The following is a 45,836-nucleotide window of genomic DNA, read 5'->3' as shown; positions in this document are numbered from 1 at the left end:
ATCAACAGCGCAGCGGACGACGCAGCAGGTCTGGCGATCTCGACGCGTATGCAAACGCAGATCAACGGCCTGAACCAGGGCGTGTCGAATGCGAATGACGGCGTGTCGATGATTCAAACCGCATCGAGCGCACTGTCCTCGCTCACCTCCAGCCTGCAACGTATTCGTCAGCTGGCTGTGCAGGCATCGACCGGCACGCTGTCGCCGAGCGATCAGGCTGCACTGCAGAAGGAAGTTTCGGCACAGATCTCGGAAGTGAACCGTATCGCGTCGCAAACGACGTACAACGGCACGAACATTCTGGACGGCTCGGCAGGCAGCGTGACGTTCCAGGTCGGCGCGAACGTTGGCCAGACCATCAGCCTGAACCTGAACCAATCGATGTCGTCGGCGAAGATCGGCGGCGGCCTGGTGCAAACGGGTCAAACGCTGGGCACGGTCAACGTCAGCGTGGACGCGTCGGGTGCTTACACGACGGCTGCCAGCCCGGCCATCACGGCAATCAACGTGCTGTCGGACGGCAAGGGCGGCTACACCTTCACCGACCAGAACAACCAGGCGATCACACAGACAGTCGCATCCGCGGTGTTCGGCGCAGGCGCAACGGCAGGTACGGGTACGCAGGGTACGGCTCTGGCACTTCAGGCCGGTGCAACGACGACGGCAGGCGCAGGTTCCGCCGCTCAGGTTTCGGCAGTTGCGCAGATCAACGCGATCAACAGCCCGCCGACGGTTTCGAACCTGAACATCAGCACGGTTACCGGCGCGAACGAAGCAATGGTCTCCATCGACAACGCACTGCAGACCGTCAACAACCTGCAGGCGTCGCTGGGTGCCGCGCAAAACCGCTTCACGGCAATCGCCACGTCGCAGCAAGCTGAATCGACCGATCTGTCGTCGGCACAGTCGCAAATCACGGACGCCAACTTCGCACAGGAAACGGCGAATCTGAGCAAGGCACAAGTGCTGCAACAAGCTGGTATCTCGGTGTTGGCGCAAGCTAACTCGAACCCGCAGCAAGTTCTGAAGCTCCTGCAGTAAGGGCTGATGCAGTAACGGAGATGCGCCGCGCGTAAGTGCGGCGCATCTCCGGGTTCCACACAACGGGAGGCTCGCCTCCCGCTGTGCATTCCGATTACGAAGTGATGTAGCATCGCGCACCACCCAATACAGATTCCCAGACGCCCGGAGCCTCTGCAATGTCCTCGATCTCGACCACGTCTACTGCGGCATCGACCGCCGCTGCCAATGCCGCGCTGCAATCGGCCGCGCAATCGATCATCAGCGGCTCGACCGGCAACACGTCAATGGACGTGGGGACGCTCGTCACGGCACTCGTGAACGCGAAGACCGCGGGACAGGCCGCGGCCCTGACGGCGCAACAAACCACCGACAACACCCAGGTGTCCGCATACGGCGCATTGACCGCCGCGCTGGACGCGCTGCAGTCGGGCATCGCGGGCCTTGCCACCGGCTCCACGCTGTCGACCTTCTCGGCCACCGCGAGCGGCACCGGACTGACCGCCACCGCGGGTACGGGCGCCGTGGCCAACAGCTACTCGATCGGCGTCACGCAGATCGCCAGCTCGCAAGCCTTGTCCTCGGCAGCCTTCGGCGCCACGACACAGCTCGGCACCGGCACGATGACGATCTCGATCGGCAACCAGTCGATGAATATCAACGTCGACAGCACCAATAACACGCTCTCCGGCATTGCCGCCGCGATCAACTCCGGCACCGGCAACCCGGGCGTGACGGCAACCATCGTGACCGGTTCGGACGGCGCCCACCTCTTGCTGCGCACGTCGAATACCGGCGCGGCCAACGTCATCAACGTCTCGGTCAACGCCACCACCGACAACGGCTTGTCGAGCCTTGGCGTGACCTCGACTGCGAGCACCACGGGCGGCCAATCGACGTTCACGTCGGCGAATTCGAGCAACGCCTGGACGCAAAGCTCGTCTGCTCAGGACGCGGAATTCACGATCGGCGGGATCGCCGCCAGCAGCTCGACCAACTCGGTGACCACCGCCATTTCCGGCGTCACGCTGAATCTGTCCGCTGCGGCCGTGGGCTCGACGCAAACACTGACCGTCGCGGCGGACACCACGGCGGAAAGCACCGCGATCAACAACTTCGTCAGCCTCTACAACACCGTCGTCACGACTATGTCGACGCTCACGTCGTACAACTCGTCGTCCTCGTCGCAGGGTCCGCTGCTGGGCGACTCCACGCTAATGACGATCCAGAACGCGCTGGCCACGATCGTCGGCGGCGCGGTCGGCACGGGCACGACGGGCAGCACGCTGGCGGCGATCGGCATTACGCTGAAGGACGACCCGGCTGACGGCACCATGGTGGTCAACAACACGACGTTGAGCACGGCCCTGACGGCCAATCCGGCATCGGTCGCCTCGCTCTTCAACTCCACCAACGGCATTGCCGAGCAGTTGAATGCCAGCATCACCAACTTCACGCAGACCGGCGGCCTGATCGATACGCGCACCAGCGCGCTGAATACCGACCTGCAGAGCATCACCACGCAGCAAAGCGCGCTTGCCGACTACACTGCCCAGCTGACGAGTCAGTATCAGGCGCAGTTCACCGCGCTCGACACGCTGATGGCTACAATGAACAACAATTCGCAGTACCTGACCGCCCTGTTCGGCGGCGCCAACAGCGCCGGCGCGCTGGCGTCCGCCAACAACACCTAAGTCCATGGACCAATCGAAATGAACCAGACCGAACTGATCGAACGGCTGCTGTCGATGACGCGGGAAATCGAGCACGCTGCCTCGCTCGCCGACTGGCCGGAAGCGGCCCGTCTGACCGAGGAGCGCTCGCCGCTGCTGATGTCGCTGTCCGCTGATCAGGAACCGGCCGCACTGGAGATGATCCGCCGGATCCAGGCCATCGACGAAGCGCTGCTCGCCGACGCGGAAACCACCCAGAACGAACTGCACGTCGAGTTCGAGGCAGCAATGGGGCGCACCAAGGCCGCCGGCGAATATCAACGGATCGCCCGGCTGTAAGTAGACCCGGGATCAGGTGCGACCGCTCCCGGCCGCATCGCCCAGGCCGAACCGCAGGCCCCGCCCACAAAAGGGCGCCGTGGCACCGGCCTGCAGTACCGAATAATAAGAACCACGCGCTGAAGTGAGGCGCGCTCGTTCCCTCGGCCCGCCTCGTGCGGGCTTTTTTCATGCCGCGCGGGGTTTCCGCAGCCCCGCCCCATACGCCAAACAGGCGGCCTTTTCACCGTCATCTCCGCGCATCGGAAAGGCCCGCCCGGCCGCACAATTTCCGTCATAGACCATTCTGCGCTGAGACCATGACTCTCCTTCACGAGCAGCCGACGGCTGAACCCCTGACGCCCGAACAACAGCTCGAGCAAGACATTGCTCTGGTTTTGCAGACCGCGTTGGCGCACCACCACAAGGAAGAGTTCGACGACGCCGAAGCGCTGTACAAGGCGATCCTCGACGCGAGGCCCGGCCACGCCGACGTGCAGTACAACCTCGGCGTGCTGTACACGCAACGTGGCCGTCCGGCCGACGCCCTGCCGCACCTGGAAGCCGCGCTCGGCGGCGCGCCGAACAACGGGCAATTCTGGGTTGCCTACATCAGCGCACTGATCGACGCGGACCAGACCCAGGCGGCCTGGCTGGCGCTGGAAATGGGGCAGCAAAGAGGCTTGAAGGGGCCGGCGGTCGACGGACTGATTACGCGGATGGCGCATGGCGCACCCGTGCTTGCCACCGCCGCGGTCTCGCCGGTCGTCGCATCGCCGGAACCCTCGGTGACCGTGGCCATTTCGACAGATCGTGCCACCACGGACGCCACGGACATCACGGCGGCGGCACTCGATACGCGCCGCCCCACCCCGCAGGAAATCAACCGCTTCAACACGCTCTTTACCAAGGGCCACATTCCGGATGCCGTCAAGCTTGGACGAAGCCTGACGGAGCGCTATCCGTCGAACGGCCTCGCCTGGCGTTGTCTCGGCATCGCGCTTCACAAGGCCGGCCAGTACAGCGAATCCGCCCAGCCTCTGCGGAACGCCGTAAAGTTTGGCAGCGACGATTCCGAGGTTCGCAAAGCACTGGCCGACTTGCTGCGCATACTTGGCCAGTACGCCGAAGCAGAAGCCGAGTGCCGAAAACTGCTCGAACTGCATCCGGATCATTCAGAAGGTCATCGGATCCTTGGCATGGTGCTGCCTGGCCTCGGCCGCACCAGCGAAGGAATCGCCGAATGCCGTCGTGCAACCGAACTCACGCCCGACTATGCCGAGTCGCACAGCACGCTGGGCGTCGTGCTGCTTAACGCCGGCGCCACGGACGAGGCCGAGCTGTCCTTTCGCCGCGCGCTTGAGCTCGACCCCAAAAATGCGCCCTCGCGCAGCAATTTGCTCTTCACGATCGCGCACAACCCGCACGTCGCCCCTGAGCAGATCTACGCCGAGCATCGCGAGTTCGCCCGCATTCACGAAACCTCGCTGCGTCTGCCCAAACTGCATCACGCGAATAGCCGCGCGCCCGATCGCCAATTGAAAATCGGCATCGTCTCCGGTGACTTGTTCCGCCACGCCGTCGCCTCCTACCTGCTGCCGATCATCGAACCGCTGGCGAAAGACAAGAGCCTGCAGCTCCATGTCTACTACAACCACGCGCAAGAGGATGACTACACGCAATGGATGCGCGGCCAGGTTCACCAATGGACCATGATCACCGGTATGGCCGACGAGCAATTCGTCGCCAAGGTTCGCGCCGACAAGATCGATATCCTGATCGACCTGAGCGGGCACACCGGCCGTAACCGGCTGCAGGCGTTCGCGCGCAAGCCGGCGCCGATTCAGGCCAGCTGGATCGGATACCCGGCGACTACCGGTCTCGACGCGATGGACTATTACCTCAGCGACCGCTTCTTTACGCCGTTTGGCGAGATCGAGCAGCAGTTCTCGGAGAAGCTCGTGCACCTGGCCTCCATCGGGCCGTTCCAGCCGGACCGGAATGCGCCGCCGGTCAACATCCTGCCGGCCATGCACAACGGCTACATCACGTTCGGCAGTTTCAACCGCTTGAACAAGTTGCGTCCCGATGTGATCGCCGTGTGGGCGAGGCTGCTTCGCGAGTTGCCCACGTCCCGGATGGTGCTCGGTTCGATGAACGGCGACGAAGGCGATGAGAAGCTCATCAGCTGGTTCGTCAACGAAGGCATCGCACGAGAGCGCCTGACGTTCCGTCCGCGTACCCGCATCGAGGTCTACCTGCAACAGCACTTTCAGGTCGACATCTGTCTCGACACCTTCCCGTACACCGGTTCGACGACCGTTCTGAACTCGTTGTGGATGGGCGTGCCTACGCTGACGATCCTCGGTAAGACCATGGCAAGCCGGGCCGCGACGGCATGGCTCGCCCATTCGGGTCTCGACGCGTTCGCAGCCGAAGATGCGGACGACTTCGTGGCCAAAGGCGTCAAGCTGGCCTCCGACATCCCCGCGCTCGCCAGCATCCGCACGGCGTTGCGGGAGCGCTGCATGCAGTCGGCGCCGTTCCGGCCGGAGCTTGTCGCACAGAGCCTCTCGCGCGCATTCCGCACGATGTGGCAGCGCTGGTGCAACGGCCTCGCACCAGCCGCCTTCAGCGCGCACGATCCCCAAGCAGACGCCGATGGCAAGTCCGGCGGCAACCCGGTTCACATCGCGTAACCGCCGCCGATCGTGACCCGAACCAAAAAACAGTAGCGAGGAAACCATGGGCTCTAGCGCTCCGCTTCGTGCAATCGCGTCACTGGACGACGAACGCATCTATGTGACCCAGCCGCATCTGCCGCCGCTGGCCGAGTTTCTGCCGTACCTCGAAAAAATCTGGAATAGCAAAACCCTGACCAACGGGGGGCCGTTCCATCAGCAACTCGAGAAGGCACTCTGCGAGTACCTGGGCGTGGAACACCTCGCGCTATTCGCGAACGGCACGCTCGCGCTCGTGACTGCGTTGCAGGCGCTGCGCATCAACGGCGAGGTCATTACGACGCCCTATTCGTTCGCCGCCACCGCGCATTCGCTGCTCTGGAACGGCATCAAGCCGGTCTTCGTGGACGTCGACCCGGACACGCTCAATCTGGACCCGGAGAAGATCGAAGCCGCGATCACGCCGCAAACGACCGCGATCATGCCGGTGCATTGCTACGGCCATCCGTGCGATGTGAAAGCCATCCAGAAAATCGCCGACAACTACAACCTCAAGGTCATTTACGACGCCGCGCACGCGTTCGGCGTGCAGACCGAAGAGGGCAGCGTGTTCAAGCACGGCGATCTGTCGATCGTCAGCTTCCACGCCACCAAGGTTTTCAACACGTTCGAGGGCGGCGCAATCATCTGCCCGGACGCGAAAACCAAACAGCGCATCGACCATCTGAAGAACTTCGGTTTCGTGGATGAGGTGACGGTCGTGGCGGCCGGCATCAACGGCAAGATGAGCGAAATCAATGCCGCATTCGGGCTCCTGCAACTGCAACACGTCGACAATGCACTGGCGAAGCGCAAGACGATCGACGCGCAGTATCGCGAGTTGCTGGGCGGCGTACCGGGTATCCGCTGCCTCTCGGATGCCGGCGAGAAAGTGGCGAACTATGCTTACTTTCCGGTTCAGGTCGAAGACAACTTCCCGATCAGCCGCGACGCACTCTACGAGCGCCTGAAGGAGCACGGTATCTATGCGCGCCGCTACTTCTATCCGCTGATTTCCGAATTCCCGATGTATCGCGGCCTGCCGTCCTCGAACAAGGACAATCTCAGCGCCGCGAGCGCCGCGTCGAAACGGATTCTGTGTCTGCCGATCTATCCCGATCTGAACCCGGTACACGTTGAACGCATTGTCAGCATCATCGCCGGCATTCAATGAATTGAGCCGGCCTTAAAAGCGGAACGTGGGCAATGCAAAACATCGTGCTTGTCGGGTCTTCCGGCCACGCCAAAGTCATTATCGACATTGTTGAAAAGCAGGGCGCCCACCGGATCGCCGGCCTCATCGACGCCTTTCGGGCCGTAGGTGAAACCACGCTCGGTTACCCGGTGCTCGGCGGTGAATCCGATCTGGCGCGCCTCGCCATTGAACACGATCTGAAGGGCGTGCTCGTCGCGATCGGAGACAACAGCGTTCGCGCGAAGGTGGCCGCGAAGGTGGCGGATATCTGCCCGCACTTGCCGTTCGTCAGCGCGATTCACCCCTCGGCCTGCGTCGGCAAAGGGACGAGCCTCGGCGCCGGCACGGTCGTCATGGCGGGCGCGGTTATCAACGCCGATTGCCGCGTGGGCCGGTTCTGCATCGTGAACACGAAGGCATCGCTCGATCACGATTGCATCATGGAGGATTTTTCGAGCCTGGCGCCTGGCGTGACCACCGGCGGCAATTGCCGCATCGGCAGCCACGCCGCCGTGAGCATTGGCGCCGTGTTGCGCCATGGAATCACGATTGGCGAACACAGCGTGGTGGGTGCGGGATCCATTGTGATGAAACCGGTCGACGCTTTTTCAGTGGCATACGGGAGCCCCGCGAAAAAAATCCGGGCTCGCCAGCAGGGCGACAAATACCTCTAAGCGGAATCGGCCGCCAGGTCACACCGCCTCACCGCCGGAACCGCCCACCTCCGCCCCCAAACCGCCGCTGCGGCTGAAACTGCCCACTCGCCCGCGCATTCCCAAGGTCATGGCCCTGCCTGAGCGAGTCGAGCTTCTGGGTTTGGCCCGCGTTTGGCTGTACGGGCTGCCAGCCGTCGGCGCCATGCTGCTCCCAGCCGCCGCCCTGATCGTGCCGGTAGACGTTGCCGTCGCTGCCCGCATAGACATTGCCGTTATTCCACGCGACGGCCTTGCCCGTGTCCTTGTTGCCCACAATGCCTTTCGTGCCCGCCTGGTGATCGCCTGAATACGCATTGCCGGTCACGCCGGCTTCGGCCGCGCCATAGCGTCCGGTCTGCGCGTTGTAGCCGGCGCGCTGCCGCCCCGCCGCATAATCGCCGGTGGCCTCGTTGCCCGCCACGCCGCCGCGCGCCGCGCCGCTGCGTCCCGTCGAAGGATTGCTGAACGAACCTTGCCGCCCCGCCGCGAAGTTGCCGTTATAGGCGTTCTCGACCGCGCCGCGGCTCGCCTGGAAGTGGCCGCCGGTGTACGGATTGAATCCGGATGCCGCCGTGCCGGCCCAGCTATTGCCGGTCCAACCGTTCCAGCCGCTCGCGTGGGTCACGGTGCCCTGCCCCCAGCGGCCGTAAATATTGGCCTGATTGACGTTCGCGTATTGCCAGCTCCATGGGCCTCCGCCCCAATACGGTCCCCAGTATGGCGACGCTGCCCCCCATGTGGCGCCGATCGCAAAACCGAAGGCAAAGCCTACCGTGGTGCCGAGCGCGAAGCCTGCGCCGTAGCCGTAGGTGGCCGGATAGCCGTAGTAAACATCACCGACATAGGGTGGATAGACATAGCCCGTGCCGTACACAACGGTACCGTCCGCATTGACCACCACGCCCATGTAGCCCGGCGTATAGCCGACCACCACCGTGTCGGGCGTCGCTGAATAAACATGAACGTAGGTCACGTAATGCACGGGCGACGCCGCCGGAATCGTATAGATCGCAGCCGGCACCGTATCGGCGACATGCCATGGTCCGCTCGGGGCGCTCGCGGTGAACCAGATCCCGTTGGCGACAGCGAAGAATTGCGATGGCGCGATCTGGATCACCGGCGTCGCCGTATTCACCGCGTACGACAACGACGTGCCCGCGATACCGACGAACTTCGGCGCGCCGTCATAGACGACCTTCAACGTGGTGGTCTTGCGCGACACGGTCGCTGTTTGCGGGATGCTTGCGGCAATCGCCGCCTCTTTCGCCTGGGGGGTACCCGGCACGGAGACGAGCGCGTTCGCGCGCGGGTCGTCGGCCGCGATCTTCGAAAAGTCGGCGGGCAGGCTCTTGCCGTCAACGAAAGCCCAAGGTCCGGAAAGGCTCGCAGCGCTGAACCAGCGGCCCGACAGCAGCAGGTAGTAATGGCTGTCGCGCGGCTCGACGAAAAGCGCGTGGTCGGCGTTGGCGACGGACAGCAGATTCACCCCCTTCACGGGTTGCAACGCCGGCTTGCCGTTCGTCACCACCAGTTCGGCCGGCTGCGCCGCCACCACTACATCCGGCGCCTGCGCGGGCTTCTTGCCGTCGGCGGGCAGCATCGGATCGGACTTGAGATTGGTTTGTGCGGTGTTCGCCGCGGCGACCAGCTCATGCGAAGGCGCCGGATTCAGATGCCATGGACCGTCGAGCGTGGCCGCTTCGTACCAGTAGCCCCCGGCATTCAGATGCAGTGTGCCGTGCGTATCCTTGAGCAGCATCGCCCGCGTGTTGATCAGGCGTTGATAGTGCGCGTCGCCGAACGCGCGCCAGTTCGCGTCGCCGTCGACCAGCACAAGCAACGTGGGACGTTCGGCAAAGATGATGTTGGGTACGTTGTTCTGCACCGCGAGGCCGGGCTCGCTGCCTTCGTGGGTGCTGGCATAACTGGCCTGCAGTTGTTCGAGCGACGTGATGAGACCGCCTTTCGGAATGCGCGCCTGCAAGGCGGCCTTGACGCCGTCGGCAGCGGACGGCGTGGTCGGCATGTCGACCTGATCGAACACGATGTCGAGCAGTTGCACGGTCGAGCTCGTCTTGTCGACTTCGGCGCGCGCCGTGAAATGCGCGACGCCGTAGTTCGGTGTGGCGTCCTTCGCGCCAACCGCGAAAGCCGCCCGGCCTTCGATCCGATTGCCCTGCCACACTTCCACCTGTGGCTGATACAACTCGATACGCTGCTGCGCGCTGTCGAAGTCGCGTGGCCAGGCTGTCGGAAGAGATTGCAACGCAGGCTGCACAGCGGCAGCGGCGAGCGCTTGCCCCGGCGTGGCGAGTGTCACCGCAAGCGATGTGCAGACGCCGGCGAGCATCAGCAGGGATCGCTTCATCGTGATTTTCATGGTGCGTCGCTCCATAAACACTGACGGCGGGATAAACCGGTCATCGGACGCAACGCACTCGGTCGACGGGTCAGCCGGGCTCGTTCTTCGCGCGCAACAACTCGGTCAGGATTTCTACCGACTGCCCCTCGTCTGCCGTCAGGTCAACAAGGAAACGGTCGTTGTGCTTTTGCATCCACGACATCGGCATGTCCCACCATGCAAGCTCCACAAGCTTCTCGCGAATACGCTCGGAGAACCGGAACCGCACAAGGCGTGCAGGGCTGCCCACGTAAATGCCGTAAGGCTCGCTTTTGAAATTGGGCGGCACCACGGTTCTCGCCCCGATCACGCATCCGTTTTCGATGGTGGAACCGCCGAGAAACATCGCTTCGTCGCCGATCCACACGTCGTTACGGACGACCATGTCGCCGTATTGAGGCGGTGGCACATTCCTCAGCCCACTGCCGTAAGCACTCAGCATCGACGTTGAAATGGTCCGCATGTCGTGCTGCCCATTCAGCAGGAACTTCAATCTCAGGCCACCCGCAACGTACTTTCCGATTACCAGCTTCTGAAACTCGCCGTCGTACTTGGCAATCGAGCCGACGCCGATTCCCGTGCACTTGCCAATCACGAAGGTCCCGACTTTCGCTTCTTCATCCAGCCAGTTGCGAAAGAAGTCATTCGGAATCGTCGAGATCGATCCATCCCGGTATCCAAGCACAATGAAGGCTTTCGAAAAGGGATGCTGGGACTGCACTCCGATAAAGTCGTCTGATGTGGTTACGTTCATGGTGGTCCGCAAAAGGTGGTTCGCATCGCGCCGCCGGTCACGCCTCAACATTGAGGTTGCGAATGGCGGCGATGGTCCAAACAGCATATCGACGGGCGCGATCGCGCACTTCGTCGAATAGGACCACATTTCACGATCACTTCGATCCATCACCACGTTTCACGGGTCACCGCCGCGCGAGAGGTTTCGGTCATCCGCTAACCGTTCCCCTCGCGCCCAGGACTGTTACGGCGTCACAATATTGAACATCGGATTGAAGCTATCCAGCATGCTGAACAGTTCCGTCACCTTCTGCGAATCGCCAGCCACCTTGGCCTTACCCGATTGCGTTTCCTTGTCGAGCGTCTGGCCGCCCATCAGCAACGATGCGAACTCGTCCTTGCTCATGTTCAGCGTGGCGTCCGCATTCGGCAGCGTCGCGTTCGGCGTGTATATCAATACCGAATTGCGCAACTCGATCGCGTACTTCTCGCCGTTGCCGAGATCCCAGTTGATGGTCGTATGCTTGCCGTTCGCTTTCGGACCGTTCAGGCGGATGCCCATGTAGTCCAGCAGCAGCGCCGGGTTCATCGCCGCCACTGCATCCGGTGTCACGGTGTTCACGCCCGGCACCTTCGGCACACCGTTGCGCAGTTCGTACGCGCCCATCAGGTACTCGTTACGCCACGTGGGGTTTTCGGTCTGGTAACCGAGCTGCTCCAGCGCGTCCGCTTCGAGATTGCGCGCCGCCTTGTTCTCCGGATCGGCGAACACAACCTTGTTCATCGCGGTGGCAACCCAGCGGTAATTGCCCTTGTCGAAATCCTGTTTCGCCTTCGCCATCACCGCATCCGCGCCGCCCATGTAGCGCACGAATTCCTTCGACTCCTCCTCCGGCGGCAACGGATGCAGGTTCGCCGGATTCGAGTCGTACCAGCCGAGATAACGCTGGTAAACCGCCTTCGAATCGTGATTCACCGAACCGTAGTAGCCGCGGTTGTACCACTTCTTGCCGGTCGTATCCGGCACCTGGATCTGTTCGCCGATCTCCGTCATCGTGTAGCCCTCGTTCGCGAGGCGCAACGACTGATCGTGGATGTACTTGAACATGTCGCGCGTACCGGCGATATAGCTGACCGCCCGTTCCTGCCCCCACGTCGGCCACTGGTGCTGCGAGATCACGACGTCGGTCTTGTCGCCGTATCGCACGATCGCTTCGTTCAACACCTTCCACCAGTTCGCCGCGTCGCGCACCTGTGCGCCGCGCAGCGTGTACAGGTTGTGCAGCGTGTGCGTGGTGTCTTCGGCGGTATCGAGAAGCTTGAATTGCGGCATGTAAATCAGCATCTCCGACGGGGCTTCCGTGCCCGGCGCCATCTGGAACTCGAACTGCACGCCGCCGATGGTGCGTGTCTCGCCAGTCTTGCTGATCGTATCGGTCGGCGCGATCAGGCCGAGTGAGCCAAACGAAGTGGTCTTGCCGAGGCCGGCATCGACCTGGCCACGCGCGCTGGCCGGCAGGAACGCACCGTATTGGTAGAGCGTGCGGCGTCCCATGGCATTGCCGGCAAACACGTTTTCACTGACGGCTTCGGCAAGGAAACCTTCCGGCGCGATGATTTTCACCTTGCCGCTCTTCACGTCCGCTTCGTCGACCACGCCCTTCACGCCGCCGTAGTGGTCCGCGTGACTGTGCGTGTAGATCACGGCGAGCACCGGCTTCTTCGGACGATGCTGGTAATACAGGTCGAGCGCGGCACGTGCCGCCTCTTTCGTGACCAGCACGTCGATGATGATGATGCCGTTATCGCCTTCGACGATCGTCATGTTCGCGAGATCGAGACCGCGCACCTGATAGACGTGGTCCGTCACCTTGAACAGGCCGTTGAACATATTGAGCTGTGCGTTGCGCCACAGACTCGGATTGACCGTATCCGGCGCCTCACCTTGCAGGAATTTGTATTTGTTCAGATCCCAGCTGACGCCGCCCGTGTCAGTCTTGATGACACCGTTCGGAATGGTCGCGATGAAACCACGTTGCGCATCTTCGAAATCCTGCTTGTCGTCGAACGGCAGTTGCTTGTAGACCTCGGCGTTTTCCTGCTTCGTGATAGCCGTTGCGTCCTTGTTAGGCGCGGCGGCTTGCGAGAGTACTGCATGTGACAGGCAAAGCGTAGCGACAGCGACCGTGACGGCGGTGAGCCGCCGATTGCGTTTTTGTTTTTCCATCGTCATTTCCTCGAATCAACAAGACATCGGCAAAGCATGCCGAACCAAACAACTCTGCTTCGCGGCCTGTTCCAACCCGGCGTGCCAACGGGTGCCGTGCGGATAAGCCGCCTCCATGTGAAACCCGATCGTTCGGGTCAGCGCCAGGCGCTGCCCACCTGCACGTAAAAAGCGTTCTGTCCCGGCCCGTGCGCGACGTCGATCCCCATCGACAAACCGAGCTTGCGAGCAATCAGATACCGGAAACCTGTACCGAAGCCGAAGGCCGTAGGTGCATCCGAAAACGAATGCAGATGGCCATAGGCTTTGCCGACCCCGCCGAAGCCGAGCACCGCCCAGCGCGGCGTGACGTTCCAGCGGATTTCGGCCTCCGCCGTCAGCTGGTTGCTGTCCTGGAACTTCGCATCGGACACCCCGCGCAGCGACACATACGGCTGCGCGAAAAACGGAATGTTTCCTTGGGAGAATCCGGTGTCGGCTCGCAGGCCGAGCACCCAGCTTTTCGATAGCGGAATCCACTGGTAGCCGCGCGCGGTCTGCTCCTGGAAGTTCGTCGAACTGCCAAGACCGCCACGCGCGAGATCCGCTTCGAGCTCCGCATAAGTGCCGCTTGACGGATAGAACATGTTGTCGCGCGTGTCGTAGTCGACCACCACGCCTGCCTTGGCAACGCGCTGATCTTTCTCGAACTGGCGAATCCCTTCCGGAATCACCGGACCGAAACGCGTGCGGGAATCGAAGAAGGTGTAGCGCGGACCGACGTACCAATGGCTATTGCCGATCCGGAACAGCACTTGCTGCACCACGGCGACACCGTCGAGCTGGTAGGCGCGCGGCTGATTCTGGATGCCGTAGTAATTCAGATGCAGTCCCACTTTGCCGATCACACCGAGATAGCGAATGTGGTCGTCGTCCCAGGTGTGGAAGTGCATCAGCCCCGCACCCCAGCTGTGTGTGCCGGTTGCGAAGCCACCGAGACCGGTGACGTTCGGTGGTGCCCTGGAATCGTCGGGTGCGTCCGCGCTTTTCTTCGGCATCGTGAAATAGAGGAGGCCGAGGCCCAGGCCGTAGCCGACCGCAGGTTCGGTGATTAGCGTCGGCACGGGCAACACGCCGCGATGTGTCAGCAGCAGATCGCTCAGGTCGAATGCGCCGTCTTCGGGGTCGATGAATTTCGACGCCGCGTGAACCTGGGCCGACGCAAGCAGCAAGCCCGCGGCAACGACCGGCGCGCACCATCCGCGGCGGCGGCCCTTTTCAGCCTCGATGGGCGCGGCCGCGTCGACGGGCAACTGCGTATAAAAGGCACGACGGATCGACAACTGCATAGGCCGTTACTTGAAGGTGGCGCTAACCGACAGTTCCACCGCGTTCCCCTTCGGCCGATTGCTGACGTTGAACTCGTTGACCCAACGCAGCGATGCCGACACCGGCGTTTTCTGGACCTTGCCCGACCACGTGACCATCGGCCCAATACCCACGGAATGCCCCTGATTTCCGCCGGTGACATCGGCCAGACCGCCGCTGTCATGACCGAGCTGCTGGATATAACCGCCCACCACGCCCACGCCCCAGCCGCCGAAGCGCTTGAGCGCCAGCAGGTCGAGCACGCTGACAGGCGCGTTGTGATAGTGCGTGTCGCTGTTGGCCGTATAGAACCCGATCCCGTAGTTCACGGACAACTCGATCTCTTCTTTCGGGAACAGCTTCGTGTAGGCAACGGTCGGCGTGAAGGTCCACGTGTTCTGCCCGGCATTGGCAAGCCGGCTCGTGGAGTAAGCACCGGTTGGCGCATAGATCTGCACGCTAAGCGCGATGTGGTCGGTCTTGGTCAGGTGGTAGCCCGCGACGACCGGCGTGAAAAACAGGTCCGCGAACTGGGTGTTGTGATCGTTCGGCAAGCGGCCGTGAAACGACGAGATGTCGGTGTACTGAAACGGCACCCCGAACGAAGACGCAAAATTCCAGCCGCCCACGGTGATGCCCCACGTCTTGACGGCATTGACAATGGTGTACACCGCGGTCACGTCAACGCCTGCGGTAATCTGCCCGGCGATCGGGATAGTCTTGCTCGCGCCCAGCGAGCCTTCGTAATAAATCGTGGTGGCCGAGACAATCCAGTCATCGGTAGGCGGCACGACACCGGCGTATGGCGTGACCTGCATGCCGGTGATCGGCCTGCCGATACCTCCTTCAGTCGCCCACACTTGCTGGCAGACCGCGAGGCCGGCAGTAGTCAGAAGCGCACTCGAACACACCCGGGCGAGTGACCGGTTTGCGAACAAACGACCAGAGCGACTCATAGTCATCCTCTCGAAAAAAAATCTCCGCATTTTCACGCAACGGACGAAGGTGTAGACGAAGTGCGGCCACAGGCCACACCGGTGGGGGACGAAGCAGTTCTCACGGCTCACGCACAATCGGCGGCGGCGTCCAGCTGCCGTCAAGCGCCGGCTGCTGCGGCCAATAGGCGCGGATATACAGCGAAAACGCTTCATTGGCCGGCGCCGGCAGCCAGTTGGCGAGTTTGTCGTTGCCGGGGCTCGTGTTCTGCACGTAGAGGGTCAATGAGCCATCCTCATTAAATTTCAGGTCCTTGTTCTTGGTGCCGAGCGAGTAACGGTTTTGCGCGTTCGGCGAAAAGAAGTGATGCGCGTTATACAACGTCAACGACCAGAATCCTTTGACCGGCGGCAAACTATCTTTCGCGAACGTCACCGTGTAGTGCGCATTGCCGTCGAGGCGCTGACCGGATGCGTCGGCATCGGCGTAGAAGTACTTGGTCTCGTTCGGCTTGTTGACGAAGATGTTCGACTTCGCCACCGCCGTGCGCGTGAAGTAATCGGTGCCGAATGCAGCGCCGTTGCTGATCGTGTTCCAGTTGGCGGGCAAGCGCTTGCCGAAGGTGTTGAAGTTGAACAATGGCGTGACCAGATCCGCCTCGGCCTTGAGCGCCTCGTCGACAATCGCGGTCTTGATCGCCGGATCTTTTTGCGCCGCCGCGATCAGCGCACGCGCCTGCGCGTAGAGCGCTTCTTCGCCGCGTTGCGGTGGTGTTGCATCGAGCACCGTGGGCAATTCGTCCCAGAACCGGTTGGGATCGACCCACTTGATCTCTTCGGCGTTGCCGCCCGCCGCGCCACCCGCCGGACCGAAAACCGGCAACGCCGACCAGTCGGTCTCCTTGACCTTGCCGTCGTACTCGGCAAGCGGATACAGGCCAACCTTTGTAATCACCGACTGCACGGCGACACGATCTTCAGGTGTGTCGTCCATGAAAACACGCGGGATGAAGCTGCCGACCCCGGTCGACGAGCGGAACACCTGCCGGATGCCCTTCGGCACCTGGCCGTGCCAGTCAGGACCGGCCAGCAGATAGAAGCCTGGACGCGTGCCGTACATCTTGCCGAGACTTGCGAAGCCGTCGGTGCGCAGATCGACGGCCTGGTAGACCCAGAAGCGTTTGCCGAAATCGGGGACCTGCACGACCACCGGCGTCTGGTTGAGATCGAGGATCGCGGACCCGTAGACCACGTCCTGATTCGGACACGCGACAAATCGCTCCTGCGGCTGGATATAGTCGCGCAGCATCGAGAGGTGATTGGGCGGCGCGACCGGCACGATGCCGCCGTTCAGCCCCGGTCGCGGCACCTGCTTCATTGCCAGCAGGCGGCCGTAGACGTTCACCATCGGCCACGCCCAGAAATAGGTCTGGCGCGCCACCAGCCGTGCGTATTCGTCAGAGATCGCGTAGCCGGCCACCGGGCCCGGCACGGATGCGGCGGTGGCCGTCGCATGGGGTGGCTGGTCCTGCTGCGTCTTCGCCAGAATCGGCGCGGCGACCGACGCCAGTACGGCGGCGGTGACCCATGTCACGGTTTTCTTGTTCATATCGCTCTCAGGTTCGTCCATGCGCGGTTTAGCGCTTTTGCGGCTCGGGCAAGGTCCCGGCGACGTCGAATAGCGTCTTTTCCGGACCATGGACCGGCATGACAAGGTCGTACACGCCTCGGGGCGCGGGCAGCCAGTTCGATCTCATGTCTGCTTTCTCTCAGGTTCCGGTCTATTTGCCGAACGTCATATTCAAGCCTGCGAAGATCGTGAACTGCGGCACTCCGGCGCCGGAATGGGCGACGGAGTACTGCGGTTCGATGAACGCGTTGTAGATGGTCGAGCCGCCCTTCCACGCCTTGCCGGCGCCGAGGCCCACCGGAATGTAATAACTGCCGTGCTGCAGATCGAAAGTCCAGATGCCCGTCGAGCGGATGTACCAACCGCCCGGCAGGTTGAAGATGCCGAACGGCTGTGCAGTGAGCGATTGCGTGGTGGGCCGGTTGCTTTGCCCGGCGAACGAGTGCTGCCATTGCACCAATGCGCCGAGCAGCCGCGCTTTCGTCGCACTGACGGCGACCGCGGCAAGACCGGCTTGCCACTTGCCGGTGCCGAGGCTGGGATCGGTGGCCGTCGGCATGGTCACGAGCGGGCCCACACCGAGCTGCACGTCACCTTGCGACAGCAGGAAAATGTCGAACAGGTTCAGGTCGCCGAGGCCGGTGTTATAGCCGCCGTTCGGGTCGGGCCGTGTGCTGACCGGCACCGTGGCGCGGAAGATTTGCGGCACGCCGATCAGGCTGTTTGGGCCGATCGGCACGGTGGGGCGCAAGAGCAGATCGTTGGTATGCGCGCTCGCGCCGAACACGCTCGGCGTGTAGTAGTTCTGGATGTTGAATGAGGCGGCCAGATTCAGCGGGTTATTACTTTTATTGGCATCGTCGGCGGAAGCCTGAGCGAACGCAGGCGACATCAACACCGACGCGGCGTATAACGCTGCCGATCGAAGCAGACATTTACAACCCATTCCGCACCTCGTCTATGGGCATTTCTTATAGGCGAACGCACTCCCGCTGCCCAACGTAAATAAAGTCGGGAAACAGAATTCGTATTTTTTAATTAAATCAAACTAATCGCACAAACGTGTTTGCTCACCCGGCGGCCAAAGGCAGCAGGGAAATACGCAGAACAGATAAGACGCGCGGTTAAAGAGCGCTAGGTCTTTCGAACAGCCCGGAAAGACAGTACGGCCAGATACATGGCTTGCATGGACGCTCCTTTCAGACTGAAGAGACGCCGCATCAAACAAAGCATGCGGGAGGTAAAAAATTCATAACTCAGGACATCGTCGAGAAATGGTAGCAAACGTTTCACGAGATTACAGAGATAAATTTGTAACACGATCGAAAGCTAGCCAATTTCCGCTCGAATCAGGCTTTAATAGCCATTTCAATTGCATATTTTTCTCCAGATTTGGAAATTGTTTTAGCCTCCTCATACCAATCCGCATAACGGCATATGCCATTGCAAATTGCCGGCATTGGCGCCGCCGCTCAAAAAAACTACGCAATGGGCTGCAACAATCGGCGCACGCCATTAGACTGGCGCTCGCGTTAGATTCGACCCACCGCTTTTGATGAGGCTTTCATGATTCGCACGATGCACCGGTACTGCGTTGCTTTGGCCATTGTGGTTCTTTCCGCTTGTACCGTTACGCCGCGTCACGACGCGAGCGAGTCGCCGGGCGGCGTGTCGGCGGCCACGGCCCTTGCGTCATGGAACGACACCACGACCCGGCGCTCGATTGTGGATTTCGTCACACTGGTCACCACGCCCGAGTCGAAGGATTTCATCCCGCGCGCCGACCGGGTCGCCGTGTTCGACAACGACGGCACCTTGTGGCCCGAGCAACCGGCCTCGGTGCAACTGGTGTTCGCGCTGCAACGGGTGAAGACGGTGGCCGGGCGGCATCCGGAATGGAAACGGCAGGAGCCGTTCCGCTCGATTCTGAAAGGCAATCTGAAAAGCATCGCGGGGAGCGGTGACGCCGGCTCCATGAAAGTGCTAGCCGCAGCGCATGCCGGCATGACCAGCGATCAATTCGCCGCGCTCGTGCACGAATGGTTCGACTCAGCGAGCGACCCGCGCTTTAACCGCCCGTACGCCGACCTCGCTTATCAGCCCATGCTCGAGTTGCTCGCCTATCTGCGCGCCAACGGCTTCAAAACCTATCTGGTGACGGGCAGCGACGTCGAGTTCGTACGCGACCTGGCGCCGCGCGTGTACGGCATTCCGCCCGAGCAGGTGATCGGCAGCACCGTCAAATACAAGTACGGCCAGACGAACAGCGCCGTCACGCTGACCCGGCTGGCGCAGGTCGACAATCTCGTCGACGGCGCAGCCAAACCGCTCGCTATCGATCGCGTAATCGGCCGGCGCCCGGTGATCGCCTTCGGCAACGCGGACGGCGACGTGCCGATGCTCGAATGGACGGCCGCCGGCGACGGCCCGCGTCTGGCGGCACTGCTGCATCACACCGACGGGGAACGGGAGTATGCGTACGACCGCGCGGCGAAAAGCGGCAAGCTCGACAAGGGTCTGGACGAAGCCGGCGCGAAAGGCTGGCTCGTCGTCGATATGAAGGATGACTGGAAGACGGTGTTCAAGCCGGATAGCGCGGCAACGGCTGCGGCCGCCGCGCCCTCCAATTGAGGGGGCAACGTGCCTTGAAACAGCACTGCGCCGGCGAGATTGCCGAATGCCCGCGACATCCGGCGCGCAAGCGTGCGATGGCCTCGCTGGTAAGATCGATCACCCTCTATGACCGCAGTGAGTCTTCCCATGAATTATCAAAATCGCCAGTGGTTTTACGTCAAGCGTCCTGAAGGACGCGTTGGCGATGAGCATTACGCGTTGCGCGAAAGCGAACTCGACGACAATTTGTCGTCGAATGAAGTGCTGATTCGGGCGCGCATAATTAGCGTCGATCCGTACATCCGGATCCAGCAGCACGAACGCAATACCTACGACGTGCCGCATCCGCTCGGGATCGTGCAGCGGGCGGGCGTGGTGGGTGAAGTGGTGGCGTCGGCGAGTCCGCTTTTCAAGCAAGGCGACTGGGTGTCGGCCTATAGCGGCTGGCAGTTGTACGCCAAGTGCCATCACAGCGAGCTGACCAAACTCGACCCTGACGCGGCGCCGGTTTCGACCGCGCTCGGCGTGCTGGGCATGCCGGGGCGCACCGCGTGGTTCGGGTTGATGGAGGCGGGTAGGCCGCGTCCGGGTGACACGCTGGTCGTGTCCGGCGCGGCGGGCGCGGTCGGCTCGCTGGTCGCGCAGTTCGGCAAACGCGCCGGATGCCGCGTGATCGGGATCGCGGGCGGCCCGGACAAGTGCGCGTTTCTGACCGACACACTGAAGCTCGACGGCGCAGTCGATTATCGAGCTCATCCCACGCTCGAAGGCTTGCGCTCAGCGCTGCAGGCGGCGACCGGCGGCGTCGATGTCTATTTCGACAACGTGGGCGGCATGGTGACCGACGCGGTAATTCCGCTCATCAAGCGCCGCGCGCGGATCGTGATCTGCGGGGCGATCGCTCAGTATGACGGCGGGTTGGATACGCCGGACCTCGCGCCGCGCTTCCTGCAACACATGCTGTTTCAGCGCGCGACGATTCAGGGGATTCTGGCGCGTGACTTCGTGCATCGGATGGATGAGATGCTGCAGACGGTCGCGCCGTGGGTGAAGAACGGTGAAATTGTTTACCAGGAGACGTATGTCGATGGGTTTGAGGCGTTGCCGAATGCGCTGAATAGTTTGTTTGAGGGGAAGAATCTTGGGAAGTTGCTGGTGAGGGTTTGAGGTGAGGCGGATGACAGACGGTCGTGACAATGGCTGTCGTTCGCAGCAGGGCTGCGCGGAACGAATCAGGAAGCTAAAACAAAAGGGAAATCGCGTTGAAACTCGACCAGATTTGGTGCGCCCGGCTGGGATCGAACCAGCAACCCCTGCCTTCGGAGGGCAGTACTCTATCCATTGAGCTACGGGCGCTTCAACACGAAAGCGCGGCAACCTGAACAGGAGCGACGCCAAAGCGAGACCGAAAGGATACCCGGTTTCGGCCAAACCGTCCACCGGACGGCCTATATGGCGGGATCGGGGCCCTGCAACCTACGCGCCAGATGACGCCGACCCCGCCCCACGGTGCGGGTAAACGCCTGCTGAACACCTCGCCGCGCCCCTCGCCGCCGCCGAAATGTTCCGTCTATAATCGTCCGTGGCTGAATCAAGAACAAGAAGTTGCCGTCACGCTGTACCGCTCACATACCCACGGAGACGAGACAAGCATGAGCGAAGCACCACACGGAGCCCCAATCAAAACCCCCGGGCAGCTCATTGCCGCGATCATTGCCAGTTTTGCGGTACCGATCGTCATCATCGTTCTGCTAGTGATCTACGTCGATAATTCGACACGCACTGGCGCCGGGACAGATAGCCTTTCAGAAGCCGAGGTCAGCGCGCGCATCAAGCCGCTCGCGCAAGTCGACATTCGCGACGCCAATGCACCACGCGTCTACAAGACCGGCGAAGAGGTCTACAAGGCCGTTTGCTCCGCATGTCACGCGGCCGGCGCCGCAGGCGCACCGAAATTCACCAATGCCGCCGACTGGGCCCCGCGCATTTCGCAGGGCTTCGACACGCTGTGGCATACGGCGCTCACCGGCAAGGGCGCGATGCCCCCGCGCGGCGGCACCAGCCCGGACGATTACAGCGACTTCGAAATCGCCCGCGCCGTGGTCTACATGGCGAACAATTCGGGCGCGAGCTTCCCGGAACCGGCGCAACCGGCAGCAGGAGCGGCAGCCGCCGCGTCCGGCGCCGCCGCGGCAGCACCGGCGGGTGCTTCGGATGCCGGCGCCGCACAAGCGGCCGCCGCATTGGCAGCCATGGCAAGCGTGCCGCAAGCGGCCGCCCCGGCAGCGGGCGGCGCGCAAAGCGCGGACGCCTCGCAAGCCGGCAAGGCGCTGTATCAGCAGGTTTGCCAGGCGTGTCACGCGGCCGGCGTGCTTAACGCACCGAAGTTCGGCGACAAGGACGCATGGGCGCCGCGCCTGAAAGACTCGATGGACACGGTCTACAACTACGCACTGCACGGCAAGGGTGCGATGCCGCCCAAAGGCGGCTCGACGGCCTCCGATGCGGACGTGAAGGCCGCCGTCGACTACATGGTCAGCGCGGTGAAATAAGGCGCTTCCAAGACTGCTTCCTGCGCTTGTCGCAGACAAAAAAATCCCTGCACCGTGGCGACACGGGCAGGGATTTTTCACTTTTCATGTGCAAGCGCGCGCCGCGCCCCACAGGTCAGGTACCTGCCGGCGCCGCAGCAGGAAGGCTGAACGCCTCGACGAATGCCAGCGCGGGCGTGCAGCGAGCGAGCGACGTGAAATGCGCGTGCAAGTCGGCAGGTGCGAGCCACGGGTAGCTCAATCCATCCTGCAACGCTTCGAGCAATGCACCGTCGGCGTCCGGCACGACGTCCATGCGTGCAATATGGATATGGAACCCCGTGACGGCCGACGTCGTGTCGAAACGCCACCGGTACACCCCGTGACCGACGCGCACTGCGCCGGTTGACCGTTCGCGCATCACCACCAGCCAGGGCAAGGCGTCGATCGTGCCGTCTTGCACCGCGAGCGAATCGCACACGTAATAGGTACGGCGCCGCGTGTACTGGGCGCCGAAATCGGTGACGAGCGTTTTCGCGATCGCATCGGTGCCGACTGTGCGCGCCGGGAACGCGATATTCGACGTAGCAAGCGAAATGGTGAGAAGCGCATCCGCGGCAAAGGCCTCGGCGATGCGCTCAGCACGCGTGTTGTCTTTCGCGTCGACATAGGTTTCGAGCGCGCGGCGATACTGCGCGAGCGGCGGCGTGGACATGCGAACGGTCTCCGGTTGGCGCCCGCCCGACTTCAAGCCGGCGGGCCGTGCCACTGTAGCCTGCGCACGCGGCAAAACCGCCGATGCACCTGCCGCACGCGGGGTTTTGCATCCCTACTACGTTCAAGGCTTCTGCAGCAGCGCCTTCAAACTCGCGAGCCGGTCTTTTGGCGACATCGGCGCTTCTTCGGGCGTCGGCGGCGGTGCGTCGTCGAGCAGCATCTCAGGGATGAAGCGCGACGGCTCGCACACCACGGTTTCGCGCGCGCGCTTGCGCTTCTTGCACCAGTTCAGATGCAGGCTGCGCTGCGCCCGCGTAATCGCAACGTACATCAGACGCCGTTCTTCCTCGATGCGCGCGTCGTCGATCGGCTCGTCATCGGGGCCGCCACGGTGCGGCATGATGCCTTCTTCAACGCCCACCAGAAACACGTGCGGATACTCCAGCCCCTTCGATGCGTGCACGGTCGAGAGCCGTACCGCGTCCGGGTCTTCCTCGCGGCCTTCGAGCATCGACATCAGCGCCACGGTCTGGATCAGGCCGAGCAGATTCTTGCCGGTGTCGCCAAGGCCGTCAGCCGTGTCGTAGCCCGTGGCCTCGCTGTTCTCCGAACCTGCCGGCTCGGCCTTGGTGCCTTTGCGCTTCAACCATTCCATGAACTCGAGCACGTTCTGCCACTTGGACTGCGCCTGACGTTCGTCGAACGCGTCGTACAGATAGGCTTCGTAGTGGATCGCGTCCATCAGCTCGTCGAGCAGCGGGCCGGCGGCATCCTTCTCGGCGCGGTCGGTGAGACGTTGCATGAAGTCGCAGAACACGCGCATCGGTTCGATCTGACGCGGCGACAAGCGCGCCTCGATGCCGCCCATGTAGACCGCTTCGAATAGCGACACCTTCGCCTGACCCGCAAACGAGCCGAGCGCTTCCAGCGTGGTATTGCCGACGCCGCGGCGCGGCGTGGTAATCGCGCGGATGAACGCGGGGTCGTCGTTGGCGTTGGCGATCAGGCGCAAATACGCGCAGATATCCTTGATCTCGGCTTTGTCGAAGAACGACTGACCGCCCGACAGCACATACGGAATGCGCTCGCGACGCAGTACCTGCTCGAAGATGCGCGCCTGGAAGTTACCGCGATACAGGATCGCGTAATCGCGGAAATTCGCGCGCCGCTCGAACTTGTGCGCCGACAAACGGAACACCACCGACTCGGCCTCGTGCTCCTCGTCGTTGCACGGCGTGACGGTGATCGTGTCGCCCATGCCATGCTCGGACCACAGCTTCTTTTCGAACAGCTTGGGGTTGTTCGCGATCACGTTGTTCGCGGCGGTGAGAATGCGCACCGTCGAACGGTAGTTCTGCTCGAGCTTGATCAGATGCAGCTTCGGAAAATCCTTGCTGAGCTGCCCGAGGTTTTCGAGCGTCGCGCCGCGCCAGCCATAAATCGCCTGATCGTCATCGCCAACCGCCGTGAACGCCGCGCGCTTGCCGGCCAGCAGTTTCACCAGCTCGTACTGGCAGGCGTTGGTGTCCTGATACTCGTCGATCAGCAGATAACGCAGCTTGTTCTGCCAGCGATCGCGCACCTGCTCGTTCTTCTCGAAAAGCTCGGCGGGCAGGCGGATCAGGTCGTCGAAATCGACCGCCTGGTACGCATGCAACGTCGCCACGTAATTACGGTAGACGATCGCGGCCTGATGTTCATCTTCGTTCGCGGCGATCGCGATCGCCTGCTCCGGCATGATCATGCCGTTCTTCCACAGCGAGATGATCGACTGGATCTTGCGGATGAAGCCCTTGTCCGTCGAGCCGACCTGCTCCTGGATCATGCCGAAGCAGTCGTCCGAATCCATGATCGAGAACTGCGGCTTGAGACCGACGTGTTCCGCTTCCTGCCGCAGAATCTGCACGCCGAGCGAATGGAAGGTACAGACCGTCAACTGGTTGACGGGCACCTTGCGGCCTTCCTTGCCGGGCGTGGTGAGCGTCTTGCCCTCGAGCAGCTTGCCGACGCGCTCGCGCATTTCCAGCGCGGCCTTGTTGGTGAACGTGACGGCGGCGATATGGCGCGGCTCGAAGCCTTTGGCCTCGATCAGGTGCGCGATTTTCTGCGTGATCACGCGCGTCTTGCCGCTGCCTGCGCCGGCGAGCACGAGACACGGACCGTCAAGATAACGGACCGCTTCATTTTGAGCGGGGTTCAGGCCTGCGGACATCGTCTGTGGATGGGTAATGCGGTTGAGGGCGCTTAGGTGCGAAATTTAGGTGCGAAATCGCGAGACCGAAGGCCCGGGGGCATGCTGCGCGGGGCCGGCGGCTGGAACGGCGCCGCGTGTACCGCGGGGTTCCGGCTCGCCACGCCTTGGCGCGAGAGGAGCGATGTTAACACGGATAAATGACGCGGATGGATGCGGCGGACTGGAACTGGACGAACGCAACGAGCACGCTGCGCCCGCCGCCCCCGGTTGGCGGCTCCCAGTCAACGCCGACGCTTCGCTTGAACGATCTGGCGACAGATATCCCTGACATGCGCCCGAGACAAGCCTGACAGTCCGCCTTCGGGACATGCCACAATTACGGTGTTGCGCGCCGTCGCCACGGTGGCAAAACGGCGCGCCGTTTTTGCAGGAAGACACGCATGTCCGCATCGCTGAAGATTGGATTGATGGGTTACGGTTTTGCCGGCGCAACCTTTCACGCGCCGGTGATCGAGCACTGCGGGCGAGCCAGCGTCGCGGCCATCGCGACGAGTCACCCGGAGCAGGCACAGGCCGATTACCCGCACGCAAAGGTGGTGCCCGATCTCGACGCCCTGCTGGCGATCGAGGAAATCGACTGTATCGTCATCGCGACGCCCAATGACACGCACTTCGACCTCGCGCGCCGCACGCTGGAAGGGGGCAAGCACGTAGTGGTCGACAAGCCGGTCACGCTGAGCGCCGCGGATGCCCACACGCTCGCCAACATTGCGCTTGCCCGGGGCAAGCGGTTCGTGCCCTTTCATAACCGTCGCTGGGACGGTGATTTTCTGACCGTCAAGGATCTGCTGACGAACGGAGAGTTGGGGCGCATCACGCAATACGAATCGCATTTCGACCGTTTCCGGCCGGAAGTTCGGCAGCGTTGGCGCGAGGAGGCTTCGCGCGGCGGCGGCTTGCTGTTCGATCTCGGACCGCATCTGATCGATCAGGCGCTGGCGCTCTTCGGCGCGCCGCAAACCGTGTCCGCGACGGTTCGCACGCATCGCGACCAGGCCAGCGCGCCGGACTACGTCCATATCCAGTTGGGATACGGTGAATTCGAAGTGGTGTTGCATGCCAGCGCGCTCACTGCACTGGTCGCGCCGAGGTTCACGATTCACGGCACGCACGGGAGCTACGTGAAATACGGGCTCGATACGCAGGAAGATCAGCTGAAAGCCGGCTTGCGGCCCGGCGACGAGGGCTTCGGCGCGGGCAACGCGGCGGGCGTGCTGCGTGTGCTCGAAGGCGATCAGGAAGTGGAGCGGGAGGTGCCTACGCGCAACGGCGATTACGTCGGCTTCTATATTGCTTTGGCGGATGCCATTCAGAACGGCGTGAAATTTCCGGTCAGCGCTCAGGATGCGGTCGACGTGATGACGATCATCGAGCTTGCGGCCCGGAGCTCGGAGGAAGGCGTCCGCTTGCCTTTTGAGCGCATTCGCTGACTTTTTGCCTACGCTACAGAGTACTTACAGCGTGCTTCCTGGCCTTTCAGGCGGTTCGGCGGCGGCACGCAAACATCGCCGCCGCCCAACGCAGAATTCCTGACAAGCCCGAAAGGAACATAACGTTACAAATAACCCTGTCTTCGCGGTCAGCGCAAATGCCCGGCAAGCCGTTGCTACCCCGGTAGCACCACACAAAACGACAACGACTTCCGGAGAGTCCATGCCCCGTATCGTCCGCGCAGTAGCAGCATGCGCATTGCTTAGCTCTCTCGCCGCCTGCGTGGTGGCGCCCCAGCAACCCGCGCCGGCGCCGCGCCCCAACCCGCAGCAGATCGCGGATGAGCGCCTCCATCAGGTCTACGGCCGTATCGACAACCTGAGCCGCCGGATCGACGTTCGCGTCAACCAAGGCTACTACCCGCCCCCGCAAGGCGGCGCGTTGCATCACCGCCTCGACGTGATCCGTCAGGAAGCGCACGATATGGCAGCGCAACACGGCGGCGGCCTGTCCGGCGACGAACAGCGCGTGCTGAACCAGGAACTGGACAACGCGGCACACGCCATCGGCGAATAATCGCGCCAGTTCAGGCACTGCAACAAAAAAGCGCGGGCATAACGTCCCGCGCTTTTTTTTGACTTCAGTGAGCCAGCAATGCCGCCCCCCATGCCCGTTGCGGGCCTTTATTTGACAAGCCCCCGGCCCTCGCGTACATTCGCCGCACGCGTCGGGAGAGCGCGCTGGCCGCAGAAAATCGCAGGCCGCGCCGCCGAAGGGGCACACCCACAAACTCTCAGGCAAAAGGACCGGCCGCGTCGAAAAACCCGCGTCAAGGCAACACCAAGGCATGGGTTTTTCGCACTCTGGAGAGCGGCAGTAGCCGTCTGCATCGCGTACCGTGAACGTACGTCGAGCGGATTCTGGCAAGCTGCCCACCGAAGGGGCGCGCGTTTCACCGTAGCGATCAAGGCTTCAACATCGCACGGTAGCGCAATCTCTCAGGTATCGAGGACAGAGGGGTCATGCAACGCAATCGCTCGCAGCCGGCAGGCCGCGAGGCTTAGCGCCGCATGGCCTTTTTGTTTCGCGAGACGCCTGAGGCCCCATGACCGAACTCAAACACACCCCGCTCAACGCCACCCATCGTGCGCTCAACGCCCGTATGGTCGATTTCGGCGGCTGGGACATGCCCGTCAACTACGGCTCGCAGATCGACGAACACCGCGCCGTGCGCACCGACGCCGGCATGTTCGACGTCTCGCATATGTGCGTCGTCGATTTCACCGGCGAGCGCGTGCGCGCCTTCTTCGAATACGCGCTGGCCAACAACGTCGCCAAGCTGCAAACGCCGGGCCGCGCGCTCTATTCCTGCCTGCTGAACCCGAATGGCGGCGTGATCGACGATCTGATCGTCTATTACTTCGGCGAAGATCACTTCCGCGTGGTCGTCAACGCCGGCACCGCCGATAAAGACATTGCCTGGTTCGGCCAGCTCAACGCCGAAGGCGGCTTCGGCCTGACCATCACGCCGCGCCGCGACTATGCGATCGTCGCTGTGCAAGGCCCGAACGCGCGCGAGAAGGTCTGGCAAACCGTGCCGGCCGCGCGCGCCGCCACTGAAAGCCTGAAGCCGTTCAATGCCGCGCGCGTCGAAGAGACGCCGTTCGGCGAACTCACCGTCGCCCGCACCGGCTACACCGGCGAAGACGGCTTCGAAATCATCGTCCCGGCGGATCACGTCGCAGCGCTCTGGAACGCGCTGCAAACACAAGGCGTGCGCCCAGCGGGTCTTGGCGCGCGCGATACGCTGCGCCTCGAAGCCGGCATGAACCTGTACGGCCAGGATATGGACGACAACGTCTCGCCGCTCGACGCCGGCCTCGCCTGGACCGTCGACCTGAGCTCGCCGCGCGACTTCGTCGGCAAGGGCAAGCTCGAAGCCAACGGCTCGCAGGCTGCGTTCGTCGGTCTGATCCTGCTGAAGGAAAACGGCAAGGCGGCGGGCGTGCTGCGCGCCCACCAGAAAGTCGTCACGCCGCACGGCGAAGGCGAAATCACCAGCGGCACTTTTTCGCCCACCATGCAGGAATCGATCGCCTTTGCGCGCGTGCCGAAAGGCGTGCAGCCGGGCGACACCGTTCATGTCCAGATTCGTGACAAAAACGTCCCTGCAAGCGTGGTAAAACTGCCGTTCGTGCGCAACGGCAAAGTGCTCGCAGTTTAAGCAGCCGGCGCGTGCGTCGTTTTTTTTATTGAATCCATACCGAATCACACCGCATAGGAGCATCCGATGAGCATCCCGGCCGATCTGAAATACACCGAATCGCACGAGTGGGTCCGCACCGAAGCGGACGGCACGCTGACGGTCGGCATCACCGACCACGCGCAGGAAGCGCTCGGCGACATCGTCTTCTTCGAAGTCCAGGAACTGGGCAAATCCGTCGACGCAGGTGACACCGTCGCCGTGATCGAGTCGGTGAAGGCCGCCTCCGACATTTACGCACCGGTCGCAGGCGAAATCATCGAAGCGAACCCGGCCGTCGCCGACGCGCCGGATGGCGTCAACAGCGCGCCGTACGAGAACTGGCTCTTCAAGATCAAGCCGGCTGCGGGCGCATCGCTGGATCGCCTGATCGACGCGGACGCGTACTCGAAGTCGATCGGCGCCTGATTTACCGCACGCTGCACCATTACGTTTAAACCCGACAGGCGCGGCGCGTCCGATTCAATTACCGAACGGACGCCCGCACCGGCAGGAACACCTCATGAAGCTCGAACACCCGGATCGTCTGATGAACCGCACTCCTCTCTCGCTCGCCGCGCTCGAAGTGCATGACGCCTTCGCTGAACGGCACATCGGCCCGGATTCGGCCGACCAGCAGGCGATGCTCGAAGCCCTCGGCTTCGCCTCGCGCGCCGCGCTGATCGACGCCGTCATTCCGAAGACGATCCGCCGGGCCGAAGCGCTGCCGCTCGGCCCCTTCGTGCAACCGAAGAGCGAAGCGGAAGCGCTCGCCGCGCTGCGCGAGCTCGCGGACAAGAACCAGGTGTTCCGCTCGTACATCGGGCAGGGCTACTACAACGCACACACCCCGGCGGTGATCCTGCGTAACGTGCTCGAAAATCCGGCGTGGTACACCGCGTACACGCCGTATCAGCCGGAAATTTCGCAGGGCCGTCTGGAAGCGTTGCTGAACTTCCAGCAGATGATCGTCGACCTGACCGGTCTGGCGATTTCGAATGCCTCGCTGCTCGACGAAGCCACCGCCGCCGCTGAAGCCATGACGCTGCTGCAACGCGTCGGCAAGCCGAAGTCGAACGTGTTCTACGTCGCCGACGACGTGCTGCCGCAAACCATCGAAGTGGTGAAAACGCGCGCCACGCCGGTCGGCATCGAAGTGAAAGTGGGCCCGGCTGCAGACGCCGCGAACGCCAACGCGTTCGGCGTGCTGCTGCAATACCCGGGCGTGAACGGCGACGTGCGCGACTACCGCGCACTCGCTGATGCGATCCACGCAGCGGGCGGCCACGTGGTGGTCGCCGCCGACCTGCTGGCGCTGACCGTTCTGACGCCGCCGGGCGAATGGGGCGCGGACGTGGCCGTGGGCAACACGCAGCGTTTCGGCGTGCCGGTCGGTTTCGGCGGCCCGCACGCGGCTTACCTCGCCGTGCGCGACGAATTCAAGCGTCAGATGCCGGGCCGTCTCGTCGGCGTGACCGTCGACGCCCAAGGCAATCCGGCGCTGCGTCTGGCGCTGCAAACGCGCGAACAGCATATCCGCCGCGAGAAGGCGACCTCGAACGTGTGCACCGCGCAAGCGCTGCTCGCGATCATGGCCAGCATGTACGCCGTCTATCACGGCCCGCACGGTCTGAAAACGATCGCGCTGCGAGTGAACCGCATCGCCGCCTTGCTCGCCGAAGGTGCGAAACAACTCGGCTATACGCTCGTCAACGAAACCTTCTTCGACACACTGACGTTCGAAAGCGGCGCGCGTACCCAGGCGCTGCACGACGCGGCAAAAGCGCGGCGCATCAACCTGCGCCGCGTGAGCGACACGCAAGTCGGCCTGTCGGTCGACGAAACCACCACGCGCCATGATCTGGCCGATCTGCTCGCCCTGTTTGCAGAAGCAGCGGGCGCGAAAGACGTGCCGCAAGTCGACGCGCTCGACGCAGCCATCGCCGCGTCGAACACCGCCTCGGTGCCGGCCGCGCTGGAGCGCACCAGTGCGTACCTCACGCACCACGTGTTCAACCGTCACCATTCCGAAACGGAAATGCTGCGCTATCTGCGCAGCCTGTCGGACAAGGACCTCGCGCTCGACCGCTCGATGATCCCGCTCGGCTCGTGCACGATGAAGCTGAACGCGACCTCGGAAATGCTGCCGGTCACGTGGCCCGAATTCGGTCAGATTCATCCGTTCGCGCCGGCTGAGCAAACCGTCGGCTACCGCGAGATGATCGATCAACTGGAAGAAATGCTGGTCGCGGCGACCGGTTACGCAGCGGTCTCGCTGCAACCGAACGCGGGCTCGCAAGGCGAGTACGCGGGTCTGCTGATCATCCACGCGTACCACGCGTCGCGCGGCGAAGCGCATCGCAATGTCTGCCTGATTCCCGCTTCGGCGCACGGCACGAACCCGGCGTCGGCACAAATGGCCGGCATGCAGGTGGTCGTGGTGGCGTGCGACGCGCAAGGCAACGTCGATATCGAAGACCTGCAGAAGAAAGCCGATCAGCACGCCGACAAGCTCGCGGCGATCATGATCACGTACCCGTCCACGCACGGCGTGTTCGAGGCGAACGTCCGGGAAATCTGCGAGATCGTGCATGCGCACGGCGGCCAGGTGTATGTGGACGGCGCGAACATGAACGCCATGGTTGGGCTGTGCGCGCCTGGCCAGTTCGGCGGCGACGTCTCGCACCTGAATCTGCACAAGACTTTCTGTATTCCGCACGGCGGCGGCGGACCGGGCGTCGGTCCGGTTGCGGTCGGCGCGCATCTCGCGCAATTCCTGCCGAATCAGATTTCGTCGGGCTATGAACGCGCGCCGAACGGTATCGGCGCGGTGTCGGGCGCACCGTACGGTTCCGCTTCGATCCTGCCGATTTCGTGGATGTACATCGCGATGATGGGCGCGAAGAACCTCACCGCCGCTACCGAAACCGCGATCCTCAACGCCAACTACGTCGCGAACAAACTCGCGCCGCATTATCCGGTGCTGTATTCGGGCCCGGGCGGACTGGTCGCGCACGAGTGCATTCTGGATCTGCGCCCGATCAAGGACAGCAGCGGCATCACCGTCGACGACGTCGCCAAGCGTCTCGCCGACTACGGCTTCCACGCGCCGACCATGAGCTTCCCGGTGCCGGGCACGCTGATGGTCGAGCCGACCGAATCGGAATCGAAGGAAGAACTCGACCGCTTCATCGAAGCGATGATCGCGATCCGCGAGGAAATCCGCGCCGTGGAAGAAGGCCGCTCGGACCGCGAAGACAATCCGCTCAAGCATGCGCCGCACACGGCAGCGGTGGTGATCGCGAACGACTGGAAGCATGCGTATGCACGCGAAACCGCGGCGTATCCGCTGCCCACGCTGATCGCGAAGAAGTACTGGCCGCCGGTCGGCCGGGCGGACAACGTGTACGGCGACCGCAATCTGTTCTGCTCCTGCGTGCCGATCGCCGACTACGAGTAAGCGTGTCCGCCAACCGCGCATCGTCTGCAAGGTTGTAAGCAGGCGTTGCGCGGTTCTGTCGCTTGGGTCCGCAAACGGCTAACATCTCACACCGAATCAGCCCAACGAGGAGTTTCGCATGGCGCGAAAGGTGCGATTGATGCAAAGCCGGACCGAAGCAAGGCGAGCCCAGACGTGGCAGCAGGCTTTTACATTGCTGTTGGCGAGCGCGGCGGTGCTGCTGCCGCTGCGGCAGGCGCAGGCCGCGATGAATTTTTGTGCAGCGCCCGCGCTGCAAACCAGCGAGCGCACCAATGCCGATCCGGGTGTCAAAGCGCTGGTGAGCAATGTGCAGGCGCATCTGAACGACGCACCGCATGCGGTGGCGAAACTGCATACCGAAGGCACGTTGCCGCATGAGGGCATTTACGATCAAAGTGTCGAGGCGGAGAAGGATCTCGATCTGCTGCGTGACGCCGCGCTTGCCTGGCGTGCGACCAGTGACGACCGCTATCTGAAGCTGGTCGACCGTCTGCTGTATGCGTGGGTCACGACTTATCAACCCAGTTTCAATCCGATCGACGAAACCCGTTTCGAAGGCCTGATCCTCGCCTACGACATGACCGCGAGCGCGTTGCCGGTAAAGACGCGCAATGCATCGATGGCGTTCCTCACGAAGCTCGCGAGCGGCTATATCGCGCAGATCGACGCGCAGCCGCGGCCGCTCAAGGGCACGTTCCGGAACAACTGGCAAAGCCACCGGGTCAAGCTGATCGCGATGGCCGCGTTCACGCTGGATAACCGCAAGATGATCAACGCGGCACAGCGCCTGTTCGACGAGCACATCGGCGACAACATCGCGCCGGACGGCTCGACAGTGGATTTCGCCGAGCGCGATGCGCTGCACTACGTCACCTACGACCTCCAGCCGCTCGTGACCGCCGCACTCGCCGCGCGCCGCCACAACCGCAACTGGTTGCCGGAGAAGGGGGCGAACGGCGCCTCGCTGGCAGCCGCGCTGAACTGGCTCACGCCGTACGCGGACGGCAGCAGGACGCATGAAGAATTCGTGCATTCGAACGTGGCGTTCGATGCCAAACGTCGCGAGGCCGGCTTACCCGGCTATTCGGGTCAATGGGATCCGAAAAACGCGACGGAACTGTTTCACCTGGCGGCGCGTCTGGATGGACGCTATACGCCGATCGCGCTGCAGCTCGCACCGACGCCGCCCGCGTGGCTCGCCGTGTGTTTGCCGCTGCCGGCGCGCTAAACTTACTTTTATCAGCAGGAGCAGTAAATGGCAGTCAGCGTGTTCGACCTCTTCAAAATCGGCATTGGTCCGTCCAGTTCGCATACGGTCGGGCCGATGCGTGCGGCACTGATGTTCGCGCAAGGGCTCGAACGCGACGGGCTGCTTGGCGCGACGGCCTCGGTGAAAGTGGATTTGTACGGTTCGCTCGGCGCAACCGGCAAGGGGCACGGCACCGATCGCGGCGTGATGCTCGGCCTGATGGGCGACGCGCCCGACACGGTCGATCCGGACACCATCGCGCAACGGCTGGAAGCGGTGAAAAGCTCACGCAAGCTCGCCTTGCTCGGCACGCACGATGTGCCGTTCGTGCAAAAAGATCACATTTCGTTCTATCGCCAGGCGCTCGCGGAGCATCCGAACGGCCTGAAGCTGCGCGCATTCGACGCGCAGGGCGAGACGCTGCGCGAGTCGACGTATTTATCGGTGGGCGGCGGTTTTGTGGTGACAGCGGGCGCGCCGAATACGAAGGTGCTGAGCGCCGTCGAACAGTTGCCGCATTCGTTCCGCAGCGGCAACGAATTGCTCGCGCTGTGCAAATCGACCGGCAAGAGCATCGCGCAATTGATGTGGGACAACGAACGCGTCTGGCATACGGAAGAAGAGACGCGTGCCGGCTTGTTGAAGATCTGGGGCGTGATGCAATCGTGCGTGGCGCGCGGTTGCGGCATCAACAATCCCGATGCAGACGGTACTTTGCCTGGTCCGTTCCAGGTGAAGCGCCGTGCCCCACAGTTGTATCGCGCGTTGTCGAGTAATCCTGAGCTGGCGCTCCGCGATCCGCTGTCGATGGTCGACTGGATCAACCTCTACGCCATCGCCGTCAATGAAGAAAACGCCGCGGGCGGGCGCGTGGTCACGGCCCCGACCAATGGCGCGGCCGGCATCATTCCGGCGGTGCTGCATTACTACACGCGCTTCATGTCGGGCTCGAACGAGCAGGGCGTGATCGACTTCCTGCTGACGGCGGCCGCGATCGGCATTCTGTACAAGCTGAACGCGTCGATCTCCGGCGCGGAAGTGGGCTGCCAGGGTGAAGTGGGCGTGGCCTGTTCGATGGCCGCGGGTGCACTCGCGGCGGTGATGGGCGGCACGCCTGAGCAAGTCGAGAATGCTGCCGAAATCGGCATGGAGCATAACCTCGGACTGACGTGCGATCCGGTCGGCGGAATGGTGCAGATTCCGTGCATCGAGCGCAATGCAATGGGCTCGGTGAAAGCCGTGAATGCCGCGCGCATGGCGCTACGCGGAGACGGCACGCATTACGTGTCGCTGGACTCCGTAATCAAGACCATGATGCAGACCGGCGCCGATATGAAGACGAAGTACAAGGAAACCTCGCGCGGCGGGTTGGCGGTGAATATTGTGGAGTGTTGAGGACGCCGGGATTCGCCGGCGGGTATGCGGCGGGTTGTGCGAATGACAACGCGGGCTTCGGCCCGCGTTTTCGTTTCCGCGACGCCCGCGCTTCACGAACGCGGTTGCGCTGCGCCATGACATTGGATGCGCGGTCGGCGTAAGCTGTCGAGGCGCCCATCGGCTTTGTGCCTTATGCAAACCCCGATGCGGCAACAACCCAACAGCACCGATCTCACCCATCGCCACGCCTGGAGGCTTCATCGCAATGCCGCTCGCTTCTGAATCTTCTTCCGCCGCCCAAACCACCGGCGCGCGTCTCGTCGTAGACGCCTTGCTGACACACGGCGTCGAACGTGTTTTCTGTGTTCCTGGTGAGAGCTTTCTCGCCGTACTCGACTCGTTGCACGACGAGACTGAACGCATTCAGACCATCGTCTGCCGTCACGAAGCGGCTGCGGCAAACATGGCCGAGGCCGTCGGCAAATTGACTGGACGTCCGGGCGTCGCGATCGTCACGCGCGGACCGGGAGCGACGCATGCCTCGATCGGCGTGCATACCGCGTTCCAGGACTCCACCCCGATGATCCTGCTGATCGGCCAATGCGCGCGCGAGCATCTCGATCGCGAGGCCTTCCAGGAAATCGACTACCGGCGCATGTTTGGGCAGATGGCCAAGTGGGTCGCGCAAATCGACGATCCCAAGCGCATTCCCGAGTATCTGAGCCACGCGTTTTATACCGCGACGTCGGGACGTCCGGGACCGGTCGTGTTGTCGCTGCCGGAAGATGTGTTGAGCGACGCGTGCGATCTGGTTGCCGGCGCGCCCGCCTACAAGCGTGTGGCGGCGTCGCCGTCCGCGGCTCAGATGGACGAGTTGCGCCGACTGCTGGAAGGCGCGCAACGGCCGATGGTCATTGCCGGCGGTAGCGGTTGGACACCTGCGGCGTGTGCCGACCTGCAGCGCTTCGTCGAGAATTGGCAATTGCCGATTGGCCTCGCGTTCCGCTTCCAGGACACGCTGGATAACGAGCATCCGAACTATGCGGGCGATGTCGGCCTGGGTATCAATCCGGCGCTTGCTCAACGCATCCGCGATGCGGATCTGCTGCTCACGCTTGGACCCCGTTTGGGTGAGGCCACCACCAACGGCTACACGCTGCTCGATATTCCGAAAACGAAGCAAACCTTGGTGCACGTTCATCAAGGCGCGGAAGAACTTGGCCGCGTGTATGCCGCCGATCTGCCGATTGTCTCCGGCATGCCGGAACTGGCGGCCCTGCTTGCCGAACTCAAGCCTTCGTCCGACACGCTTGCATGGAGCGGCGCCGCGGCAGAAGCGCATCGCGCGTATCTCGACTGGCGCAAGCCACGTCCCATTCCGGGCGACGTGCAGATGGGCGAAGTGATCCAGCAATTGCGCGCGCATTTGCCGGACGACGCGATCCTCACCAACGGTGCCGGCAACTACGCGACGTGGCTGCATCGGCATTTTTCATACCGGCACTATCGCTCGCAACTCGCACCGACCAGCGGCGCGATGGGCTACGGCGTACCGGCTGCGATCGCGGCGAAGTCGATGTATCCGCAACGTGCGGTGGTCGCGCTGGCCGGCGACGGTTGTTTCATGATGTCCGCGCAGGAACTCGCCACGGCGATGCAATACGATCTGCGCGTGATCTTTATCGTGGTGAACAACAGCCACTTCGGCACGATCCGGATGCATCAGGAACGGCACTATCCGAATCGCGTGCACGGCACCGGCCTCACGAATCCGGACTTCGCGGCGTTCGCCAGGTCGTTCGGCGCGCATGGTGAGACGGTGGAGCGTACTGAAGATTTTCTGCCGGCGTTGCAGCGTTCAATGGAAGCGAAACGGGCGGCAGTGATCGAGATTCGCATGCCGCAAGAGGCGAGCACGCCGGGCGCGACGTTGGAGCAGATTCGCGAGCAGGGGAAGAAGCTGCGAGGGGAGTGACGGCGTTACGTCCTGCCCCCTGCACGCACAGCGAAGCACACAAGAAAAAGCCCTGCGGTTCGAAAGAACCGCAGGGCTTTTTTGTGCAATGAGCCGGTGAGCGTCAGGCTGAAACCGCTTGCCCTCGCAGACTCATGGCGAAAAACCGCTTACTTCCCGCCCACGCTTTGCAGCGTCGTCCACTTGCCGTCGACAACCTTGTACAGCGTGATGCCGCCGTTCTTCAGGTCGCCCTTGCCGTCGTACGCGAGGTTCGCTGCCGTCACTGCCGGCATCGAGGTCTTCGCGAGCAGCGGCAGGTACTTGGCCGGATCGGTCGAGTTAGCCTTCTTCATCGCGTCGAACATGGCCATTGCGCCGTCGTACGCGTACGGCGAGTACGTTTGCACGTCTTCGTTGAAGCGCTTCTTGTACTTCGCGACGTAGTCCTTACCGCCCGGCATTTCTTCCAGCGGCAGGCCGGCGAGCGATGCCACCGTACCATTCGCTGCGTCACCCGCGATCTGGATGAACGTCGGCGTGTGGACCATTTCGCCGCCCATCAGCGGCGCCTTGATGCCCAGTGCCTTCATCTGCTTGACCATCGGTGCCGCTTGCGAATCCGCGCCGCCGTAATAGATCAGGTCCGGTTGCACCGACTTCAGCTTGGTCAGGATCGACTTGAAGTCGACAGCCTTGTCGTTCGTGTATTCACGATCGACAATCGTGCCGCCCGCCGCCTTCGCAGCCTTTTCGAACTGATCAGCCAGACCTTGGCCGTAAGCCGTACGGTCGTCGACGATCGCGATCTTCTTCACGCCCAGGGTCTTCACCGCGAACGTGCCGGCGACCGAACCTTGCTGCGTGTCGGACGTCATCATGCGGAACGTGGTCTTGAAGCCTTGTTGCGTGTACTCAGGCGCGGTGGCCATGGCGATTTCGGGGATGCCCGCGTTCGCGTAGATGCGCGAAGCCGGAATCGTGGTGCCCGAGTTGAAGTGACCGAGCATGCCCTTGATGCCGTCATCCACCAGCTTTTGTGCAACGGTCGTGCCGGTGCGCGGGTCAGCCTGGTCGTCGGCCGAATCCAGCACGAAGCGAACCTGCTTGCCGCCGATTACCGGCTTGGTGGCGTTCATGTCTTCCACTGCCAGCGTGATGCCGTTCTGGAAGTCCTTGCCGTAGTGCGCCTGTGCGCCCGTCATCGGACCGGCAAAGCCGATCTTCACGTCTTCAGTCGATTGAGCGTTGGCCGTCCCCGCCAGCGACATTGCCGCAACCAGTGCTGCGCCTGCCAGCTTTGTCATCTTGTGTTGCATAGCTTCTCCTTGGTACCAGGTGTGGATGGAGCGGTTTTTCGGGGTCGCCGTACCGCTTCCGTTCTATTGAAGGGATCAATGAGGTTCGCTCAACCGATCGTCATCAAATTTGCATTACCGCCTGCTGCTGCCGTATTCACACTCACCGAGCGCTCCGTCAACAGACGCTCGAGCGCATAGTCTTCATCGCCGCTTTCCAGCGCGCGGGCCGCGACGCCTTGCACCGAAACAATCGGCCCCGGACGTTTCGCGACTTCCTTCACCAGCGCCAGCAGTTCGTCGCTGTCGCCTTCGAACAGTACTGCGTCGAACGGCGTGTCGGCGCTCTTCTTCACGCTTGCGTGGGACTTCAACGCGGCAGGCAATTGCGACACCAATTGTTCCCCAGCCGCGCCTTCGAACAACGCGCGATTTCCCGTAGCCAGCGCCGCGGCGAACTGCACGCGCGCACCGCTTGCCGTCGAGGCGATACACAGCACTGTGCCGCGCGCGCCGAGCGTGTACGTGTTGCGCTCGCCCGTGGGGCCCGACAATACCGCAGTTGCGCCCGCCGGCACATGCGACAGATAACCGTCGCAACGTGCGGCCAGCGCCGCCTGTTGTTCGCCGATCAGCCAGTCGCGCAGCGCCGTCAAGGCCGCGGACGGACTGTCGCCGCGATTATCCCCGTTCGGGCCGGCTTGCGGTACATCAACCACCAGCGACTGCGCCAGCGACTTCGGCAAGCCTGCCGGACGCGTCGCCAACAGGCGCTGCAGATACAGTGCGCCACCGGCTTTCGGACCCGTGCCCGACAAACCTTCACCACCGAACGGCTGAACCCCCACCACCGCGCCGATCACGTTGCGGTTCACATAGATGTTGCCGACATGCGCGCGGCTGATCACGTGGCCGATGGTTTCATCGATCCGCGTATGGATGCCGAGCGTCAGGCCGTAACCGGTCGTGCGGATCTGTTCGAGCAGCTTGTCGAGCTGGCTGCGGCGGTAACGCACCACATGCAGCACCGGGCCGAACACTTCACGCTTCAATTCGTCGATGCTGTCGAGTTCGATCAGCGTCGGCGGAACAAACGTGCCTTGCGCGCCGCCTTCCGGCATCGGCAGTTGCTCGATCTTGCGGCCTTTTTCGCGCATCGCCGCGACGTGCGCGTCGATACCGCGTTTTGCATCGAGGTCGATCACCGGGCCGACGTCGATCGAAAGGCGATCCGGATTACCCACTGACAGTTCGCGCATCGCGCCCGTCAGCATTTCCAGCGTGCGGTCCGCAACGTCTTCCTGCAGACAAAGAACGCGCAACGCAGAACACCGTTGACCGGCGGAATCGAACGACGACTGCAGCACGTCCGCCACCACCTGCTCCGCGAGCGCCGACGAATCGACGATCATCGCGTTCTGACCACCCGTTTCGGCGATCAGCGGAATCGGCTTGCCTTCCGGATCGAGGCGGTTCGAGAGCGTCCGGTTGATCAGGCGTGCGACTTCGGTCGAACCGGTGAACATCACCGCACGGGTGCGCGGATCGGCCACGAGAGCGGCGCCGACCGTTTCGCCATCGCCCGGCAGCAGTTGCACCGCGCCCGCCGGCACGCCGGCTTCGCGCAGAATACGCACGGCTTGTGCGGCGATCAGCGGCGTTTGTTCAGCCGGCTTCGCGAGCACAGTGTTGCCGGCTGCAAGCGCCGCCGCCACCTGGCCCATGAAAATCGCCAGCGGGAAATTCCACGGGCTGATACACACCACCGGACCGAGCGGGCGATGCGTGTCGTTGGAAAATTCGTTACGGATCTGCGTCGAGTAGTAGCGCAGGAAATCGATCGCTTCACGGATTTCCGCAACCGCGTTCGCCAGCGACTTGCCGGCTTCCCGCACCACGAGACCCATCAGCGTGTGCATCTGCGCTTCGAGCAGATCGGCGGCACGTGCCAGACAGTCGGCACGGGCATCGACCGGCGTGGCTTGCCAGATCGGCGCGGCGGCAACCGCGTGGGCCAATGCTGCGCTGACGTGTTCCGAGGTCGCTTCGACCACCGTGCCGACGAGGTCACGATGATCGGCCGGGTTGCGCACGTCGCGAGCGACGCCCACGGCAATCTCGTTGTCTTCGAGCATCGGCGCGGCGCGCCACGGATGATGCGCGCTCGCCAGCAACGCCGACGAGAGCGACGCCAGACGGTGTTCGTTCGACAGATCGAGGCCCATCGAATTGAGGCGCTCTGCACCGAACAGATTGCGCGGCAGCGGAATCTTCGCGTGCGGCGCGCCGAGCGGCACGATCTTCGAGGCTTCGTCGACCGGGTCGGCGATCAGGTCCTTGATCGCGACGTTTTCATCGGCGATACGGTTCACGAACGAGGTGTTCGCGCCGTTTTCCAGCAGGCGGCGCACGAGATACGCGAGCAGCGTTTCATGCGTGCCGACCGGCGCGTACACGCGGCACGGACGGTTCAGCTTGTCGCGGCCGGTGACCTCTTCGTACAGCGGTTCGCCCATGCCGTGCAGGCACTGGAATTCGTACTGACCGGGGTAGTAGTTATTGCCCGCGAGGTGATAGATCGCCGACAGCGTGTGCGCGTTGTGCGTGGCGAACTGCGGATAAACCGCGTCCGGCGCGCCGAGCAGCTTTTTCGCGCAGGCCAGGTACGACACGTCCGTGTAGATCTTGCGCGTGTAGACCGGATAGCCTTCGAGGCCATCCACTTGCGCGCGCTTGATTTCGGTATCCCAATACGCGCCCTTCACGAGGCGAACCATGATGCGGTGACGGCTGCGGCGCGCCAGATCGATCAGGTATTCGATCACGAACGGGCAGCGCTTCTGGTACGCCTGCACCACGAAACCAATGCCGTTCCAGCCGGCCAGTTCCGGGTCGAAACACAGCGCTTCGAGCAGATCGAGCGAGATTTCGAGGCGGTCGGCTTCTTCGGCGTCGATGTTCAGGCCGATGTCGTAGCGGCGCGCGAGGATCGCCAGCGAGCGCACGCGCGGCAGCAGTTCGCTCATCGTGCGTTCCTGCTGCGAGCGCGAATAGCGTGCGTGCAGCGCCGACAGCTTGATCGAGATGCCCGGGCCTTCGTAAATGCCGCGGCCGCCGGCTGCCTTGCCGATCGCGTGAATCGCCTGCTCGTACGACGCGTAGTAGCGTTGCGCGTCGGCTTCGGTCGTGGCGGCTTCGCCGAGCATGTCGTACGAATAGCGGAAACCGCGCGCTTCGTACTTGCGGCTGTTAGCCAGCGCTTCCGAGATGTTCTCGCCGGTGACGAACTGTTCGCCCATCAGGCGCATGGCCATATCCACGCCCTTACGGATCAGCGGTTCGCCGCCCTTGCCGATCAGGCGCGTCAACGCCGACGACAGACCCGTCTCGCTATTGGTCGTCACCAGCTTGCCGGTGATCATCAAGCCCCACGTCGCGGCGTTGACGAACAGCGACGGCGCCTGGCCGACGTGCGATTTCCAGTCGCCCTTGCTGATCTTGTCGCGGATCAGCGCGTCGCGCGTGGCGCGATCGGGAATGCGCAGCAGCGCTTCGGCGAGGCACATCAGCGCCACGCCTTCCTGGCTCGACAACGAAAATTCGTGGATCAGCCCTTCGACGCCACCGCCCTTGCTCTTCGTGCGCAGCGTTTCGACCAGCTTGCCGGCCATGGACTGCACATCGCCCGCGAGATTGGCCGGCAAACGCGCCTGGCCGAGCAGGAAGGGCACGCATTCCGGCTCGGGACGGCGGTACGCCGCGGTGATCGCCGCGCGCAGCACCGATTGCGGCTGCACGTTTTGCGCGAATTCGAGGAATGGATGCGACGCGCTGTCTTCGTCGTGCTCCACCGCGGCGCCGTCTGCCAGATCGGCCGTGCCGGTGTGGCCTGACAATTCCGGAGGCAACTGTCCATGCTCGATCTTTTCGAGGTATGCGAAGATCGCCTGCTTGATCAGCCAGTGCGGAGTGCGCTCGAGGCGGGTGGCGGCATCTTTCAGCCGGGAACGCAGGAGGTCGTCGACCTTGACGCCAAGGGTGGTGCTAGCCATGTTTCCTTCTTCGGATACCAGACGACATCGCTGGGTATCGCCGGTGAGAGACTAAAAGTTGAGCGAATCGTACGCCTCCCAATAAAAAGGTGCAACCATGCATCGCGCATGGTTGCACCTTCGCGAAAGCCTTGTGCGGCGGGTGTTTGCGCCGGATGGCGCCGCGCGTGGCGACGGCGGTTGCGATCAGTACTTTCCCTGGCGTGATTCTTTTCGCTTTTACCCTTATCAGATTGCTCTGCGCGCCGTTATACAGAACATGGGTGGTTCGCGGCCTGAAGTCAGGCACGCACATAAAAAGCGGTACGGGGTTTTAGAGGACTGGTGAAATGGAAAAGTGGTTGGTCATACTGGGCATCTGGGCGATGTGTGCAATGTGCGCCGTGCTGTTCATCCGTGGCGCGACGGGTGGCGCGGGCAAACGCACGGGCGCCGAAGGGCGCGCGCGTCCGGCATCGCGCGCATCGGCTGGCGATGCGCGGGCAGCTGCGAACGATTGAACGGCTGAATCCGGCGCCTCGCGATAAGCAGGCGAGGGTTGGCGTCGATTGAGATCTCGATCGAGGTCGCGATTAACCCAGCGAGTTGTGAACGCGCGTCGCCCGGCTTTTCAACCGGCGACGGCGCAGACGCGCGCGTCAGTGATGCGGGATCGGCTCGAACCGGGCGCAGGTGTCGTCAGGCGAAACGAGCTGGTCGTGCAGACGGCAAAGCCGGCTGTCCGCCACGCTCGCGCCAAATCCGGAACTGAACACGGCGAGGCCAGCAATGCTCTGCTCCAATGAATGCCGATCCTCGGCGCGATACCGGCAGTGTGCACAGCGCGCCACACACGCGTCGCCGCGTGCGTGGGCCGTGCCGGCGATGCGGACAGCCTCGCTCATTACGAGCCCTGCCCCAAGCTATTCCAGTACGGTGCGAACACGTGCGCGGACAGCGCGTAGCCGATGGCGATATTGACCACCACGCCGGCCGTGAAGGCCAGGAACGGTTTCAGGCCGGTGGCTGAAAGTGCGCGCAGACGGGTGGTCAAGCCAATGCTCAGGAAACAGAACGTGAACGCCCACGTGCGCAGCGCGGTGATCGGCGCGACAAATTCAGGCGTGACGACCTTGCGATAGTCGGCTAGCGAGTAGTGGCTGGCGATCCACGTCACCAGCGCCGATGCGATGACGAAACCGATCACGAATTTCGGAAAACGCGCCCAGATTTCACCCACATTGGCCTTGGCCTGAACGCCGCTGTCCTGCGATTCCCAGCGTGTCGTGGCGACAATCGCCAGCACGAACGCCCAGATACCGATCCAGATGTCGCGGCCAACGACCTTCATCAGCGTGAACGCCTGCAACGACGCCTCGGGCGCGCCGGCGATCACGCCGCCCGCATGCTTCGCGAAGTCGCCGTAGGCTTGCGCGGCGGCAATGCCTGCGGCGTCGGCGAATTCCGAGGTGCCGATCCATGCACCGGCTACCGCCGTCGAAAGCCCCAGCGAGCGCGATGCGAACGGCAGCACGAAGATCATCACGATCGCCCACAGCACGACTAGCGTGATCGCCACCGACGCCTGTTCGCGCTTCGCCCGCACCGCGCCTGCAATCGCAATCGCCGCCGACACGCCGCACACCGCGCCGCCCACCCCCAGCACGGCCGCAAACCGCCGGTCGAGGCCGAGCGCCTTGCCCACAAAGAAGATCACGAAGAAGGTCACGAGCGAAACGATAGTCGCCTGCCCGACCGCGACCGGTCCCGCCCACACCAGCAAGGTGAACGGCAGCGTCGCGCCGAGCAGCACGATGCCGACCTTGATATAAAACTCCACGCGCAGGCCCGCCGAAAACCATTCGGGCAACGTGAACAGGTTGGAAATCAGGAGACCGAGCGCCAGCGCCACCAGCGGCGGCTCGAGGTTGTACTTCGACGCATTGACCCACGCACCCAGCGTGAAGATCAGCGCTGAGGCGACGAACAGGATCAGGAATGATCCGAAGAATGCGCCGACCCGTTGCTTCAGCGCGGCAAGGCTCACGCCGAACAGCACGGCAAACACGATGAACAGCGCGACATAATTCGGCAGATGCTTGCCGACGTCCTGCGCGGCTTGTGCCACGCTCGACCATTTGGCCGGCGCGACCGCCAACCACTTGATGCTACTGCCCGAGGCGAACAGCCCCCAGGCAATCACGATCACCAGCAGGCCGATCCAGACGGCCCACCAGTCTTCGGTCGAAAAGAGACCGCCACCGTGTGCACTCCGGTCGCTACGGTGTTCGCCGGGCGCCGCGCCGGTCGGCAGTGTTTGATTGGTATCGCTCATCGTCATGCCCCGAGTGAGTTGAGTAGCATCGGCGCGGGAATGTTGGAGTTTTGCTAAAGCGTGCGCCGATTCGGCGAAATATAGGCGAGTGCGTACGCAAAACGAAACGACCATTCGCTCTATGAATATGACTCAAAGAAGTAACGCGCCACGCCGCGGGTGCCGCGGCGGCCGGCGTCAGATGTCGAGCGGGTCGACTTCGAGGTTCCAGCGCAGCACGCCTTTCAGGCCGCGCAGCATGGGTTGCCACGCGCGCAACGTCGCCTGCAATGCGGCCCGCGACGCGCTTTCGATCAGCAACTGCGCGCGATGCACGTGCATCACCTTGACGATGGTAAGCGGCACGGCGTCATAGACCGTCACACGCCCGGCGGCCGGGATTTCGGTCAGCGCGGCGGCGGCCTGTTGCAGGAAGGCAAGCGCGGCTTCGAGCGTGCGGCCTTCGGCGCGCAGCAAAGCCTGATAGACGAACGGCGGCAAATGCGCGTCGCGCCTTTCGCCCAGTGTCGAATTGGCAAAGCCGACGTAATCATGCCGCCCCAGCGCGTGGTACAGCGCATGGCGCGGATAGCGCGTCTGCACCAGCACTTCGCCCGGCAAACCGGCGCGGCCCGCGCGGCCGCTCACCTGCATCAATTGCGCAAAGAGCCGTTCACTCGCGCGGAAGTCGTGCGAAAACAGGGCAGTGTCGGCGTTCAGTACGCCGACCAGCGACACGCGCTGGAAGTCGTGGCCCTTCGCGATCATCTGCGTGCCGACGAGGATGTCGACCTCGCCTGCGTGGACGTCGGAAAACAGCGCCTGCGCGCTACCTTTGCGGCGCGTGCTGTCGGCGTCGATGCGCAGCACGCGGGCGCCAGGCACAGCGCTCGCCAGCGTTTCTTCGACACGTTGGGTGCCGCGGCCCATCGGCGCGATGTCCACATTGCCGCACTCGGGGCACGAGCGCGGAATGCGCGATTCCCAGCCGCAGTGGTGGCAGCGCAGCGCGCGCTCGGGTTTGTGCAACACGACGTAGGCGCTGCAACGCGGGCAGCCTGCCACCCAGCCGCACGCATCGCAGGCGAGCTGCGGCGCGTAACCACGCCGGTTGAGAAACACGAGACTTTGCTCGCCGCGTTCGAGCCGCGCCTTCAGCGCCGCGATCAAAGGCCCGGACAGACCTTCAACCGAAGCCCGCCCGCGCCGCCGCTCTTCTTCCAGATCGATCAGCTTGACGGTGGGCAGAACGGCCGCGGCAACTGCACGGCGCGACAGGGTAAGCCGCTGATAGCGCCCCTGATCCGCTTGCCACCAGCTTTCCAGCGACGGCGTGGCCGAGCCGAGCACGACCGGCAAAGCGAGTTGTTTGGCGCGATAAATCGCGAGATCACGCGCCGAGTAGCGCAAGCCTTCCTGCTGCTTATAGGCGGGATCGTGTTCCTCAT

Annotated in this window: 32 protein-coding genes, 1 tRNA gene and 2 riboswitches (1 of these 35 only partly in view); of the genes, 18 read left to right on the top strand and 15 right to left on the bottom strand. The window is 63.0% G+C overall.

All coding sequences use genetic code 11. The features are described 5' to 3' along the window. The 6 genes from BCY88_RS22940 to BCY88_RS22915 form a co-directional block, all read left to right on the top strand. Positions 1 to 1,041: flagellin (locus tag BCY88_RS22940; protein ID WP_120346078.1), on the top strand; the 1,041-nt coding region annotated here is incomplete at its 5' end. Positions 1,042 to 1,199: 158 nt separating this feature from the next. After that, complete coding sequence (gene fliD / locus BCY88_RS22935; RefSeq protein WP_120346465.1) at positions 1,200 to 2,714, top strand: flagellar filament capping protein FliD; 1,515 nt, start codon at positions 1,200 to 1,202, stop codon at positions 2,712 to 2,714. Between the two features lie 18 nt (positions 2,715 to 2,732). Next, entirely contained in the window at positions 2,733 to 3,032 is a 300-nt protein-coding gene (locus BCY88_RS22930) for a flagellar protein FliT (protein ID WP_120346464.1), read from the top strand. Positions 3,033 to 3,331: 299 nt separating this feature from the next. Further along, a complete protein-coding gene (locus tag BCY88_RS22925) occupies positions 3,332 to 5,710 on the top strand; it encodes an O-linked N-acetylglucosamine transferase family protein (RefSeq protein WP_120346463.1) in 2,379 nt (792 codons plus the stop codon). A gap of 46 nt (positions 5,711 to 5,756) precedes the next feature. Further along, complete coding sequence (gene vioA, locus BCY88_RS22920; protein ID WP_120346462.1) at positions 5,757 to 6,905, top strand: dTDP-4-amino-4,6-dideoxy-D-glucose aminotransferase VioA; 1,149 nt, start codon at positions 5,757 to 5,759, stop codon at positions 6,903 to 6,905. 32 nt (positions 6,906 to 6,937) lie between these two features. Next, the gene (locus tag BCY88_RS22915) at positions 6,938 to 7,600 is read left to right on the top strand and encodes an acetyltransferase (RefSeq protein WP_120346461.1); all 663 of its coding nucleotides are present in this window, start codon (positions 6,938 to 6,940) and stop codon (positions 7,598 to 7,600) included. A gap of 28 nt (positions 7,601 to 7,628) precedes the next feature. On the opposite strand, the gene BCY88_RS22910 is transcribed toward BCY88_RS22915, so the two are convergent. The 7 genes from BCY88_RS22910 to BCY88_RS22880 all read right to left on the bottom strand — a co-directional run bounded on the left by BCY88_RS22910 (position 7,629) and on the right by BCY88_RS22880 (position 17,842). After that, positions 7,629 to 10,001 carry a carbohydrate-binding family V/XII gene (locus BCY88_RS22910; protein WP_120346460.1) on the bottom strand — a complete coding sequence of 791 codons (2,373 nt, stop codon included), beginning with the start codon at positions 9,999 to 10,001 and terminating at the stop codon, positions 7,629 to 7,631. Between the two features lie 70 nt (positions 10,002 to 10,071). Further along, positions 10,072 to 10,776, bottom strand: a complete 705-nt coding sequence (locus BCY88_RS22905; RefSeq protein WP_120346471.1) for an LbetaH domain-containing protein — start codon at positions 10,774 to 10,776, stop codon at positions 10,072 to 10,074. A gap of 225 nt (positions 10,777 to 11,001) precedes the next feature. Beyond that, entirely contained in the window at positions 11,002 to 12,984 is a 1,983-nt protein-coding gene (locus tag BCY88_RS22900) for an alkyl/aryl-sulfatase (protein WP_120346459.1), read from the bottom strand. A 137-nt stretch (positions 12,985 to 13,121) separates the two neighbouring features. Further along, positions 13,122 to 14,312: a BamA/TamA family outer membrane protein gene (locus tag BCY88_RS22895; RefSeq protein WP_120346458.1), complete on the bottom strand. Its 1,191-nt coding sequence runs from the start codon at positions 14,310 to 14,312 to the stop codon at positions 13,122 to 13,124. 6 nt (positions 14,313 to 14,318) lie between these two features. Continuing rightward, positions 14,319 to 15,287, bottom strand: coding sequence for a SphA family protein (locus BCY88_RS22890; protein ID WP_259461489.1), 969 nt, complete (start codon positions 15,285 to 15,287; stop codon positions 14,319 to 14,321). Positions 15,288 to 15,387: 100 nt separating this feature from the next. Continuing rightward, the gene (locus BCY88_RS22885) at positions 15,388 to 16,875 is read right to left on the bottom strand and encodes a DUF1254 domain-containing protein (protein ID WP_120346456.1); all 1,488 of its coding nucleotides are present in this window, start codon (positions 16,873 to 16,875) and stop codon (positions 15,388 to 15,390) included. 172 nt (positions 16,876 to 17,047) lie between these two features. After that, positions 17,048 to 17,842: a hypothetical protein gene (locus BCY88_RS22880; RefSeq protein WP_259461488.1), complete on the bottom strand. Its 795-nt coding sequence runs from the start codon at positions 17,840 to 17,842 to the stop codon at positions 17,048 to 17,050. Positions 17,843 to 18,462: 620 nt separating this feature from the next. Between BCY88_RS22880 and BCY88_RS22875 the strand changes: the two genes are divergently transcribed. Together BCY88_RS22875 and BCY88_RS22870 are read left to right on the top strand one after the other, a co-directional pair. Next, positions 18,463 to 19,527, top strand: coding sequence for an HAD family hydrolase (locus BCY88_RS22875; protein WP_120346455.1), 1,065 nt, complete (start codon positions 18,463 to 18,465; stop codon positions 19,525 to 19,527). Positions 19,528 to 19,656: 129 nt separating this feature from the next. Then, positions 19,657 to 20,676, top strand: a complete 1,020-nt coding sequence (locus BCY88_RS22870; RefSeq protein ID WP_120346454.1) for an NADP-dependent oxidoreductase — start codon at positions 19,657 to 19,659, stop codon at positions 20,674 to 20,676. Positions 20,677 to 20,789: 113 nt separating this feature from the next. Here the strand turns inward: BCY88_RS22870 and BCY88_RS22865 are convergent. After that, a tRNA-Arg gene (locus BCY88_RS22865) sits at positions 20,790 to 20,865 on the bottom strand. 296 nt (positions 20,866 to 21,161) lie between these two features. On the opposite strand from BCY88_RS22865, the gene BCY88_RS22860 reads away from it, so the two are divergent. Further along, a complete protein-coding gene (locus tag BCY88_RS22860; protein ID WP_120346453.1) occupies positions 21,162 to 22,061 on the top strand; it encodes a c-type cytochrome in 900 nt (299 codons plus the stop codon). Positions 22,062 to 22,176: 115 nt separating this feature from the next. Here the strand turns inward: BCY88_RS22860 and BCY88_RS22855 are convergent, their stop codons facing one another. Together BCY88_RS22855 and BCY88_RS22850 are read right to left on the bottom strand one after the other, a co-directional pair. Further along, positions 22,177 to 22,755: a hypothetical protein gene (locus tag BCY88_RS22855; protein ID WP_120346452.1), complete on the bottom strand. Its 579-nt coding sequence runs from the start codon at positions 22,753 to 22,755 to the stop codon at positions 22,177 to 22,179. A gap of 123 nt (positions 22,756 to 22,878) precedes the next feature. Beyond that, the gene (locus tag BCY88_RS22850; protein WP_120346451.1) at positions 22,879 to 24,969 is read right to left on the bottom strand and encodes a UvrD-helicase domain-containing protein; all 2,091 of its coding nucleotides are present in this window, start codon (positions 24,967 to 24,969) and stop codon (positions 22,879 to 22,881) included. Between the two features lie 422 nt (positions 24,970 to 25,391). Here BCY88_RS22850 and BCY88_RS22845 point away from each other — a divergent pair, with 422 nt between their 5' ends. From BCY88_RS22845 to BCY88_RS22810, 8 genes are all read left to right on the top strand, one after another. After that, positions 25,392 to 26,441 (top strand): oxidoreductase, encoded by a 1,050-nt coding sequence (locus tag BCY88_RS22845; protein ID WP_120346450.1) that lies wholly within the window; start codon positions 25,392 to 25,394, stop codon positions 26,439 to 26,441. A gap of 223 nt (positions 26,442 to 26,664) precedes the next feature. Then, positions 26,665 to 27,018 carry a hypothetical protein gene (locus BCY88_RS22840; RefSeq protein WP_120346449.1) on the top strand — a complete coding sequence of 118 codons (354 nt, stop codon included), beginning with the start codon at positions 26,665 to 26,667 and terminating at the stop codon, positions 27,016 to 27,018. A 142-nt stretch (positions 27,019 to 27,160) separates the two neighbouring features. Further along, positions 27,161 to 27,262, top strand: a riboswitch (glycine riboswitch). Positions 27,263 to 27,295: 33 nt separating this feature from the next. Beyond that, a riboswitch (glycine riboswitch) is annotated at positions 27,296 to 27,467 on the top strand. An 80-nt stretch (positions 27,468 to 27,547) separates the two neighbouring features. After that, complete coding sequence (gene gcvT / locus BCY88_RS22835) at positions 27,548 to 28,666, top strand: glycine cleavage system aminomethyltransferase GcvT (protein WP_120346448.1); 1,119 nt, start codon at positions 27,548 to 27,550, stop codon at positions 28,664 to 28,666. Positions 28,667 to 28,732: 66 nt separating this feature from the next. Then, the gene (gene gcvH, locus BCY88_RS22830) at positions 28,733 to 29,113 is read left to right on the top strand and encodes a glycine cleavage system protein GcvH (protein WP_120346447.1); all 381 of its coding nucleotides are present in this window, start codon (positions 28,733 to 28,735) and stop codon (positions 29,111 to 29,113) included. Between the two features lie 94 nt (positions 29,114 to 29,207). Then, positions 29,208 to 32,144: an aminomethyl-transferring glycine dehydrogenase gene (gene gcvP / locus BCY88_RS22825; RefSeq protein ID WP_120346446.1), complete on the top strand. Its 2,937-nt coding sequence runs from the start codon at positions 29,208 to 29,210 to the stop codon at positions 32,142 to 32,144. A 118-nt stretch (positions 32,145 to 32,262) separates the two neighbouring features. Continuing rightward, the gene (locus tag BCY88_RS22820) at positions 32,263 to 33,393 is read left to right on the top strand and encodes an alginate lyase family protein (protein ID WP_120346445.1); all 1,131 of its coding nucleotides are present in this window, start codon (positions 32,263 to 32,265) and stop codon (positions 33,391 to 33,393) included. Positions 33,394 to 33,420: 27 nt separating this feature from the next. Further along, positions 33,421 to 34,809, top strand: coding sequence for an L-serine ammonia-lyase (locus tag BCY88_RS22815; protein WP_120346444.1), 1,389 nt, complete (start codon positions 33,421 to 33,423; stop codon positions 34,807 to 34,809). Between the two features lie 247 nt (positions 34,810 to 35,056). Continuing rightward, positions 35,057 to 36,766, top strand: a complete 1,710-nt coding sequence (locus BCY88_RS22810) for a thiamine pyrophosphate-binding protein (RefSeq protein WP_120346443.1) — start codon at positions 35,057 to 35,059, stop codon at positions 36,764 to 36,766. 149 nt (positions 36,767 to 36,915) lie between these two features. On the opposite strand, the gene BCY88_RS22805 is transcribed toward BCY88_RS22810, so the two are convergent. Then, positions 36,916 to 38,064, bottom strand: coding sequence for a branched-chain amino acid ABC transporter substrate-binding protein (locus BCY88_RS22805; protein ID WP_120346442.1), 1,149 nt, complete (start codon positions 38,062 to 38,064; stop codon positions 36,916 to 36,918). 89 nt (positions 38,065 to 38,153) lie between these two features. Continuing rightward, positions 38,154 to 42,095, bottom strand: coding sequence for a trifunctional transcriptional regulator/proline dehydrogenase/L-glutamate gamma-semialdehyde dehydrogenase (putA, locus tag BCY88_RS22800; protein WP_120346441.1), 3,942 nt, complete (start codon positions 42,093 to 42,095; stop codon positions 38,154 to 38,156). A 329-nt stretch (positions 42,096 to 42,424) separates the two neighbouring features. On the opposite strand from putA, the gene BCY88_RS39915 reads away from it, so the two are divergent. Continuing rightward, the gene (locus BCY88_RS39915) at positions 42,425 to 42,595 is read left to right on the top strand and encodes a hypothetical protein (RefSeq protein ID WP_183081428.1); all 171 of its coding nucleotides are present in this window, start codon (positions 42,425 to 42,427) and stop codon (positions 42,593 to 42,595) included. 138 nt (positions 42,596 to 42,733) lie between these two features. Here BCY88_RS39915 and BCY88_RS22795 read toward each other — a convergent pair whose 3' ends face one another. The 3 genes from BCY88_RS22795 to BCY88_RS22785 form a co-directional block, all read right to left on the bottom strand. After that, entirely contained in the window at positions 42,734 to 42,979 is a 246-nt protein-coding gene (locus BCY88_RS22795; RefSeq protein WP_259461487.1) for a hypothetical protein, read from the bottom strand. Next, positions 42,979 to 44,409 carry a YeiH family protein gene (locus tag BCY88_RS22790; RefSeq protein WP_120346468.1) on the bottom strand — a complete coding sequence of 477 codons (1,431 nt, stop codon included), beginning with the start codon at positions 44,407 to 44,409 and terminating at the stop codon, positions 42,979 to 42,981. The genes BCY88_RS22795 and BCY88_RS22790 overlap by 1 nt, the downstream gene beginning before the upstream one ends. Before the next feature lie 177 nt (positions 44,410 to 44,586). Then, positions 44,587 to 45,836: the 3' portion of a primosomal protein N' gene (locus BCY88_RS22785; protein ID WP_120346440.1), read on the bottom strand. The gene runs 997 nt beyond the window's last position; the window shows 1,250 of its 2,247 coding nt (coding positions 998–2,247); its start codon lies beyond the right edge, outside the window; the stop codon is at positions 44,587 to 44,589.

This window comes from Paraburkholderia fungorum, assembly GCF_003610895.1.
GTDB lineage: Bacteria > Pseudomonadota > Gammaproteobacteria > Burkholderiales > Burkholderiaceae > Paraburkholderia > Paraburkholderia fungorum_B.
The sequence above is the reverse complement of the archived record's forward strand: the minus strand, read 5'-3'. Positions and strand labels throughout refer to the sequence as shown.

Bases quoted from the DNA above. Each gene is read 5' to 3' on its own strand.
- BCY88_RS22815 (WP_120346444.1), top strand. From the start codon at position 33,421: ATGGCAGTCAGCGTGTTCGACCTCTTCAAAATCGGCATTGGTCCGTCC.
- vioA (WP_120346462.1), top strand. From the start codon at position 5,757: ATGGGCTCTAGCGCTCCGCTTCGTGCAATCGCGTCACTGGACGACGAA.
- BCY88_RS22850 (WP_120346451.1), bottom strand. From the start codon at position 24,969: ATGTCCGCAGGCCTGAACCCCGCTCAAAATGAAGCGGTCCGTTATCTT.
- fliD (WP_120346465.1), top strand. From the start codon at position 1,200: ATGTCCTCGATCTCGACCACGTCTACTGCGGCATCGACCGCCGCTGCC.
- BCY88_RS22895 (WP_120346458.1), bottom strand. From the start codon at position 14,312: ATGCAGTTGTCGATCCGTCGTGCCTTTTATACGCAGTTGCCCGTCGAC.
- BCY88_RS22890 (WP_259461489.1), bottom strand. From the start codon at position 15,287: ATGAGTCGCTCTGGTCGTTTGTTCGCAAACCGGTCACTCGCCCGGGTG.
- BCY88_RS22915 (WP_120346461.1), top strand. From the start codon at position 6,938: ATGCAAAACATCGTGCTTGTCGGGTCTTCCGGCCACGCCAAAGTCATT.
- BCY88_RS22930 (WP_120346464.1), top strand. From the start codon at position 2,733: ATGAACCAGACCGAACTGATCGAACGGCTGCTGTCGATGACGCGGGAA.
- BCY88_RS22880 (WP_259461488.1), bottom strand. From the start codon at position 17,842: ATGGGTTGTAAATGTCTGCTTCGATCGGCAGCGTTATACGCCGCGTCG.
- BCY88_RS22860 (WP_120346453.1), top strand. From the start codon at position 21,162: ATGAGCGAAGCACCACACGGAGCCCCAATCAAAACCCCCGGGCAGCTC.
- BCY88_RS22855 (WP_120346452.1), bottom strand. From the start codon at position 22,755: ATGTCCACGCCGCCGCTCGCGCAGTATCGCCGCGCGCTCGAAACCTAT.
- BCY88_RS22885 (WP_120346456.1), bottom strand. From the start codon at position 16,875: ATGAACAAGAAAACCGTGACATGGGTCACCGCCGCCGTACTGGCGTCG.
- BCY88_RS22840 (WP_120346449.1), top strand. From the start codon at position 26,665: ATGCCCCGTATCGTCCGCGCAGTAGCAGCATGCGCATTGCTTAGCTCT.
- BCY88_RS39915 (WP_183081428.1), top strand. From the start codon at position 42,425: ATGGAAAAGTGGTTGGTCATACTGGGCATCTGGGCGATGTGTGCAATG.
- BCY88_RS22925 (WP_120346463.1), top strand. From the start codon at position 3,332: ATGACTCTCCTTCACGAGCAGCCGACGGCTGAACCCCTGACGCCCGAA.
- BCY88_RS22810 (WP_120346443.1), top strand. From the start codon at position 35,057: ATGCCGCTCGCTTCTGAATCTTCTTCCGCCGCCCAAACCACCGGCGCG.
- BCY88_RS22845 (WP_120346450.1), top strand. From the start codon at position 25,392: ATGTCCGCATCGCTGAAGATTGGATTGATGGGTTACGGTTTTGCCGGC.
- BCY88_RS22900 (WP_120346459.1), bottom strand. From the start codon at position 12,984: ATGGAAAAACAAAAACGCAATCGGCGGCTCACCGCCGTCACGGTCGCT.
- gcvP (WP_120346446.1), top strand. From the start codon at position 29,208: ATGAAGCTCGAACACCCGGATCGTCTGATGAACCGCACTCCTCTCTCG.
- BCY88_RS22795 (WP_259461487.1), bottom strand. From the start codon at position 42,979: ATGAGCGAGGCTGTCCGCATCGCCGGCACGGCCCACGCACGCGGCGAC.
- BCY88_RS22790 (WP_120346468.1), bottom strand. From the start codon at position 44,409: ATGAGCGATACCAATCAAACACTGCCGACCGGCGCGGCGCCCGGCGAA.
- putA (WP_120346441.1), bottom strand. From the start codon at position 42,095: ATGGCTAGCACCACCCTTGGCGTCAAGGTCGACGACCTCCTGCGTTCC.
- BCY88_RS22875 (WP_120346455.1), top strand. From the start codon at position 18,463: ATGATTCGCACGATGCACCGGTACTGCGTTGCTTTGGCCATTGTGGTT.
- BCY88_RS22905 (WP_120346471.1), bottom strand. From the start codon at position 10,776: ATGAACGTAACCACATCAGACGACTTTATCGGAGTGCAGTCCCAGCAT.
- BCY88_RS22870 (WP_120346454.1), top strand. From the start codon at position 19,657: ATGAATTATCAAAATCGCCAGTGGTTTTACGTCAAGCGTCCTGAAGGA.
- BCY88_RS22805 (WP_120346442.1), bottom strand. From the start codon at position 38,064: ATGCAACACAAGATGACAAAGCTGGCAGGCGCAGCACTGGTTGCGGCA.
- gcvT (WP_120346448.1), top strand. From the start codon at position 27,548: ATGACCGAACTCAAACACACCCCGCTCAACGCCACCCATCGTGCGCTC.
- BCY88_RS22820 (WP_120346445.1), top strand. From the start codon at position 32,263: ATGGCGCGAAAGGTGCGATTGATGCAAAGCCGGACCGAAGCAAGGCGA.
- BCY88_RS22910 (WP_120346460.1), bottom strand. From the start codon at position 10,001: ATGAAAATCACGATGAAGCGATCCCTGCTGATGCTCGCCGGCGTCTGC.
- gcvH (WP_120346447.1), top strand. From the start codon at position 28,733: ATGAGCATCCCGGCCGATCTGAAATACACCGAATCGCACGAGTGGGTC.